At 53.8% G+C, this 57,671-nt stretch carries 42 protein-coding genes and 2 pseudogenes (1 of these 44 running past the window's edge); 35 read left to right on the forward strand and 9 right to left on the reverse strand.

Annotated features, from left to right (window positions below):
• The 15 genes and pseudogenes from ELR57_RS28435 to pseC all read left to right on the forward strand — a co-directional run.
• A pseudogene (locus ELR57_RS28435) lies at window positions 1-209 on the forward strand (hypothetical protein); the annotation flags it as partial.
• 72 nt (window positions 210-281) lie between these two features.
• Window positions 282-680: a flagellar protein FlaG gene (locus tag ELR57_RS25395; RefSeq protein ID WP_126962309.1), complete on the forward strand. Its 399-nt coding sequence runs from the start codon at window positions 282-284 to the stop codon at window positions 678-680.
• 12 nt (window positions 681-692) lie between these two features.
• On the forward strand, window positions 693-2,189 hold the full coding sequence (gene fliD, locus ELR57_RS25400; protein ID WP_126962311.1) for a flagellar filament capping protein FliD: 1,497 nt from the start codon (window positions 693-695) through the stop codon (window positions 2,187-2,189).
• A gap of 12 nt (window positions 2,190-2,201) precedes the next feature.
• On the forward strand, window positions 2,202-2,597 hold the full coding sequence (gene fliS, locus ELR57_RS25405) for a flagellar export chaperone FliS (RefSeq protein WP_126962313.1): 396 nt from the start codon (window positions 2,202-2,204) through the stop codon (window positions 2,595-2,597).
• Entirely contained in the window at window positions 2,590-2,916 is a 327-nt protein-coding gene (gene fliT / locus ELR57_RS25410) for a flagellar protein FliT (protein WP_126962315.1), read from the forward strand. Before fliS ends, fliT begins: the two co-directional genes overlap by 8 nt.
• Before the next feature lie 100 nt (window positions 2,917-3,016).
• Entirely contained in the window at window positions 3,017-5,311 is a 2,295-nt protein-coding gene (locus ELR57_RS25415) for a motility associated factor glycosyltransferase family protein (RefSeq protein ID WP_126962317.1), read from the forward strand.
• Between the two features lie 24 nt (window positions 5,312-5,335).
• Window positions 5,336-6,376 (forward strand): UDP-N-acetylglucosamine 4,6-dehydratase family protein, encoded by a 1,041-nt coding sequence (locus ELR57_RS25420; RefSeq protein ID WP_126962436.1) that lies wholly within the window; start codon window positions 5,336-5,338, stop codon window positions 6,374-6,376.
• Window positions 6,373-7,107: a cytidylyltransferase domain-containing protein gene (locus ELR57_RS25425; protein WP_126962319.1), complete on the forward strand. Its 735-nt coding sequence runs from the start codon at window positions 6,373-6,375 to the stop codon at window positions 7,105-7,107. The genes ELR57_RS25420 and ELR57_RS25425 overlap by 4 nt, the downstream gene beginning before the upstream one ends.
• Window positions 7,108-7,118: 11 nt before the next feature.
• Window positions 7,119-8,438 (forward strand): NAD(P)-binding protein, encoded by a 1,320-nt coding sequence (locus ELR57_RS25430; protein WP_126962321.1) that lies wholly within the window; start codon window positions 7,119-7,121, stop codon window positions 8,436-8,438.
• Window positions 8,439-8,457: 19 nt separating this feature from the next.
• On the forward strand, window positions 8,458-9,147 hold the full coding sequence (locus ELR57_RS25435; protein ID WP_255414982.1) for a WbqC family protein: 690 nt from the start codon (window positions 8,458-8,460) through the stop codon (window positions 9,145-9,147).
• Window positions 9,137-10,810 carry a methyltransferase domain-containing protein gene (locus ELR57_RS25440; protein WP_158630174.1) on the forward strand — a complete coding sequence of 558 codons (1,674 nt, stop codon included), beginning with the start codon at window positions 9,137-9,139 and terminating at the stop codon, window positions 10,808-10,810. The genes ELR57_RS25435 and ELR57_RS25440 overlap by 11 nt, the downstream gene beginning before the upstream one ends.
• Window positions 10,807-11,499 (forward strand): class I SAM-dependent methyltransferase, encoded by a 693-nt coding sequence (locus ELR57_RS25445; RefSeq protein ID WP_255414983.1) that lies wholly within the window; start codon window positions 10,807-10,809, stop codon window positions 11,497-11,499. Before ELR57_RS25440 ends, ELR57_RS25445 begins: the two co-directional genes overlap by 4 nt.
• A gap of 22 nt (window positions 11,500-11,521) precedes the next feature.
• Window positions 11,522-12,574 (forward strand): pseudaminic acid synthase, encoded by a 1,053-nt coding sequence (pseI, locus tag ELR57_RS25450; protein WP_192896620.1) that lies wholly within the window; start codon window positions 11,522-11,524, stop codon window positions 12,572-12,574.
• Between the two features lie 24 nt (window positions 12,575-12,598).
• Window positions 12,599-13,546, forward strand: coding sequence for a dTDP-glucose 4,6-dehydratase (locus tag ELR57_RS25455; RefSeq protein WP_126962330.1), 948 nt, complete (start codon window positions 12,599-12,601; stop codon window positions 13,544-13,546).
• 18 nt (window positions 13,547-13,564) lie between these two features.
• Window positions 13,565-14,743, forward strand: a complete 1,179-nt coding sequence (pseC, locus tag ELR57_RS25460; protein ID WP_126962438.1) for a UDP-4-amino-4,6-dideoxy-N-acetyl-beta-L-altrosamine transaminase — start codon at window positions 13,565-13,567, stop codon at window positions 14,741-14,743.
• Window positions 14,744-14,828: 85 nt separating this feature from the next.
• On the opposite strand, the gene ELR57_RS25465 is transcribed toward pseC, so the two are convergent.
• The gene (locus ELR57_RS25465) at window positions 14,829-16,763 is read right to left on the reverse strand and encodes a glycosyltransferase (RefSeq protein ID WP_158630176.1); all 1,935 of its coding nucleotides are present in this window, start codon (window positions 16,761-16,763) and stop codon (window positions 14,829-14,831) included.
• 173 nt (window positions 16,764-16,936) lie between these two features.
• Between ELR57_RS25465 and ELR57_RS25470 the strand changes: the two genes are divergently transcribed.
• The 13 genes from ELR57_RS25470 to argH all read left to right on the forward strand — a co-directional run bounded on the left by ELR57_RS25470 (window position 16,937) and on the right by argH (window position 38,715).
• A complete protein-coding gene (locus ELR57_RS25470) occupies window positions 16,937-17,686 on the forward strand; it encodes a glycosyltransferase family 2 protein (RefSeq protein WP_126962334.1) in 750 nt (249 codons plus the stop codon).
• Window positions 17,687-17,844: 158 nt separating this feature from the next.
• Entirely contained in the window at window positions 17,845-18,042 is a 198-nt protein-coding gene (locus ELR57_RS25475) for a cold shock domain-containing protein (RefSeq protein WP_027087264.1), read from the forward strand.
• A 285-nt stretch (window positions 18,043-18,327) separates the two neighbouring features.
• On the forward strand, window positions 18,328-18,897 hold the full coding sequence (gene hpf / locus ELR57_RS25480) for a ribosome hibernation-promoting factor, HPF/YfiA family (protein ID WP_126962336.1): 570 nt from the start codon (window positions 18,328-18,330) through the stop codon (window positions 18,895-18,897).
• A 211-nt stretch (window positions 18,898-19,108) separates the two neighbouring features.
• Window positions 19,109-21,619 carry a preprotein translocase subunit SecA gene (gene secA / locus ELR57_RS25485; protein WP_126962338.1) on the forward strand — a complete coding sequence of 837 codons (2,511 nt, stop codon included), beginning with the start codon at window positions 19,109-19,111 and terminating at the stop codon, window positions 21,617-21,619.
• Window positions 21,620-21,737: 118 nt separating this feature from the next.
• A protein-coding gene (gene prfB, locus ELR57_RS25490) for a peptide chain release factor 2 (protein WP_126962340.1) occupies window positions 21,738-22,863 on the forward strand; the annotation gives its coding sequence in 2 pieces (ribosomal slippage) (window positions 21,738-21,815 and window positions 21,817-22,863; 1,125 coding nt in all).
• 619 nt (window positions 22,864-23,482) lie between these two features.
• On the forward strand, window positions 23,483-30,145 hold the full coding sequence (locus ELR57_RS25495) for an alpha-amylase family glycosyl hydrolase (RefSeq protein ID WP_126962342.1): 6,663 nt from the start codon (window positions 23,483-23,485) through the stop codon (window positions 30,143-30,145).
• 494 nt (window positions 30,146-30,639) lie between these two features.
• A complete protein-coding gene (gene argC, locus ELR57_RS25500; RefSeq protein ID WP_126962344.1) occupies window positions 30,640-31,698 on the forward strand; it encodes an N-acetyl-gamma-glutamyl-phosphate reductase in 1,059 nt (352 codons plus the stop codon).
• A gap of 54 nt (window positions 31,699-31,752) precedes the next feature.
• Window positions 31,753-32,976 carry a bifunctional glutamate N-acetyltransferase/amino-acid acetyltransferase ArgJ gene (gene argJ, locus ELR57_RS25505; protein ID WP_126962346.1) on the forward strand — a complete coding sequence of 408 codons (1,224 nt, stop codon included), beginning with the start codon at window positions 31,753-31,755 and terminating at the stop codon, window positions 32,974-32,976.
• A gap of 28 nt (window positions 32,977-33,004) precedes the next feature.
• The gene (argB, locus tag ELR57_RS25510) at window positions 33,005-33,775 is read left to right on the forward strand and encodes an acetylglutamate kinase (protein ID WP_126962440.1); all 771 of its coding nucleotides are present in this window, start codon (window positions 33,005-33,007) and stop codon (window positions 33,773-33,775) included.
• A gap of 38 nt (window positions 33,776-33,813) precedes the next feature.
• Window positions 33,814-34,992 (forward strand): acetylornithine transaminase, encoded by a 1,179-nt coding sequence (locus tag ELR57_RS25515; RefSeq protein WP_126962348.1) that lies wholly within the window; start codon window positions 33,814-33,816, stop codon window positions 34,990-34,992.
• Between the two features lie 29 nt (window positions 34,993-35,021).
• Window positions 35,022-35,981: an ornithine carbamoyltransferase gene (argF, locus tag ELR57_RS25520; RefSeq protein ID WP_126962350.1), complete on the forward strand. Its 960-nt coding sequence runs from the start codon at window positions 35,022-35,024 to the stop codon at window positions 35,979-35,981.
• Between the two features lie 50 nt (window positions 35,982-36,031).
• Window positions 36,032-37,276 carry an argininosuccinate synthase gene (locus tag ELR57_RS25525; RefSeq protein ID WP_126962352.1) on the forward strand — a complete coding sequence of 415 codons (1,245 nt, stop codon included), beginning with the start codon at window positions 36,032-36,034 and terminating at the stop codon, window positions 37,274-37,276.
• Between the two features lie 23 nt (window positions 37,277-37,299).
• On the forward strand, window positions 37,300-38,715 hold the full coding sequence (gene argH, locus ELR57_RS25530; RefSeq protein ID WP_126962354.1) for an argininosuccinate lyase: 1,416 nt from the start codon (window positions 37,300-37,302) through the stop codon (window positions 38,713-38,715).
• 287 nt (window positions 38,716-39,002) lie between these two features.
• Here the strand turns inward: argH and ELR57_RS25535 are convergent, their stop codons facing one another.
• The gene (locus ELR57_RS25535) at window positions 39,003-40,427 is read right to left on the reverse strand and encodes a VanW family protein (protein ID WP_158630177.1); all 1,425 of its coding nucleotides are present in this window, start codon (window positions 40,425-40,427) and stop codon (window positions 39,003-39,005) included.
• A gap of 249 nt (window positions 40,428-40,676) precedes the next feature.
• Between ELR57_RS25535 and ftsE the strand changes: the two genes are divergently transcribed.
• The 5 genes from ftsE (at window position 40,677) to ELR57_RS25560 (ending at window position 46,684) form a co-directional block, all read left to right on the forward strand.
• On the forward strand, window positions 40,677-41,363 hold the full coding sequence (gene ftsE, locus ELR57_RS25540; protein ID WP_126962358.1) for a cell division ATP-binding protein FtsE: 687 nt from the start codon (window positions 40,677-40,679) through the stop codon (window positions 41,361-41,363).
• Window positions 41,353-42,270, forward strand: a complete 918-nt coding sequence (ftsX, locus tag ELR57_RS25545; protein WP_126962360.1) for a permease-like cell division protein FtsX — start codon at window positions 41,353-41,355, stop codon at window positions 42,268-42,270. The genes ftsE and ftsX overlap by 11 nt, the downstream gene beginning before the upstream one ends.
• Window positions 42,271-42,307: 37 nt before the next feature.
• Window positions 42,308-43,486 carry a murein hydrolase activator EnvC family protein gene (locus tag ELR57_RS25550; RefSeq protein ID WP_126962362.1) on the forward strand — a complete coding sequence of 393 codons (1,179 nt, stop codon included), beginning with the start codon at window positions 42,308-42,310 and terminating at the stop codon, window positions 43,484-43,486.
• 164 nt (window positions 43,487-43,650) lie between these two features.
• A complete protein-coding gene (locus ELR57_RS25555) occupies window positions 43,651-45,138 on the forward strand; it encodes a S41 family peptidase (RefSeq protein WP_126962364.1) in 1,488 nt (495 codons plus the stop codon).
• Window positions 45,139-45,256: 118 nt separating this feature from the next.
• Window positions 45,257-46,684, forward strand: coding sequence for a PDZ domain-containing protein (locus tag ELR57_RS25560; RefSeq protein ID WP_126962366.1), 1,428 nt, complete (start codon window positions 45,257-45,259; stop codon window positions 46,682-46,684).
• 62 nt (window positions 46,685-46,746) lie between these two features.
• Here ELR57_RS25560 and ELR57_RS25565 read toward each other — a convergent pair whose 3' ends face one another.
• The gene (locus tag ELR57_RS25565; RefSeq protein WP_126962368.1) at window positions 46,747-47,859 is read right to left on the reverse strand and encodes a TFIIB-type zinc ribbon-containing protein; all 1,113 of its coding nucleotides are present in this window, start codon (window positions 47,857-47,859) and stop codon (window positions 46,747-46,749) included.
• A gap of 6 nt (window positions 47,860-47,865) precedes the next feature.
• Window positions 47,866-48,858, reverse strand: coding sequence for an SPFH domain-containing protein (locus ELR57_RS25570; RefSeq protein WP_126962370.1), 993 nt, complete (start codon window positions 48,856-48,858; stop codon window positions 47,866-47,868).
• Window positions 48,859-49,063: 205 nt separating this feature from the next.
• Here ELR57_RS25570 and uvrB point away from each other — a divergent pair, with 205 nt between their 5' ends.
• Entirely contained in the window at window positions 49,064-51,067 is a 2,004-nt protein-coding gene (gene uvrB / locus ELR57_RS25575; RefSeq protein ID WP_126962442.1) for an excinuclease ABC subunit UvrB, read from the forward strand.
• A 585-nt stretch (window positions 51,068-51,652) separates the two neighbouring features.
• Here uvrB and ELR57_RS25580 read toward each other — a convergent pair.
• The 4 genes and pseudogenes from ELR57_RS25580 to ELR57_RS25590 form a co-directional block, all read right to left on the reverse strand.
• Complete coding sequence (locus ELR57_RS25580) at window positions 51,653-52,273, reverse strand: hypothetical protein (protein ID WP_238162693.1); 621 nt, start codon at window positions 52,271-52,273, stop codon at window positions 51,653-51,655.
• Window positions 52,274-52,351: 78 nt separating this feature from the next.
• A pseudogene (locus tag ELR57_RS28700) lies at window positions 52,352-52,519 on the reverse strand (transposase); the annotation flags it as partial.
• 365 nt (window positions 52,520-52,884) lie between these two features.
• Entirely contained in the window at window positions 52,885-53,676 is a 792-nt protein-coding gene (locus ELR57_RS25585) for an SDR family oxidoreductase (protein ID WP_126962374.1), read from the reverse strand.
• Between the two features lie 16 nt (window positions 53,677-53,692).
• Complete coding sequence (locus ELR57_RS25590) at window positions 53,693-54,184, reverse strand: GNAT family N-acetyltransferase (protein WP_126962376.1); 492 nt, start codon at window positions 54,182-54,184, stop codon at window positions 53,693-53,695.
• A gap of 200 nt (window positions 54,185-54,384) precedes the next feature.
• Here ELR57_RS25590 and uvrA point away from each other — a divergent pair, with 200 nt between their 5' ends.
• The gene (gene uvrA / locus ELR57_RS25595; RefSeq protein WP_126962378.1) at window positions 54,385-57,255 is read left to right on the forward strand and encodes an excinuclease ABC subunit UvrA; all 2,871 of its coding nucleotides are present in this window, start codon (window positions 54,385-54,387) and stop codon (window positions 57,253-57,255) included.
• Window positions 57,256-57,301: 46 nt separating this feature from the next.
• Here uvrA and ilvN read toward each other — a convergent pair whose 3' ends face one another.
• Window positions 57,302-57,671, reverse strand: the 3' portion of a protein-coding gene (gene ilvN, locus ELR57_RS25600; RefSeq protein ID WP_126962380.1) for an acetolactate synthase small subunit. The gene runs 119 nt beyond the window's last position; the window shows 370 of its 489 coding nt (coding positions 120-489); its start codon lies beyond the right edge, outside the window — the gene reads right to left on this strand; its stop codon occupies window positions 57,302-57,304.

Below are 57,671 nucleotides of genomic sequence, written 5' to 3' on the forward strand. Positions count from 1 at the left end.
CTCTACGCTTTTCCGGTCAAACGCCTGCACTGTTCTTCCGTTATTTGCGTACGCCGTCCAAGTCCATCGTCTCGGAGGCGACGGTAACGGCATACTTGCGCAAGTCGATTTTTCGCCTGTTTGCCCAAAATCCACAGTTATCCATAACGAAAATAATCCGTTCCAAGCAAAATTCGTCCGATTTTGACGCCAATTCAATGGCTTCTTAAGCTTTAGAACTTTTTACTGTCCAGAAATGACGATATATAGATTAATTGATTATTTAAACACGGGGTGAATTCATGAGTACTCATGGAGTTAGTGCAGTCAATTCGACAAGACCTGTTCATTTAGCGACAAGTGGACAGGAAAGTGCAACTCAGGAGAACAAATCATCCGGGGATACTTTCGTTCAGTTCGTTCAGACGGGGGAAGAATTGAAGACTGCTCAGCAAGAAGGAGTTAAAGTGTCGATTGGCGAAGCGCAATTGATCAAGGCGATTGATCGTGCGATAAAGGAGTTTCAAGGCCCGCAGACCACTATTGAGATGAAGGTGCATGAAGCTACCAAGGCAGTCACGATTAAAGTGATGAATAAAGAAACCGGCGAATTGATTAGAGAGATCCCGCCGGAGAAGACATTGGATTTGGTAGCTAAAATGATGGAATTTGCCGGCATATTAATCGACCAGAAGGTGTAGGAGGGCTTACAGATGGTAACGAGAATTACAGGTATGGCGTCCGGATTGGACGTCGATTCTCTCGTTAAGCAACTAATGAAGGCGAAACAGGCTACGCTGGATAATATGGTTAGGAAACGGACGAAGCTCGAATGGCAGCAGGAAGACTATCGTACGATGGCTGCGAAGATCGTAGATTTTCGTAATAATAAGGTAAGTAATTACAATTTATCCACCGCAATCAATGCGAAGTCAACTACTGTCAGCGGCGATCAGAGTGCGGTAACCGTCAATTCGACAAGCTCAAGCGCTTCGGGCAGCTTGAATGTGAAAGTCGAATCTGTAGCAGAATTTGCAACAAAAGTATTCACCTTCGCTGGTGCGAACGATACGACAGAGTTAGGCGATCTACTTGAGTCGGATGGTACCAATGTAACTGTAACGATTAACGGTGAACCAATTACTTTATCCAAGACTAGCAAGTTGTCGGATCTTGCGACAGCAATTAATGCAAAATCCGGCACTACGAAGTCAACCGCCCTCTATAAGGATGGTCAGCTTTCTATATCTGCTACACAGACCGGTGTAGGCGCTAATACCGTTGACAGTAATGGCAACACGGTTAAAACAGGTACATTAGATATTCAGATGATAGATGTAAATTCTATTGGAATAAATGGAGTAGAAGCGGCTAAAGGTGGCCAGGCTAAGGTCATAATAAATGGAATAACTTACGAAAGCGATAGCAACAAATTCTCGGTCAACGGATATACCTTTACTGTCAATGCGAAAACTGCCACGGGAAGTTCCACTACGCTAACAGCTACACGCGACGTGGACAAGATCGTTGAGACAGTTAAATCGTTTATTAGCGATTACAATAGCTTGATTAGTGCCGTTAACTCTGAGCTGTCAGAACAAAAGTATTATAAGTATAATCCTCTCACGAGTGACGAGAAAGAGGGGATGACAGACGATGAGATTAAGTTATGGCAAGATAAAGCTAGAAGCGGCACGCTTCAAAATGATTCCACGCTTAAGAAGATGATATCAGACTTTCGATTCGAAATGACTTCCTTAGTAGCGGGTATTAAGGATGCGAATGGGCAATCGATTTCGATTGGTATCACAACCGGCAGTTATAGCGAGCAAGGGAAACTGTACCTTGATGAATCGAAGCTGCGAACAGCGTTAGAGTCGAATCCTGATGAGGTCGTGAATCTCTTTAGCGGACAAAGCTCAGGGTCATCTTCCGGCTTATTTTCGAAAGTATTGGACACGACAATGGAAGCATTAAAGAGCTTGCAGACGAAGGCAGGGACATCGCTTTATAGCACCGATCTTAATACCACTCTTCTTGCTAATTCCTTGCTGAGTACTCAAATCAGTGAAATGAAGAAACAAGAAGACTTTGAGCAAGAACGACTTAATAATGCTGAGACGCAATATTACAAAATGTTCACGGCAATGGAGACTGCTATAAATAGGTATAATAGTCAGTCTAGCAGTATATCCAGTATGCTTGGATAAGGAGTGAAGAGTTTGCAGTCCAATCCATACCAGAAGTACCAACAACAATCTGTTCAGACAGCTTCCCCTGGTCAGTTGATTGTGATGCTCTACGATGGTGCGATTCGCTTTGTGAAGCAGGGTATTGAAGCCATTGATAATAATGCTATAGAGAAGGCTAATACCTATTTAGTTAAAGCGCAGAATATCTTGCACGAATTGATTGCTTCGCTGAATCATCAGTATCCTTTGGCAGCAGATTTAGCAAGGATTTATGAGTATATGCTCTACCAGCTTATAAATGCAAATATGAAGAAAAGTAAAGAGCCGGCCCTTGAAGTAATATCTTATTTGGTTGAACTGAGGGGATCATGGGTAAGTGCGAGTAAATCCAGCCTGATAACGGCGGAAGCGGCTACTCATGGATAAGCTGTTGCAAGAAGTGTTGGAGGAAACCCAACAACTGTATGAAGCGGGATTAACTGCTAATTACGCTCGTTATGAGGCGCTCGTAGAAATGCGTCAGAAGCTAGTCAATCAAATGACCGCGCAAGGCACATTGTCCGATGAGCAGCAGAGGATCGTTCGGGAAATTATGACGTATGACCTCTTTATCACAAGTAATATGCAACAGATAAAGGAAGAGGCATCTGAAGCGCTCTTGCGAATCAAAAATTATAAGAAACAAAAAAATGCTTATGACAATAATAGTTCCATTGAAGGTTTCATGTTTGATCAAAGGGAATGATAGAAATTGGAAGGGCCGTCCATGAGGAAATCGGACGGTTCTTCTTATTTTGAACTAGGTTTATTCCGATATATAAAATAGTAGAGTAGGGGGAACGTTCATGCAGCAGTTAAACTCGCAAACGACGGAAACCATCGCACAGATCGTTCATTTTCTGCCGAGAATGATGGAGGCCTGTCATTCGCTCTCGGAACGACTTGTCGTGCCGATGGATGAACAAGCTTGGAACGCTCTTGCCGATGTTGTAGAAGGATTAAATGACCTATATCAAACCTCAAAGACAATTTATCCAGAACTAGAACAAATCAGGGAAATACGACTTGCGAGTGCATTACGGACAGCTTCAAGTAAGATCGAACGGTATTTTCAAGCGTTTAACATCTCGATCGATGAAGATGAGTTTATCGAAGCTAGCGATATCGTGCGGTATGAATGGGTTCCGATGCTCGTTGAATTGTACAATCAGTTGACTGGACAAGAAACAACAATAAGCAATGACGAGGAATCCGAGCCAGAGCTGATACAGATTTCCCCGAAGTTGTTCGAGAAAAATATGATGTACTTAAAGTTCAATTTCCCACATGTGTATTCGCAGATGATTCAAGTGCAGCGAGACGCCGTAAATTATCGCTTTGAGAGTGCTAAGAACGGGCTATTGAACCTCGCTGTTTGTTCTGAGGGACGTTTGTCATACTTGTCTAGTCGTTATAATCCAGTCCAGGAAGCGCAAGCATGGGTGAGAGGGATAGCCCCTACGGTCCAAGATAAACCGTTCATTCTGCTATTCGGATTTGGATTAGGCTATCACATTACTTCATTCTTTGAAACATTCCCGGAGCACAATCTGTTCATTTATGAACCCGATGAGCAAATTTTCCTATCGGCATTGTGGGCAGTGGATTACCAAGAAACGTTCGGAAAGCTTAATATTAGGGATATTTTCGTAGGTCGGGATAAGAACAATCGCAATAAGTTGATCTACAGATTCTTAAAGTATATGAGTGGCGAGCCGCATGTGCTGTCCTTGCCTGTATACGATAAATTGAAGGGGCCCGAAAAACTCGAGTTTTTTACAGATGCTAAAGTTGCAATAATGAATTACAACAACTCCATTGGTACCTTTAAGTACTTCGGGATGCAGTGGGTTAAGAATAGTTTTATGAATCTACCCCAAATATTACAAACGCCTTCTATCGCCGGCTGGAAGAACCGGTGCCAAGGCATTACTGCTGTCGTCGCAGGAGCGGGTCCGTCTCTTCAACACGATATTGAAACGTTAAAGAAGCTCAAGAATCATGCGCTTGTCATCGCCGCAGGCTCAACGATTCAGTCGTTGTTGCATTACGGCATTAAGCCGCATCTCATCATTTCGATAGACGGCGGCGAAGCGAACTATAACGTATTTAAAGATTTGGATACGAGTGATATTCCATTCGTGTTTACGCCGACAATTGAGTATCACATCGTCGAGAATCGGGATAGCAATCTTGCTCACTTTTTCCTAAGTAATGACAATACCATAAGAGGACTCTTTGGGTTTACGGAAGACGATCCCATTTTCGACCCGGTTCAATCGGTAACCGGTGTTGCAATCCAATTGGCAATTTATCTCGGATGTTCAGAAGTCGTATTAACGGGGCAAGATTTATCTTATCCAACGGATGATTTGTATTCACCAGGAGCGAAGCACCTGACCGTAGAACAGATAAGTGCGGCTATGGATGATAAGGAATCGCTTAGGGTGGAGAATGTCCGTGGCGGCTATAACCGCACGACCTCAGGGATGAGAGCTACCCTCTCGGGGATTGAGGATGTTCTTGCTAGTTTCCAAGAAGTTAAATTCGTGAACACGTCGCAGTTGGGTGCCAAAATCCAGCATACAAAGTGGGAACCGCTGAAGGCTGTGTTAAGTCGTGTTCATCATATTCATGTGGAAAAGGATTACATTCTTCACGCACAAAAGGAACTTTCAGGGTATTGCCTTGAAAGGGCGGAAAGCATTCTCAGAAAAATCCAGCATTTGCCGAGCGAGTTGATGAAGTCAAAGGACGACTTATTGTGGATTTCCAGGAATGTGAGAAAACTTGAATTGCTTAGCCGAACGAATCAGAGAAAGTGCTTCGAACTAATCGTTGAAATTGATAAGAAGTGGAACTCTTTCGTGCACAGCAACATATTCGATATGATATTTTTAGTAGTGTTCCGCAACGAGTTTTTGGTGTTTGAGCGCGAGATTGCGGACTTGAGCAAGGAGAAGGATATGATCAAGCGATCCAAGCTGATCTTCGACAGCATGAGTCCGTTCGTGAAAAATATGTTGGATAGCATCCCGGCATTTCATCAATTGTTAGAAGAATCAGCAAGACGATTGGGAACGCATAGTCAGCTTCAATAAGAGGGTGAATGTAAAATGGAAGGTATTTTTTATAAAAAGAAGATATTGATTATCGGCGGAACAGGGACGATCGGGCAAAGCCTTCTGCGGCATATTCTTATGCAGTCGCCGACTGTCGTGCGTGTATTCAGTCGAGATGAACATAAGCAATTCGAGCTTCAGCAAGAGATGCGGGAATATCGCAATATTCGTTATCTCATTGGTGACGTTCGGGATTACGATCGTGTACAACGCGCGATGCAGGATATCGATTACGTCTTTCACGTCGCAGCAATGAAGCATGTGCCAGCTTGCGAATATAATCCGTTCGAGGCTGTCCAGACGAATATTATCGGGACCCAGAATGTTATTCAGGCTTCGCTCGAATGCGGTGTGCAGAAGACGATATTCACAAGCACGGACAAAGCTATCGCACCTTCAAACACCTACGGGGCATCCAAGCTGATGGCTGAACGATTGATTCTAGCAGGGCAATACCAAGCGGGAACAAGCAATACGATTTTTGCGGCTGTTCGTTTCGGCAATGTGATGGGCTCTAGAGGATCCGTTATTCCACTATTTCGGCAGCAGATTGCAGAGCGTAGCGGCATCACGTTGACACGGCGTGACATGACGAGGTTTATGATGACGCTCCAACAAGCGACAGAACTGACCGTACATGCCATGACGGTAGCTCAGGGAGGAGAAGTTTTCGTACTGAAGATGCCAGTTATCCGCTTGCAGGATTTGGCCGAATGTATCATTGAGGAAGAATGCAAACATAACGGACTTCCAATAGAATCGATCAGAATCGAAGAAATTGGTCTTCGGCCGGGCGAGAAAATGTACGAGGAGCTTATGACAGAGGAAGAGTCGGGTCACGCATTTGAGATGGAAAAAATGTTTGTCATACCGAACTCTTTTCTTAGGCAGAGTACATATAAAGGAGCGGTTCCGGCCAAAACCCATAGCTATAGCTCGGATCAGGTTGAATGTATGACGAAAGAACAAGTGCGTAACATTCTTATCGATAATCAATTAATAAAACAGAAGCCTTCCGTACGGAAAGGGTTCGCTGTTAAATGAGTACCGTTATTATTATTCAGGCTAGAATGGGCTCGACTCGGTTACCGGGTAAGGTGATGGTGAAGCTGAATGGGCGGCATGTGCTCCAGCATGTAATTGAGCGTTGCAGGAGAGTAAAGCTCGCGGACAAGGTGATTGTAGCGACGACGGACAACAATGAAGACGATGCCATTGAGGCGTTCTGCTTGACGCTAGATGTTCCATGCTATAGGGGAAGCGAGCAGGATGTGCTGGGACGGTATTACGAAGCCGCCGTTCTCCATCACGCAACCGTCGTTGTTCGAGTTACGTCGGACTGTCCATTACTAGATCCGGAGATTTGCGATAAGGTCATTAGCATGCTCCATAATAGCGAAGAAGCGGTATACTGCAGCAATGATTTAGAGAGAACCTTTCCTCGGGGGCTTGATGTAGAAGTGTTTCGTATGAGTGCGCTTCAAGAAGCGTATCGTACAGCTCGGGAGCCTTATCAGCGGGAACATGTAACACCTTATATATATGAAGCGAATTCGCCGGACTTCCTATTATGTCTCAAGAATGAAGAGAACTTGTCGCATCATAGATGGACGCTTGATACGGAAGAAGATATGAAGTTTATGATAGAATTATTTAAGCGAATGGACACCGGAACAGAGGATTATTCCTGGAAGTCCGTTGTTCCGATCATTAATCGGCATCCTGACATCTCCTCTATTAACAATAGAGTCCAACAGAAGAAACTGCATAATTAGGTGGGGATGATATGAGCGTCGCAGTTGTAGCAGGTGGAGGAATAGCAGGTATATTGAGCGCGCTATTATTAAGTGAAAGTGAACGGTTTAAGAAAATTATCCTTATAGAGAAGAATGATGTTCTCGGGGGATTATTAAACTCGAGCGTTACCGAAGAAGGCTATTCTTTCGATTGCGGCACTCACTTGCTTGGAGAAACAGGGATCTTGGAACTCGACGAGCTTCTTCTAAAAGATGTTATGAACGACTGGAAATTAATATCCCCACTAAAAGTTAGTACATATTTTAATGGAACGATACAACATGAAGGTCCATGTATCGATGCCAGGCTTATTGATGAGCCGCTTTATTACAAAGGAGTAGTGGAGTTGCTTAACAGCAAGCCTGTAGAAGAGGGCCGGATCGATAATCTAGCGGACCAACTAGTGATGGAATACGGCCAAACCTTCGCAGATGAGCTTTTTGCCCGTACCATTAAGAAATTGTTTAATACAACAGCAGATCAGCTAATACCTGGAGCGCATGAATTGTTTGTTCCCAGACGAATAAAAATTCTGGCGGAACATATTAGTGCGGAATTAAAAGGATCTCCCTATTTGGACTCCAAGATAGCATTCCACCAAATTGTTGATCAACGCAGAAGCTACTATCCGCATAGCGGCGGTATAGGGCAGTGGATTTCTATCCTGGAAGATCGATTAAGACGGAACGGTATCGAAGTTATCTTGAATGACCATATTCGGCAAGTTGTTCACGAGAATGGTAAAGTCAGAGCTGTTCGTACATCTACAGAAGAAATTGCATTAGATCAGCTAGTATGGTCAATACCGCCGGGGATATTATACAAAATGGTGAAACAAGACGGCACAGTTAAAATGCCGAAGATCAGAAAGGTCAAGCTGTTTCACTTTGTCTTTGATGCGCCATTTAATTGCGATTGTGCGTATTTGAACAATTATGACCAGACATTCTCCAGCTTTAGGATTACATTCTATGCGAATATGAATAGTGAACATAATGGTTATCGATGCACGGTGGAAGTTTTGTTCTCCGATGACCATTGTGATATACGTGCAGAGACGATAGTGGATGAATTGAAACGAATGCAAGTGCTTAAGGATCTAAGCAATTTGCTATATTGCAAAACAGAGGAGCTTCCAACGGGGTTTCCGCTATTAACTAAACAGTATGTGAATGAGTTAAACGAGCAGGTATCTTATATCAATCAAAACTTTAACAATGTTCTAATGGTGGGAAAGTCGAATGGCAGCGGATTTTTCTTAAACGATGTATTAATAAATACATATCATTCAGTTAAGGAATTAGGGTGATGGAATGAAATGCGCGATAATGCAGCCTACTTACCTGCCGTGGGCCGGATATTTCCATCTTATGAGCACAGTAGATACGTTTGTTTTTCTTGATGATGTTCAATTTGCAAGAAGATCGTGGCAACAGCGGAATCGAATCGTTCTACAAGGCAGAGAAGCGTTCCTGACCGTTCCGGTAATGTCCAGAGGTAAACAGGAACAATTGATATACGATGTAGTAACGGACGAGACACAAGCATGGAGACAGGAGCATATACTTAAGCTTCGGCATGCCTACGGAAAGCATCCGTACGGAAATGAAATCATTCATTTGATAGAGCGTTGTTATCAAGAATCAGGTTCTAAGCTTTGCGAGTTGAATATCAATATTATTAGTGCGATAAAACATGCGCTTCATATGAATGCGAAGCTTCTTAGAAGCAGCGAATTATCCGCAGATGGCACGAAGTCTGCCTATTTAATAAATATATGCAAATCAGTTGGTGCATCTCATTACGTGAGTGCGCCTGGTTCACGGCAATATATTGAAGAGGAAGCGCTGTTCGCGGTTGAACCTCTCGAACTTTCGTATCATATGTTTCAACCTTTCCTATATCCACAACGCAATGCGACGGAATTCATTCCTTATATGTCAATTATAGACCTGATATCCAATGTCGGGTTTGAACGCGCAAGGGAATATTTATTGGAGTCATCCCATGTATCCTAAAATTGTGTTTATCGCTATGGCAGGCAGAACAATTGGAATGGGGCATGCAACGCGTCTGAAGGTTTTACGAGACAAGGCTGTGCGATTAGGATTAAATTCCGTTAGTTTATATGCGGTTGCCCCTATGGAAGATATTCATATAGAAGGCTTTGATAAGCAATATAGCACATTTGAACAACTAGAAGCTGATCTGAAGAAAGAGTCTCCAATAGTGGCTGTCGTAGATGGGCCGATTGAGCGATTGAATCGAGAAGCGATGATAGAGATGCGTCATACGGGGGTAACCATATGCCTGATCAATGATGCCGACGAACCGATTGATCCAGAGACATATGACTACAGCATTTCCTGCAGCGTGAAGTATGCCGATCAATCCAAACAGACTGGGACTAGATTGTTTGGGCCGAAATTCATTATTCTGAGCGATCAATACGTACCTGCGTATGTTTATAAGAAGAACATATCAGAGCACGTGCAACGTTTACTGTTAAGCTTCGGCGGCACTGACCCGGGCAAGATTACGCCGATAGCGTTAGAACTATTGAATAAGTGTTCTTGTCTTGTGAATAAATTAAGCATTGAAATCATATTAGGGGCTCATGCGGACATAAACGAGAAAGAGTTACAATCTCGCCACCAAGTGAGCATATATCGCGGAGTCAACAACATGTCGGAACGGCTTCGTCACGCGGATGTAGCTATTATATCCGGGGGGATGACACTCTACGAGGCCAGTTGCGTTGGCGTTCCGATCGTGACCATTAATCAGAACCAAGAGCAAGAGGATGAAGCGGCCGCCTTTGAGAATTTGAATGCGATTGTTAATCTCGGTATACATAACCAATTGACGAATGCCCATTTTGACGAGGCTATGCAGCGCATGATGGAACCCGAATTCAGGAGAAGTTTATCACGAACGGCTTCCAGGTTAATCGATGCGAGAGGTTCAGAGCGGATTGTGCAATTGATCCAATCCATTGTAGAGAGGGGCACACATCCTATGTATATTGATGATAACCATACCAAATGGGAAAAACTGCATCACTCCGCTCGATTTCGATTGATATATCCAAGCGAGACGACTATACGGTTTATTAAAGGAAACTTCAATCAAGGGGAAGGTCACCGGATACTTGATTTAGGCTGCGGAACAGGTAGACATGTCGTGTTTCTGGCAAGCGAAGGCTACGATGTGACAGGAATCGACTTCTCGAAGGAAGGGCTTCATTATACCGCTCAGCGGCTAGAGCAATTGAATTTATCAGCCGAATTGGTGCAGGGGTCCATTGTTACGCTTCCGTTCGAGAATGAATCGTTTGACGGGGTCATCTCGATCTCTGTCATTTATTATTTCATAAAGGCAGACGTGCAGAGAGTAATCGATGAACTATATCGCGTTCTTAAACCTGGAGGAAAAGCGTTCATCGTCGTGCGGGCATTGGATGATAAGCGATATGGACAAGGAATTGAAGTCGAACCGAACACTTATGTGATGGATAACGATTTCTCGAATGAAGAGAAGATGACCATTCACTTCTTCTCGGTAGAAGAAGTGAGGGAAATGTTCGTCGGATTCAACGAAATATCGATTGGCTTCCATCGAGAAGGCTATAGCAGCCTTGCGGATGTAGACTCTGATCTATTAATTACGATTACCAAATAGCAAGCGGAAGGGGGACTGAGATCGTGTACCTTAACAATCAAAGAGACAAGTGGGATCTCGTACACAGTATAGAGAGACTGCGGCTCAAGTATCCTAGCGAACAGGTTGTTCGTTTCATTAAATCGAATTTTAGCAGCGATATCTCCAACACTAGAATACTTGATTTAGGCTGCGGTTCAGGCAGACATGTTGCCTATTTGCTAGGAGCAGGCTATCAAGTTGCAGGGATGGATATTTCGCAAGAATCTGTAGCTTGTACGCAATCGATTATTGCTTCGAACGGATGGTCCGCTGATGTTGTACAAGGAAGTATGACTCAACTCCCCTATAAGGATCAGAGCTTTGATGGACTAATTTGTCACGGCGTGCTTTTATATCTTAAGGTGATTGATATTCAAGCGGCGATAAACGAAATGTTCCGGGTGATGAAGCCAGGCGCTAGAGCGTTGATCGTTGTAAGAAGCGTGAAGGATATGCGATATGGCAAAGGAGACGAACTTGGCGACAACACTTTCTTAATAACGGATAACTTTACGAATGAAGAAGGCATGGTCATGCATTTCTTCACGGAAGAAGAAATTCGGTCGTTATTTGCTTCGTTTACGAATGTGCAAGTTGGAATATCCGAGATGTCTATGAAATCATTAGAAGATTACAATTCTGATTACATTATCATTGTTACCAAGTAAGTAGAACTAGGAGGCAGTAATCATGAGCGTTTTCCGAATCGGGGATAAGAAAATCGGACGAGATTATCCGCCTTTTATCATTGCGGAAATGTCCGGTAACCATAATCAGTCGTTAGAGCGGGCTTTGGAAATTGTAGAAGCGGCGGCTAAGAGCGGCGCTCACGCTTTGAAGCTTCAGACTTACACGGCTGACACGATGACTCTGGATATTGACGAAGGCGATTTCTTTATTCAAGATCCAGAGAGCTTATGGGAAGGAAATTCCCTGTACAAATTATATCAGGAAGCCCACACACCGTGGGAATGGCACGAGCCGATCTTCAAGAGATGCAAGGAACTGGGGATTATCGCATTCAGCACTCCGTTTGATGAGACGGCTGTCGATTTCCTTGAGTCGCTAGATGTTCCATGCTATAAAGTCGCATCCTTCGAGAACACGGATTTGCCCTTGATCCGCAAAATAGCTTCGACAGGGAAGCCGATAATCATCTCTACGGGGATGGCCACCGTTGCCGAATTGGATGAGACGGTAAGAGCCGCTAGAGAAGCTGGGTGTGAGCACATCTGTTTGTTGAAATGCACGAGTACCTATCCTGCCACCCCTGATAACACGAATCTACTTACGATTCCGCATCTCAGAGAACTATTCAATTGCGAGGTAGGCTTATCCGACCATACAATGGGCGTAGGTGTGTCTGTTGCCAGTGTTGCTCTAGGTGCGAGCGTGATAGAAAAGCACTTTACCCTTGCAAGGGCAGACGGAGGAGTAGACTCTGCTTTCTCGATGGAGCCGGAAGAGATGCGCTCTCTCGTACTTGAAAGCGAGCGGGCCTGGCAAGCTCTTGGAACGGTTTCCTATGGCGCAACGGAGAAAGAGAAAGCTTCATTGAAGTTTAGACGTTCGCTTTATATTACAGAAGATATTCAAGCTGGAAGTGTATTCACTGCTCGTAACGTTCGAGCGATCAGACCAGGGTTTGGCTTGCCGCCTAAACATATGGAGAACGTTATTGGCAGAAAGGCGAAATGCGATGTAACAAAGGGGACTCCTGTTTCTTGGGATATTCTTAATTAGCAGCTAAGTAGTGGAGGAACGCGGATGAACATTTTACTTACCGGCGGAGCTGGTTTTATTGGTCGATGGGTAGCGAAGCGCCTGTTGGCCGATGGACATAACGTATGGATTTTGGATGATCTCTCCAATGGCAGGGAGGCCAATATAGCTGAATTTCGAGAGCATTCTGGCTTGAAGGCCTTTATCGAAGGCTCGATTATGGATGAGGCGCTGCTGGGCCGTCTGTTCAATGAATATAATTTCGATATTTGTTATCATCTAGGCGCATCTATTAACGTACAAGATTCTATCGATGATCCAAGAACGACCTTTAACAATGATGCCATAGGCACCTTCTATGTCATGGAGCAAGCTCGAAAGCACAATGTCAAAGTGGTCTTCATGAGTACTTGCATGGTATATGATCGTTGCACGGATGAGCAAGGCATCAACGAATTGCATCCGATTAAACCGGCTTCTCCCTATGCAGGATCCAAGATTGCGGCGGAGAATATGGTGCTCTCCTACTTCTATTCATATGGTTTGCCGACTGTTGTCATTCGGCCTTTCAATACGTATGGACCTTACCAGAAAACGGGAGGAGAAGGCGGCGTTGTTGCAATCTTTCTGAAGAACAAGCTTGCGGGTAAAGACTTGAATATCTATGGGAGCGGAACGCAAACTCGAGACTTGCTGTATGTTGAAGACTGCGCTGGCTTCGTCGCAGAAGCAGGATATTCGGATAGCGTCAACGGCGAAATTGTGAATGCAGGGCTCGGAAGCGACATTTCGGTCAATGAACTGGCGATGCTGATCGTTGGGGATGCCGACCGGATTAAGCACGTTGAACATATTCATCCACAGAGCGAAATTCAGAAGCTGCTATGCAATTACGACAAAGCGAAGAAGTTATTGAGTTGGGAGCCTATTGTATCACTTGAAGAAGGTCTCGCGCGGACAGAACGTTGGATCGCTGCAACAGATCTGATATAGGAAGAAGGCGGCTGAGTGATGAAGACTGCGCCACTGGCTAGAACGGAGATGCTGCCATACGGCAAGCAAGCAATCGATGAGGATGATATTCAAGCTGTTGTCGATGTGCTAAGAAGCGATTATATAACGCAAGGTCCTGCTATTGACAGCTTCGAGCGCAGGGTAGCTGATTATGTCGGTGCGCGTTATGCTATAGCTTTCTGTAACGGAACAGCAGCACTGCATGCAGCTTGTTATGCCGCCGGCGTAGGTCAGGGTGATGAGGTAATTACGACGCCGATCACATTCCTAGCCAGCAGCAATTGTGCGTTGTATATGGGGGCAAGACCCGTGTTCGTTGATATTAAACTGGACACGTACAATATTGATCCTGATCGTCTGGCTCATGCTATCACGTCTAGGACGAAGGCAATTATTCCGGTAGACTTCACTGGCCAGCCAGTAGAGATTGACCGTATTGCCGAGCTTGCGCGAGAGCGCGGGCTCGTCGTCATTCAAGATGCTGCTCACTCGCTTGGCTCTTCCTATTGTCACCGTAAGGTAGGCGCATTAGCGGATATGACGATGTTCAGCTTCCACCCCGTCAAGCATGTTACATCTGGCGAGGGTGGAGTGATCGTGACGGATAATGAGCATTATTACAAGCGATTGCAGCTGTTTAGAAGTCATGGCATGACTCGCGATACAACGCTTATGCAGAAGAACGACGGTCCGTGGTACTATGAAATGATCGACCTAGGATATAACTTCCGAATGACCGATATGCAGGCAGCGTTAGGAGCCTCTCAGATGAAGAAGCTGGACGGTTTTGTTCGGCGTAGAAGGGAGATAGCCGCTCGTTATTCGGAAGCATTCTCTGACGTTGAGGGCTTAATCGTTCCATATCAGCATCCTAATGCACAATCGAGCTGGCATCTATATATTTTGCGGTGGGATGAGAAGTATTTTAATGATGGCAGAAACCGAGCCTTTCAGGCACTGAGAGACCGCCTCATCGGAGTGCATGTACATTACATACCGATTTATAAACAGCCATACTATCGCTCGCTAGGCTATTCTTACGTCGATTGTCCTAATGCGGAAGAATATTATCAAACGGCACTAACTCTGCCGTTATTCCCCTCAATGACGGATCAGGACGTGCGAGACGTAATTAATAACGTTAAGGAAGTAGCGGTTATTCTTAAAAACGACTAACTCTCCCCCCCTCTCTCATACGAGAGGGGGGTTCGTTCGTAAGCTGATTTATGGGCTATAGCTACCGAAAGGTTTATTCCACATGTTAAAGCGAGCGGAACATAGACAAAGAAGCATATCGAGGTTCAATTGCAAGAAGGCGTTTCTTAAGTTCCTCTTTAGTAATCGGATCATTGCAGATACTGCACATAAGCAGAATGACATCTTTAGACTTCGGTTCGAGCGACATTGTATAATTTAGCCAATTTATTGCTTCCTCGATGTTACCTTGTCCTAAGTATAGGAAAGCAAGATTGATGCTATTCTTAGCGTTCAAGGCATCATTGTCTAATAAATGGGATGCGTATTGCAAAGCGGTGGAAATTTGATGTGTCTGGAAGAAATAAGACGTTAGGTTATTTATCAAATCAAGCGTCGCAATGCGATCAATGAGATCGCCGTATACATTATCTTGCTTCAGCAAGTAGAGGTCGGTCAATATCTCGAATAGGACATTGTTGATTTCAGACTCCTGCGAAATGTCAGTTCCATCTCGCAGTTTTCTAGCGATATCCAGGTGTGGATATTCGTATAGCTTTTCGGGCACTTCGGACCAGATGTCGATTCCCCAAACAATAGTACCGAGCGCCAAATGTTTCAACAGTTGCGGGTGATGCTCGGAACGCTGCCAGTCATACCTTGAAACAAACCTGGTAAAACGTTCCTTGTTATGATGAAGCAGATGATAACGCAATACTTCGTGAGGCTCAAGACGGTTCAGCGTATCGCCTTGTTCGACAAAGTGGGAAGCGAGCTCTCGATTTCCAATAGACACAGCGATTTTGGCTAGTTTTATTTCTCTTATATGGTCCTCAATATTTAATAATTTATGGAGAAAAGCAACAATCGAATCGGCGGATTCGTTCAAAGACATCAGTTCGACAAGCTTGAAGAGCGCAGCAATATTTTGGGGATTTGCGATAAGCTGCTTTGTTATATAATAGATGCTTTGCGGAAGATTGGCCTCTTTTTCATAGATTTTTGCAAGGTTCTCCAAAGGAATGTTCATGCTATGCTCCGGGCTCATAAGATAGGGATCGAGATTGTTCCTTGTCCTTTGCTCCGCAAGCTCAATCGCATCTAAGAAACCTTGTTTGGACAGTTTCCAGAAGCCTAATCGGTGTTCCAAAAGGGCTATGATGGTTTGGACGTCCGAATATTTCGTATAGGGGAGCATATACTTTTCAACGAATTCCCATGCATCAAAAAGTTTCCCGAGTCGGATCATCACAGTCAACGCAGAGAGGTAAAGGTCTGCAACCCATGAACCGTCGGGCGGTGCGATTGCGATGCCCTTCTGATAAATAGTCAATGCTTCCGCGTAATTTTCCATAACGGAATATTGATTTCCCAATGTGAAATAGTCATAGGCGTTATATTTCGTGTTCTTTTCCATCTCTTTGAAAATGGATAAGTTACGCCCATGTTTGTCCTTCTTTTCGATTTCGGACTTTTGGTATCCCGTATGGTAGATCGGAATTTTTAAATCGGCCGACTTCAAAGCGACTCCTCGCGTGGAATATACTTGCTCGTGGATCGGGCGATGAAATAGAAGACCCATATAATTCGGAAATACCCGAACAACCTTGGAGACGTTTAGGTTACCCCGTTCGTCTTCTCCCAGCATGCTTATATAGGGTTGGTGATAGACAATGCCTTCCTCGGGTTCCAGCCGACTAAGAACGTTGCGTAAATGGGCGATATCTTTTTCTTCCATGTAGTCGTCGGCATCCAAACATAGAATCCATTTGCCCGTTGCGTATTGCAAGGACACATTGCGAGCTGCCGAGAAGTCGTTGATCCATTCGAAGTGATAAATATTGTCGGTATATTTTTTTGCAATGTCGACCGTACTGTCCGTTGAACCCGTATCAACGAGAATTATCTCGTCCAAATATCGATATACGCTTTGCAAACAGCGTTCTAGCGAGTCTTCTTCGTTTTTTACAATCATGCAGAGGGAGATCAGTCGATCGCTCATAAGTGCCTCCATTGGCGCGTTTGAATTTTAGTTGTAACGGATAAGGTGACGTTGGTATATCTATTTTTTATCGGCTTATGCAACTAATTTGTGGAGATCGATATTGTAAACAATTGCTGAACGGATGTCGATATACTGTTCAGATTCGCTACCGCAGTGAAGGAGGAGCTTCTATGGGTGTTTCGGCAGCCATGATCGTTAAGGACGAAATAAGATGTGTCGAACGTTGTATATCTAGCGTAATATCTGCCGTAGACGAATTTGTGATTGTCGATACAGGTTCAACCGACGGGACATTGCAGGTTATAGAGCGAATGCAGGAACAAAATGAGAAAATTAAGCTATATCGCTTTGAGTGGATAAACGACTTTTCGGCGGCTCGGAATTACTCGCTTTCCAAGGTAACGAACGGTTGGGTCTTTGTCGTTGATGCCGATGATGTATTGCCGGAAGATCAAAGCTACAAAGTTAGGGAAATTACGAGTATTTTAGATAAAGAGGGGAAACAAACGGCATTATACGTTGTAATGGATAACGTCATAAATGGTCATATTGTGTCGTCTTATGACAATACATGTCTTCGTATATTCCCGTCCCACCTACGGTATCGAGATCAAATCCATGAACGCGTTGAGTTGCCGAAAGACTTCCCGGTAGCTAGATATGATCTGCATATTCTTCATGACGGCTATGATCCAAACTTAACGGATAGAAAGAAAAAAATCATACGTAATTTACAGTTGTTGCAATTGAGCTTGAAATCCGACCAGAAGAATGCCCGGCTATGGCTGCAGCTCGGCAGGGAAATGACAGCTTTCGACAAAGACAAGGCAAAGAAATACTTTGATATTGCCGAATCGTTGTCCAATGACCCCAATATTTTGAATTGGATAAAGCGTTCAAGGGAAGAAATGAATGAATAGCTTGGTTACTTAACAGGAGGGCATGGAGCAACCACGCGGAGGCCTTGACACCGCTTACATTTTCCCCATTGACACCAATCTTTACCTAATGGTATATTCGGGTTGTGGACCGGGCCAATTCGCCTATGTCAATTGAAAATGAAGGGAATGTTAAGCACATGCAAGGTAAAGTGAAATGGTTCAATGCAGAGAAGGGTTATGGATTCATCGAGACAGAACAAGGCGGCGACGTGTTCGTTCACTTCTCCGCAATCCAAATGGACGGATACAAGGCTCTCGAAGAAGGCCAATCCGTTGAATTTGACATTGTGCAAGGCGCTAGAGGCCCGCAAGCTGCTAACGTAACCAAGGTGTAATCATAAGACGCGTATGCGTCACCTTTGAATAAAGGGATAAATACAGAACCGGTTTTCCTAGATGAATGACCGGCCGCTCAACCCCGGAGAGATCCGGGGTTGTTTGTTGTTTTATCCGGCTTTTAGCTACCGCCAGACGCACCCTTGTCTCACTCTATGAAATCGCTTTCCTCTCTTTTCGCACGAAATGAGCCAAGTTTTCAAATAATTCAAAATTATTAGCCGAATGTAATGATTTGGCCCATGAGGATGTGGTATGATGAAGTCAGCAAAGGAGGAATGCAGATGAAATACAACATTCGTGGTCAGCGCATGGAAGTCACTCTCGCTCTTCGGGAATATGTCGAGAAGAAGCTGAGCCGGCTGGAACGGTATTTGGAAGCACCTCCCTTATCCGATGCGCAAGTAACGTTAAGCGCCACCAAGGGCTTGCATGCCATCGAGGTCACGATTCCTTTGACAAGCGTTCTGCTTAGGGCCGAAGTGAAGAGCGAGGATATGTACGCCTCGATCGACCTGGTAACCGACAAGCTGGAACGCCAGATTCGCAAGCACAAGACCAAGGTAAACCGCAAGTTCCGCCAGGACGGATCGTCCAGAGCCTTGTTCAAGGAGGAATATGGAGCCGGATCCCGCAACGCTACGGCGTTGGCAACCTTCGAGGAGGAAGAAGAGTACGAGCTGGTCCGCACGAAGCGCTTTAATCTGAAGCCGATGGATGTGGAGGAAGCGATTCTTCAGATGAATATGGTGGGACACAACTTCTACGTTTTCGCCAATTCCGATACCCGAGAGGTGAATGTGGTTTATCGCCGCAGCGATGGAAGATACGGACTGATCGAGTCCGCTGAATAGATAGGCGAAGATGGCGCTCCCAAGGCGCGAATCGCCGCGACACGAGGCACGGCCTGCGATCGTTAGCTCCTGTGGAGCTTCGGGACGCAGGCTTTTCCTTTTGGTAGGAATGGCTGACATTCCTTTCCGCCAAGCCTTCCTTGCCCGCCACCTGTCAAGCTGTTAAAATAAGTAGATACGGCTTTACCCGCACAGAGGGAAGGGGTAGACTATGCTCGGATTAGTGAAAAAAATGTTTGGAGATCCTAACGAACGTGAAGTCAAACGGCTCATGAAGACCGTCGAACAGATCAACGGATTGGAATCTTCTTTAACGGGATTAACGGATGAACAGCTGCGCGCCAAGACGGAAGAATTCAGAGGCCGCCTGGAGAAGGGCGAAGAGCTAGACGATTTGCTTCCGGAGGCGTTCGCCGTCGTTCGCGAAGCTTCTAAGCGCGTGCTTAAGATGCGCCACTTCGACGTGCAGCTGCTCGGGGGCATGGTGCTCCATAGCGGCAGAATCTCCGAGATGAAGACAGGGGAAGGGAAGACGCTCGTCGGTACCCTTCCGGTCTATCTGAACGCGCTCGCCGGCAAGGGCGTGCACGTCGTCACCGTCAACGATTATCTGGCGCAGCGCGACAGCCAGTTGATGGGACAGCTGTACGAATTCCTGGGCATGACCGTCGGCTGCAACCTGCATGGTCTCAGCCATGAAGAGAAGCAAGCGGCTTACGCTTGCGATATCACCTACGGTACGAATAACGAGTACGGCTTCGACTATCTTCGCGACAACATGGTGCTCTACAAGGAGCAGATGGTCCAGCGCCCTCTGCAATTCGCCATCATCGACGAAGTCGACTCCATCCTCATCGACGAAGCGCGTACGCCTCTTATCATCTCCGGACAAGCCCAGAAGTCGACCCAGCTGTATTATGCGGCGGATCGTTTCGTGGCCCGCTTGGAGGAGACGGAGGACTACACGATCGATGTGAAAATGCGCAGCATCTCGTTGACGGACACCGGTGTCAGCAAGGCGGAGAACGCGTTTAATATCGAGAACCTGTTCGCGCACGAGAACGTGACGCTGAATCATCATATCAGCCAAGCGCTGCGCGCGCGCTTCATCATGAAGCGGGATGTCGACTATGTCGTTCAAGAGGACGAGGTCGTCATCGTCGACGAATTCACGGGACGCCTGATGGCCGGTCGCCGTTACAGCGACGGGCTGCATCAAGCGATCGAAGCGAAGGAAGGCCTCGAGGTTCAGAACGAGAGCATGACCTTGGCGACGATTACGTTCCAGAACTACTTCCGAATGTACCGCAAGCTGGCCGGCATGACCGGTACCGCGAAGACGGAAGAAGAAGAGTTCAAGCGGATCTACGGCCTCGAGGTCGTGCAGATTCCGACCAATCGCCCGAACATCCGGACGGACTCTCCGGACGTGGTGTACAAGTCGCAGAACGGCAAGTTCAAGGCCGTCGTCGACGAGATCGTCGAACGCCACAAGACGGGACAGCCCGTCCTGGTCGGCACGGTGTCGATCGAGAACTCGGAACGCGTCTCGGAGATGCTGAAGAAGAAGGGCATCAAGCACCAAGTCCTGAACGCCAAGTACCACGCCGAAGAAGCCGCGATCATCTCGAACGCGGGGCAGCACGGCACCGTTACGATCGCCACCAACATGGCGGGCCGCGGTACCGACATTCTGCTCGGCGAAGGGGTAGCGGCGCTCGGAGGCCTCCATATTATCGGTACGGAACGCCATGAGAGCCGCCGGATCGACAATCAGCTGCGCGGACGCGCGGGACGCCAAGGCGACCCGGGTTCTTCCCAGTTCTACTTGTCGATGGAAGACGAACTGATGCGCCGGTTCGGCGCCGACAATATCATGGGCATGATGGAGCGTCTCGGCTTCGACGAGAGCTCGCCGATCGAGAGCAAGCTGATCACCCGCGCGATCGAATCCGCCCAGAAGCGCGTGGAAGGCAGCAACTTCGACGCTCGTCGCGTCGTCCTGCAGTACGACGACGTCATCAACCTGCAGCGCGAGAAGATCTACGGCGACCGCCGGGAGATCCTTAATTCCGAGAATATCCGCGAGATCGTAAGCGGCATGATCAACAACGTCGTGGAACGCGCGGTCGATAAGCATTGCCCGGGCGAAGAGGTTCCGGAGGATTGGGATCTGGAAGGCTTGGTTGCTTATGCCCACAAGAACTTCCTGCCGGAGAACAGCTTCACGAAGGAAGATATCTGGGGCAAGGAGAAAGAAGAGATCGTCGAATGGCTGCTCGCTCGCGTCAATGCCTTCTATGACGAGAGAGAAGAGCAGATCGGTACCGAGACGATGCGCGAGTTCGAGAAGGTTGTCGTGCTGCGCGCGGTCGATAGCAAGTGGATGGATCACATCGACGCGATGGATCACCTTCGCCAGGGCATCCACCTTCGCGCTTACGGCGGCAACGATCCTCTGCGCGAATACCAATTCGAAGGCCACAACATGTTCCTCGCCATGATCGAGCGAATCGAAGAAGAGATTACGCTCTACATCATGAAGGCTCAAGTCGAGAGCAACGTGAAGCGCGAAGCGGTAGCGGAAGGACAGGCCGTCGATACGAAGGCGGAAGCCGGTCCGAAGCGCCCTCTCAAGAAGGCCGAGAACATCGGGCGTAACGACCCTTGCCCATGCGGCAGCGGGAAGAAATACAAATTGTGTCACGGTCGCATAAGCTAGAAGGAAGATTGGCTGCAGCCATCGTCCCTGTGAGAAACGGCGCTACGTTGCGGATTGCAGCGGCGATGGCGCCGTTTCGCCGCGTCCGTTCCTAATTATCCTCAAGAGGTGGTTCAACATGTCCATCAACGATACATCGGCCAAGCAAGACCTTCGCGAGACCGCGAAGCGAATCCAGCAACTTAGGGGGTCTCTTTGACTTAGATCTCAAGCTGGAAATGATCGAGAACTATGAAGTAAAGATGTCGGCTCCTGACTTCTGGGACGACAACGAGAAGGCGCAAGGCGTCATCTCCGAGATGAACGCAATCAAGGGCGTCGTCGACCAATTCTCGGCCATGACGTCCGAGCTCGAGGATCTCGAAGCGATGCAAGAGATTCTGGAGGAAGAATCCGACGCGGAGCTTGAAGCCGATTGGGCTGATAACGTCAAAGGCCTGAAAGAAAAGGTCGACGGGTTCGAGCTTCAACTGCTGCTAAACCAGCCTTACGATAAGTCTCATGCGATTCTGGAACTGCATCCGGGCGCAGGCGGCACCGAGTCGCAAGACTGGGGCTCGATGCTCTACCGCATGTATACCCGTTGGGCGGAGAAGCGCGGCTTCAAGGTCGAGCTTCTCGATTACCTGCCGGGAGACGAGGCGGGCATCAAGAGCGTCACCATCATGGTTAGGGGCTACAATGCCTATGGCTACCTGAAGGCGGAGAAGGGCGTTCACCGCCTCGTTCGGATTTCGCCGTTCGACGCTTCCGGACGCCGTCATACTTCCTTCGTCTCCTGCGACGTCGTGCCGGAGATTCCGGACGACGTCCAGATCGAAATTCGCATGGAAGACGTTAGGGTAGACACCTACCGGGCCAGCGGCGCGGGCGGCCAGCACATCAACAAGACGGATTCCGCGATCCGGATGACGCATATCCCGACGGGGATTGTCGTGGCCTGCCAGACTCAGCGCTCGCAGATCCAGAACCGGGAGCAAGCCTTGAAGATGCTGCAGTCCAAGCTTTATGAATTGAAGATTCAGGAGCAGCAGCAAGAGCTAGCCGCTATACGGGGCGAACAGAAGGATATCGCATGGGGCAGCCAGATCCGTTCGTACGTGTTCCATCCTTACAGCATGGTGAAGGATCACCGTACGGGCGTCGAGACGGGCAACGTGCAGGCGGTGATGGACGGCGACCTCGACCCGTTCATCGACGGCTATCTTCGCAGCCAGATCAAGCAGCCAGAGGCGAACGAATAGTCAAACCAAGAGCATAGAGCGGATTCCGCGAAGGAGCCGCTTTATGCTCTTTTTCTTATTGACGGAGCGACGGGGACGGTGCTAGGATAAACAACAGACGGTAACCGCTTACAAGGGATCGCTTTCCCGCATTAGTGCAAACGTTTGCGCAAACGAATGCACAGCTTACGTTCTGATTTGCTTTAAAACCGAGCAACTCCACAAGAGAAAGCTCATTCGTTTTTTAGCAAGTGAGACCTAGTAAGAGCAAACAAAAGAAGCAACAAGTAAGAGCAATTAAGTAAGAGCCGCATAGTAAGAACCGCATAGCAAGAGCCGCATAACAAGAACCACACAGCAAGAGCCAGACAGCACATCACAAGCAACTCATCTCAGGCAGAAGCAACTCATCACAAGCAACGCAGCAAGACTTTCTCAGTCTCAGTAACTCTCTCTCAGTAACTCCTTATCAGCAAGCCCTTTTAAGAAAACGCCCCGCCTTTCCCTCGACCTCAAGTCAGACACCCTAGACGATTCAAGGCCATTCGCTCCACAAGCTTCAACCGCTATTCTAGATCCGAATATCCGCAGAAGTACGGCAAGACACGAACGAGCTTTCATTTTCCGAAGGAGGATGGGTATGAAGAGGCTGCTCAGCACGGCGGCAGGACGCAAGCATTCCCGGCAACGATGGGGGATTCTTCTCAGCATTGCAATGATCTTACAATTGTTCGGCGGAGCAACGGGAATCGCATCGGCCGACAACGAGAGTACGGCTGACGATGCGGCGATCAGCGCCGCGAGCACGATCGTAGCGACATCTGCGAACGAAGACGGAAGCATTACGTTCGTATTGCCCGACGAGAGTCAATCGGTAACGGTTAACGGCGGCTTCAACGATTGGGGGAACGACCATTCGGTTAGTCAGGCCATTAATGCAAACGTTTCCACTGGAGAAAAGCAAATCGAGATCGACGGTTTGCCGGCCAATCAGAGCTACGAGTACAAGTACTTGATCAACGGCACGTATTTTGAAGGCAAGAACTTAAGCGCTTCGACGGACGAGAACGGAACGTTGATGCTTCCGTATCCGGAGTTCGGGGTCAAAGGAAGCTTCGACGGCTGGAGCGAGCATCCATTGGCAGCAGACGAGAACGCTCCGGGCATTTACTCCTTCACGACCGAAGCCTTGGATGACGGCGCTTATGACTATAAATATTTTGCCAAAGCAAGCTCGGGGGATAACTCCTACTACTTCAACGACCCGACGAATTCCCTGAAGGCGTCGTCCGGCGACAGCCGAATCGTGGTCGGGGACGCCGCGCCGCTTCCGACCGCGGATGAGTTCGCCGAACAGCCGGGCGGAACGGTTAAATGGGTGCTGGCAGGTACCTTCCAGCAAGGGCTTGGCGACAGCGACAACTGGAAGCCGAACGGTACCGCGACCCGCATGAAGCACTTGGTCGGGGACTATTACGCTTTCTCCGCCGTTCTGGACGCCGGAACCTATCAATTCAAGTTCGCTCGCGACAATGGCTGGGATGGAGCGATAGGCAGCGCCGCCGACGGCAATATCTCGTTTACCCTCCAATCGACGGCCAAGGTAAACTTCTACCTCAACGGAGAGAAGGGGCAGGGCCGCATTGAAGTACCCGACGACGCGACCGTGACCGGAATCGCGCGATACGCTCCCGCCATCTCCGCCGATCTCTGGCCGAGACTGGTCGGCGATATGCAAGAAGCGATCGGAGACGGCGTTGGAGTCACTTGGTCTCCGAATTCCGCCAAGCAGATGTTCGTCGACTACTATTTTGACAACACGGTTTACAAGCTGCAGCGCACGATGCCTGCGGGAAGCTATGAAGGCAAGGTTGTGTTGGGCAATTCCTGGGACCCTCCGATCGAGAATTTCGGCGCGGGAGACCCGAACAACAGCAACTACGCGTTCAAGCTGGCCGACCGAGCGGACGTCACCTTCTCTTTCGATCAGAGGGACACCCCTCGCAAGCTGAAGGCGGACTATACGATCGGAAGCGGCAAGTACGATGGCAAGATCGACTCCTCGAAGATCGCCTTCGATAGCCGTTCGATCACGTTCAAGAAGCCGTTCGGGGCCATTAAGCAAGGGACGGAGGACCTGACGCTGCGGATCGCCGTCGGCCACGACGATGTGCAGATGGCTCGCGTCGAGCTGACGAACGGAGACGGACTGGCTTCCACCTATCCGATGCGCAGAGCAACGACGGTCGACAATCTGGACTACTACGAGGTGAACCTGAGCCACGATATTTTCGACAAAATCGGGATTTGGGGCTACAAGTTCATCCTGGTCGACGGCGCAACCAAAGTGGAATACGGGGATGACAGCAGCAGCGGCGGGACGGGAGCGGTCGTGTCCGACGGGGCGCTTCCGTTTAACCTGACGGTCTATGCGCCGGATTACAAGACTCCCGATTGGATGAAGAACGCGGTGGTCTATCAGATTTTCCCGGACCGATTCTTCGATGGGGATAAGAGCAACAACCGCGCCAAGCTGGTCGACGGGTCCCGCGGGGTGAGAAGCGAGACGGGCGCGAACGCTGGGAAAATCACCACGAATCCGCTGCAATTCTACGACGGAGGAGTAACGAACGATCCGGCGCCGAAGCAGGTGTGGGGGAGCTGGAGCGACGTTCCGGAGCGGCCGGACCGCAGTTCCGCGGTGAACGCTCCTTACTACCCGAATGCCAAGACGGACGGGATCTGGAACAACGAATTCTATGGCGGGGATATCCAAGGCATCGAGCAGAAGCTCGACTACCTGAAGCAGCTCGGCGTGACGGCGGTGTACCTGAACCCGGTCGCCTGGGCCTCATCGAACCACAAGTATGACGCGACCGACTACAAGCACCTGGATCCGATGTTCGGCGAGCCGGTGTACAACAAGCCGGGCGATCCGACCTCGGGCCTTAACTATGACGAGACGAGGCGAAAGTCGGACGCCGTGTTCGAGAAATTCGCCAAGGCGGCGGCCCAGAAGGGAATCCGCATCATCAACGACGGCGTGTTCAACCATGTCGGCGACGACTCCATCTACTTCGATCGCTACGAGAAATATCCGGAGATCGGAGCCTATGAGTATTGGGCGAAGGTATGGAACACGAAGAAGGCCCATCCGACTTGGACGAAGGAACAGGCGGAGCAGTCGGTCATCGCGTCCTTCACGAGCCAGATCAACCCGACGACCGGCCGAAATTACGTTTACCCGGACGACTTCGGCTTTACGACCTGGTTCACGATCGATGAGAAGACGGCTCTCGATAAGGACAGCACGACGGTCACGCACTACAGCTACGACGCATGGTGGGGCTACGATTCCCTCCCGGTCATGGACGCGAAGACGCCGCAAGCGGGAGATACGGAAGCGCTGGACGGCCAGCATGAATGGAACAACCTCGATTATCGCGACAACGTGATCGGTTACGATCTCTCCGGCAAGTCCGACGCGGATGCGGGCGCGGCGATGCAGCAGACGGCTTCGCAGCGGTGGATGTGGATGGGCTCGAGCGGCTGGCGCCTCGATGTAGCGCCGGACGTATCCAGCGGCACGTGGCAGAAGTTCCGCGAAGCCGTCAAGTCGGTCGCCGGCCGGACGGACGCGAACGGCAAGCCGATCGATGAGCCGGTCATCCTCGGCGAAGAGTGGGGCGTGGCGACGAAGTACCTGCTCGGCGACCAGTTCGACTCCGTCATGAACTACCGGTTCCGCGACGCTATCCAGAGCTTTATCATCAACGGCGGCAATGCCTCGGCGAACGCCGGCAATGCGGCGAACCTCAACGCGGCGCTGGAGAGAATCCGCGAGGATTATCCGAAGGAAGCGTGGCAGGCGATGCTCAACCTGGTCGATTCCCACGACACGGTCCGGTCGCTGACGAAGCTGGATAACCCGGCTTGGGAAGAAGAGAACATGAAGATCGCGGGCGACGCTTCGGACAAAGCTCTGAAGCAGCAAGCTTTGATCGCGATTTTCCAGATGGGCTATCCGGGCGCTCCTACGGTTTACTACGGCGATGAAGTCGGCGTGACCGGAACGAAAGACCCCGATTCGAGACGCACGTTCCCATGGGATCGCATCTCCGGCTCGAACGGCGATTACAGCGCGAACGGAAGGTATTCCGGCCTGTATGCGACGTACAAGAAGGCGGCATCGATCCGCAATAACAACGAGGTGTTCAGCACGGGCGATCTGAAGCTGGCGTATGCCGAAGGCAACGTGATCGCTTATGCCCGCAAGAACGACACGAAGGGCGCGCTCGTCGTTATCAACAGCGGCAGCTCGGAGGCCGAGATCGCGGCGGACGTTACCGGTTATTTGCCGGACGGCACGAAGCTGAAGGATCTTCTGGGAAGCTCGATCGAGGGAACGGTAACCGGCGGGAAAATCTCGCTGACGATCCCGGCGCTAACCGGCCTTATGATGCTGTCCGACGGCAATCTCGTCAGCGTGCAGGCTCCGGCGAATCTGCAGGCGGCGGCGGGGAACGGCAGCGTGTCCCTGTCTTGGGATGCCGTCGGCGGCGCCGATGGCTATCGCGTCTATCGTTCGCCGATCGAAGGCGGATCCCTGACGCTTCTCGGCGACGTTGAGGCTCCGGGCTATGTCGATACGACGGTGACGAACGGCATCAAATATTATTACTCGGTATCGACCGTGCAAGGCTCCGGAGAGAGCCTGCTCGGAGAAGCGGTATCCGGTACGCCTTCGTTCCCGATCGCGAGCGTAGGCGCGCCTAGCCAGGTTCCGGATCTCGTCATCGGCTTTGGCACCGCGACGAGCGACATCAACGTCTCGCTGTCGGTTCCGGGGTTGACGGATGACGGCGCCTATGCGGGTCAAGAAGCTCCGAACCTCTATGTGTCCCTTGTCGTTTACAAGGAAGGGGACGAGGCGAACGCTCTTGAGATCCCAATGGCCTATTCGCAGGACGAAGGTGCGAATAAGCTCTACAAAGCGAAGTTCGCTCCGACAGAACCGGGATCGTTCCATTATTACGCGAAGGCATCATCGGACAACGAGGAGACGTTCTCGTATTCGAGCGAGACGGCCATGACCGCGCTGCCTGACGCGAGCGACACGACGCCGCCCGATGCTCCGGCGCTTGCCTCGATCCTGGTGGAATCCGGGCAGGCGAATCTGAGCTGGAAGGCTTCGAGCGCGGACGCGGTCGCCTACGAGGTTTATCGCAAGACGGGAGCTTCCGGCTCGTATGCGAAGATCGCAACGCTGCTAAGCGCGCTCTCGTTCACGGACTACACGGTTTCTAACGGAACGACTTACGCCTACAAGGTAGCGGCCATCGACTCGGCTTATAATCGGGCGTACTCGGGCGAACAAGTCGTGACGCCGCAGCTCGTGATGGTCGATGTGACCTTGAGGCTGCACCTGCCGAGCTATACGCCGGCTACGGACGATATTTACATTGCCGGCCTGTACGATTGGAGCGCGAACGGGGGCAAGCTGAACGTGCCGAGCGGCGCAACCGACCGCAATACCGTGGAATATACGTTCAAGATGATGGCCGGCAAGTCGATTCAATATAAGTACACTAGGGGAACCTGGGAGACGGAGGCTTTCACGAGCCATACCCGTACGGCCGGCGACACCGAGGATTACGGCAACTGGGCGTACAGCTCGACCAATACGAACATGCAATTGAAGATCTCCAACCAAGGCGGGAACAAAATGGTCGTGGACGATTATGTCCTGCGCTGGGTGGATATGCCGATGATCGTCACGATGCCTCGGATCTCCTATGGCGACGATATTGCCTATTCGACCGCGGACAGCAAGTTCACGCTGCAAGCCTCGGTGCCGCGCGGAGTCTCCTTCACGATCAACGGCGACCCGATCCAGGCGGGAGCCATGGATACCCTTGGCCGCGTTTATCTGGAGGATATTCCGCTGAAGAGCGGGACGAACAAGTTCGTGCTCCATATCGAGCCGACACCGGAAACGCTGAGCCAGGAGTGGTATACCGATCCTGGACGCGCCGGCCAAGCGACCAAAACCTTGACTCTGACGATCACTCGAACCGGCAAGGATCCGGGCCAGAGCACGGGCGGCGTCTCCGGCGGCGGAGATTCGGTTCCTGCAACGGTGGAGAAGGGAGCCGTCCTTCTGCAGGCGAAACCCGATTCGAATGGGACGGCCGTTGCGACCGTGAACGAGGATGATTTGAAAAACGCGGCAGCTCAATCGACGAACGGTCAAGTGTCGGTTGTCGTTCGTTCGGACGATGGCGCGAAGAAGGTCATCGCGAACGTGCCGGTTCGGCCGATTCTGGCAAGCGGCAGCGGAATCGACCGCTTGTCCATCGATACCGGCTTCGCGACGGTACGGATCTCCGCGGGTCTGATCTCCGGCTCCGGAGCGAATCCGGAGCAAGTGACGCTGAGCGTGAGCAAGGCGGATCGCTCCAGCCTCTCCGCGGAAGTCCTTGCGGCGATCGGAGACAGCGACGTTTACGACTTCGAGCTGCTCATCGACGGCAAGAAAGTCAGCAAGTTCGACGGGCGGGACGACATCGCCGTCGAGTTGGCTTACGAGCTTAAGCCGGGCGAGAATCCGGAGCAAGTCATTGCGTATTACCTGAACGAGAAGGGCGGGCTAGAGGTCGTCAAGAACGCCCGTTACGACGAGAAGACGGGCAAGATCGCCTTCCGTCCGGCGCACTTCAGTCCGTATGCGGCAGCCTATGCGCAGGTCGCCTTCAGCGACATGCCGACGGCGAAGTGGGCGGCCGGGCCGATCGCGGCCCTTGCGGCGAGAGGCGCCGTCCAAGGAGTCGGCGACGGCCGGTTCAACCCGAACGGAACGGTCACGAGAGCGGAGTTCGTCACCATGCTGATCGAAACCTTCGATCTGGCGGACGGCTCGGCCAAGGCCGCCTTCAGCGACGTGAAGGAAGGAGCCTGGTATGCGGAAGCGGTCGCCTCGGCCCGGAAGCTGGGCATCGTGTCCGGACGCGCGGACGGCACGTTCGGCGTTCAGGACGCGATCACCAGGCAGGACATGGCGGTCCTGATCGCGAAGGCTGCCGAAGTGCTGAAGGTGAAGGCAGCCGGCTCGGACGGCGGAGCGGGCAGCCCCGCCTTCAAGGATCAGGCGCTCATCTCCGCTTATGCGGCGGATGCCGTCCTCAAAGCCAACCAGCTTGGGCTGATGGGAGGGAACGGCAGCGGAAGCTTCGATCCGCTTGCGAATTCCACCCGCGCTCAAGCGGCGGCCGTGCTGTATCGTTTGTTCGAATTGGCGGACTAAGTTTTTCGATACTTGATTTCCTGATACTCAACTCGATTTCCTGATACTCAATTCAGCGAAACTCGATGACCGAAACTCGATTACCGAAACTCGATTACCGAAACTCGATGACCGAAACTCGATTCACCGCTGCGCGATTTTCCGATATACGCTTCAACGTCTCCCGATACTCCGAAAGCCCCCTTGCCGGGGGCTTTCTTTTTTAGGTAAACGGAACCTGAGCGAAGGGGAGAGGAGGCGTAACGTTCATGCGGAGAGCTTGTATCTTCGTCGGCAAAACCCATTGTATAATTAAACTCGCGGTTGTATAATAATACAGAATTATCATTCGGCAGACAGACGCGCAATCAACAGGATCGACTTTCCTTCCTTACCGTAATTCGCTACAATGAGAAAGGTTTGTTCTCATCCGTTATCGGACATTAAATCGGCCTTTATTATCGTAATCTAGATCGGCGCATTTAGCCGTTTTTCATTTATGGGAGAGATTGCTTATGACTCACGGAACTCATGTACGCGCGGCGATTGTCGGCTCCACCGGATATGGCGGCGTGGAGCTTATTCGCCTACTGGCCGCTCACCCGAACGTGACGGTCACTTCGGTCGTTTCCTCGTCCACGGCGGGGACACTCTATTCGGACGCTTTCCCTCATCTCGTGGAGATCGTCACGGACTCGCTGGACGCCGTCGACCCGGAGTTGCTGAGGAGCAAAGCGGACGTCGTGTTCCTAGCGACGCCCCATGGAGTTAGCACGAAGCTGGTTCCGGACCTGCTTGCCGTCGGCTTGAAGGTCATCGACCTGTCCGGCGATTTCCGCCTCAAGGAGCGGGAAGTATACGCCGAGTGGTATAAGAAGGAAGCTCCGGAGCAGAGCTTCCTGGACCGCGCCGTGTTCGGCATGAGCGAGCTGTTCGGTGACGAAGTCAAGGGAGCCGAGTTCATCTCCAATCCGGGCTGCTTCCCGACCGCGACGACGCTTGGCCTGTATCCGGCCGTTCAAGCCGGTTGGATCGATCCGGACTCGATCATCATCGATTCCAAGACGGGGGTATCCGGCTCGGGTCGAGGCCTTAGCCTGTCGGCCCACTACTCCGAAGTGAACGAGAACTTCAAGGCTTACAAGGTCGGCCACCATCAGCACACGCCGGAGATCGAGATGATCCTGTCGCGCGCGGCCGGCCGTCCGGTCACGACGTCGTTCACGACCCACCTGGTTCCGATGACGCGCGGGATCATGAGCACGATGTACGCCACTCTGACGGATAAGAGCAGAACGAGCGAGGACTTCACCGAGCTCTACCGCCAATTCTATGAAGGCAGGCGCTTCGTTCGGGTTCGGCGGACGGGCACGTATCCGGCGACGAAGGAAGTGTACGGTTCGAATTACTGCGACATCGGCATGAACATGGATGCGAGAACGGGCAGGATCACGATCATCTCCGTTATCGACAATCTCGTGAAGGGCGCGGCCGGGCAAGCGATCCAGAACCTGAACCTGATGATGGGCTGGGACGAGACGCTGGGTCTGCTGTTTACGCCGGTATATCCATAAAGAGCGCACTTATGAGCGGCTGGATCAGACCGCATACGGAGGACAGGAACGACAATGGGGAAGACATACACCATCATCGAAGGCGGCATCACGACGCCTAAGGGCTTCAAAGCGGGCGGCTTGCATTGCGGTTTGAAAAAAACGGACAGAAACGATCTGGGCGTTATCGTGTGCGAGGTGCCTGCATCCGCGGCTGCCGTGTATACGACGAATCTGTTCCAGGCGGCTCCGCTCCAAGTGACTCGCGAGAGCTTGGCGGAAGAGGGCAAGCTTCGCGCGATGCTCGTCAACAGCGGCAACGCCAACGCTTGCACGGGCAAGCAAGGAGAAGACGACGCCAGAACGATGCGGTCCGAGATGGCGGAAGCGCTCGGCATTCCGAAGCATCAAGTGGCGGTCGCATCCACCGGGGTCATCGGCGAATTGCTTAAGATGGATCGCGTATCGTCGGGAATCGCGAAGCTTCCGGCGAAGCTTCTGACGGATGAACAGGGTTCAGATGATTTCTGCCAGGCTATCCTGACGACCGACCTCGTCAAGAAGACTTCCTGCGTTCGCCTGACGGTAGACGGTCAGGAAGTGACGATTGCCGGAGCGGCGAAGGGCTCGGGCATGATTCATCCCAACATGGCGACGATGCTCGGCTTCGTGACTACGGATGCCGCCATCTCCGCCTCCCTTCTTCAAGAACTGCTCCGCGAATCGACCAACGTGACGTTCAACATGATCACCGTCGACGGAGACACGAGCACGAACGACATGCTCGTGGCGATGGCCAGCGGCCTGGCCGGCAACAAGGAGCTGACTCGCGAGCATCCGGATTTCGCGGCGTTCGCCGCCGGTCTCCGCTATGTGTGCGAGGTGCTCGCGAAGGCGATCGCGCGAGACGGCGAGGGCGCGACGAAGCTGATCGAGACGACGGTAACGGGAGCGCAGTCCGACGACGACGCGCAAGCGATCGCCAAGACGATCATCGGCTCCAGCCTGGTGAAGTCCGCCGCATTCGGCGCCGACGCGAACTGGGGACGCATCATCGCGGCGGTCGGCCGCGCGGGTCGTCCGGTCGACGTCAACACGGTCGACATCCGGCTCGGCGATATCTCCGTGCTGGAGCAATCGAGGCCGGTTCCGTTCGACGAGGATGCGGCACTTGCATACCTCAAGGGCGACACGGTCGCCATTCGAGTGGACCTGAACCATGGAAGCGGGAAAGCCGTCGCTTGGGGCTGCGATCTGACGTACGATTACGTCCGCATCAACGCCGCTTACCGGACGTAAGGGGGCCGCAACCGTGAACCGATTCGTGATGAAGTGCGGGGGCAGCACGCTGGCTGCCCTTCCGGACGTTTTCTTCCAAGATATCAGGGAATTGCAAGAGAGCGGCGTCGAGACGGTTATCGTCCATGGAGGCGGTCCGGCGATCAACGAGACGCTCGGCAAGCTGGGCATCGAGAGCAAGTTCCTGAACGGGCTTCGGGTCACCGATGAGGCGACCCTCGAAGTCGTCGAGATGGTGCTGGCGGGCCGCATCAACAAGGAGATCGTGCGCAAGCTGCAGCAGAACCAAGCGAAGGCGCTGGGCCTGTCGGGCACGGACGGCCGCTTGATCGAAGCGGAGCCGGTCTCCAATGCCGGCGAGTTGGGCTTCGTCGGAGACACCGTCGGCGTCAACGCGGAACTGATCGAAGGCATCCTTAAGCTGGGCTACCTTCCGGTCATTGCGCCGATCGGAATCGATAAGCAAGGCCAGCGTTACAACATCAACGCGGACACGGCGGCGGGAGCGGTCGCTTCCGGGCTGGGCGTCGAGCGGATGATCGTCGTGACGGATGTGCCCGGCATCATGAGGACCATCGACGGCGAGAAGAAGGTGCTTCCGCAAGTGACGTTCGAGGATATCGAAGAGATGATCGCGAGCGGCGAGATTTACGGCGGGATGATTCCGAAGGTGCGAGCGGCGATGAGCTGCCTGCACGGCGACGTGAAAGAAGTGCTGATCGTCGACGGCTCCGTGCCGAATGTGCTTAGCAAGGCGGTACGCGAAGGCGGAATCGGCACTCGTATTTTGCGAGGTTAAGAATTAATCCCATTACAGGCTGGAAAGGAGAGATTGAGATGAGCAGTTTGTTTCCGACATTCACGCGCTATCCGATTACCTTTGTGAAGGGGAAAGGAAGCCGTCTATGGGACGACCAAGGCAAGGAGTATCTGGACTTCATGACCGGAATCGCGGTTACCGGCCTCGGTCATGTGCCGGAACGCGTGAAGAACGCGCTGGTGAGCCAGCTCGATCAGGTATGGCACGTGTCCAACCTGTTCCACCATCCCAATCAAGAGAAAGCGGCCAAGCTGCTGACCGATAACAGCTGCGCCGACGCCGTGTTCTTCTGCAACAGCGGCGCGGAAGCGAACGAAGCGGCGATCAAGATCGCCCGCCGCTACCAACAGAAGGTTCTTGGCAACGGCCGTTACGAGATCATCACGTTTACTAAGTCGTTCCATGGCCGCACGCTGGCGACCCTGACGGCGACGGGCCAAGACAAGGTGAAGGAAGGCTTCCTTCCGCTGCCGGAGGGCTTCGTCCATGTTCCTCTGAACGATATGGCAGCCGTGAAGGCGGCCATCACGGACAAGACGGCTGCGATCATGCTCGAGCTGATCCAGGCGGAAGGCGGCGTGCATGCGGCGGAACCGCAATTCGTTCGCGAGCTGCGCGAGCTGTGCGACCGCGAGGGCATTCTGCTCATTCTCGACGAGATCCAGACGGGGATGGGCCGTACCGGCAAGCTGTTCGCGTACGAGCACTATGGCATCGAACCGGATATTTTCACCCTTGCCAAGGGCATCGGCAGCGGCTTCCCGGTCGGCGCGATGCTGGCGAAGGCTCCGCTCATCCCGGCGTTCTCTCCGGGCTCGCACGGTTCGACGTTCAGCGGAACGCCGATCGCCACGGCGGCGATCATCGCTACGATCGAGACGATGCTGATCGAGCAAGCGCCTAATCGCGCGGCCGCATCCGGCGAGCTGCTCGTTTCGAAGCTGCGCGCCGCGCTGAACGACCTGCCGAACGTCGTGGAAGTGCGCGGCCTCGGCCTGCTCGTCGGAATCGAGTGCACCGGTCCGGTGGCCGACACCGTGACGGCGCTGCACCAGCGCGGCTTGCTTGTCATCACGGCCGGCGCGAACGTCCTGCGCCTGCTGCCTAACCTGCTCGTCACCGAAGAAGAGATCGACGAAGCGGTCGGCATCCTGGCGGCTGTTCTGTCCGAACAGCTGGCGGCTGCGACCAACTAAAAATATAGAGAAGCAAAGGAGGAATCGCCATGTTTCCAACCGCTAACGTGGAGGAGCTTGCTAATGGCCTGAAGGGCCGCGATTTTCTCGGATTGGTTGATTATAAGCCGGAGGAGATTCGTTACCTGATCGACCTGGCTAACGATTTGAAGCGCAAGCAGAAGAACGGCGAGATTTATCAGCCTCTCAAGGGCAAAACGCTGGGCATGATCTTCGAGAAGTCCTCGACCCGCACGCGCATCTCCTTCGAGGTCGGCATGTACCAGTTGGGCGGCCATGCTCTGTTCCTTAGCAAAAACGACATCCAAATGGGACGCGGGGAGACGATTCGCGATACGGCGATGGTCATGTCCCGTTACCTGGACGGCATGATCATCCGGACGTTCGGACACCGCAACGTCGTGGAACTGGCTCGCTCCGCAACCGTGCCGGTGATCAACGCATTGTCCGATCAGTCGCATCCTTGCCAGGCTCTGGCCGATTACCAGACGGTCTTCGAGAAGAAGGGCAAGCTGGAAGGCTTGAAAATCGCGTACATCGGCGACGGCAACAACATGCTGCACTCGCTGATGATCGGCGCAAGCAAGCTGGGCATGCACTTCGCCAGCGCGTCTCCGGAAGGCTACGATCCGGACGCCGAGCAAGTTCGCCTGGCCCGCGAGTTCGCTAACGAGACGGGAGCGAAGGTCGATATCCTGCGCGACGCGCGCGAAGCGGTCGAGAACGCGGACATCATCTATACGGACGTATGGGCGAGCATGGGCTTCGAAGAGGAGCAGAAGGAACGCGAACGCGCCTTCAAGAACTATCAGGTGAACGAAGAACTCGTCAAGAGCGCTCATTCGGATTACCTGTTCATGCACTGCCTGCCTGCGCACCGCGGCGAAGAAGTGAGCGAAGGCGTCATCGACGGCCGGAACTCGGTCATCTTCGACGAGGCGGAGAACCGCCTGCACGCTCAGAAGGCAATCATGGCTGCCATCATGTAAAAAAGGTTTTGCGAAGAGAGACAAGATAACGAAGGAGCGTTTACCCGATCATGGCTAAAGAAAAAATCGTGCTCGCCTACTCCGGCGGCCTGGACACTTCCGTCATTCTGACGTGGCTTAAGGAAACTTACGACGCGGAGATCATTACCTTCACCGCGGATATCGGACAGAAGGAGGAGCTGGACGGCCTGGAAGAGAAGGCGATCAAGACCGGCGCTTCCAAGGTCTACATCGACGACCTGCGCGCCGAGTTCGCGAAGGACTTCATCTACCCGATGTTCCAGGCTGGCGCTCTCTATGAAGGCCAGTACCTGCTCGGCACCTCGATCGCTCGCCCGCTGATCGCGAAGCGCATGGTCGAGATCGCCCGCGCGGAAGGCGCGACGGCAATCGCTCACGGCGCTACCGGCAAGGGCAACGACCAAGTCCGTTTCGAGCTGACGGCAGCCGCTCTGGCTCCGGACATCAAAGTGATCGCACCTTGGCGCGATGAAGCGTTCCGCAACGCGTTTCCGGGCCGCGCCGAGATGATCGCTTATGCCGAGAAGCACGGAATCAACGTTCAAGCTTCCGCCGCCAAGCCGTACTCGATGGACCGCAACCTGCTGCACATCAGCTTCGAGAGCGGCATGCTGGAAGATCCGTGGTTCGACTCCAGCGCGGACGACGTGCAAGACATGTACGTGCTAAGCGTTTCTCCGGAGAAGGCTCCGGATCAAGCCGAATATGTCGAGCTGGATTTCGAAGGCGGCAACTGCGTCGCGATCAACGGGGAGAAAATGAACCCGCTGGCCGTCATGGAGAAGCTGAACGAGCTGGGCGGCAAGCACGGCATCGGACGCGTGGACATGGTAGAGAACCGCTTCGTCGGAATGAAGAGCCGCGGCGTGTACGAGACTCCGGGCGGCACGATCCTGTTCACCGCGCACCGCAAGATGGAGTCGCTGACGATGGACCGCGACGTCATGCACCTGCGCGATTCCCTGATCTCCAAGTATGCGTCCCTCGTCTACAACGGCTTCTGGTTCGCTCCGGAGCGCCTGGCCATCCAAGCGCTGGTCGACGAGAGCCAGAAGAACGTAACGGGAACCGTGCGCTTGAAGCTGTACAAGGGCAACATTATGGCCGCCGGTCTGAAGAGCCCGGTAAGCCTGTACAATCCTCACATCGCGACGATGGAGGCAGACCCGACGCAAGCGTACGACCAAGGAGACGCGACCGGCTTCATTCGCCTGAACGCGCTGCGTCTGAAGGTATCCTCCGGCGTGAACGGAGCTTCCGGACTGAACGGATAATTTGAAGGGAGCAAGGAACGAACATGAGCAAGCTGTGGGGCGGACGGTTCACGAAGAAGACCGACCAGTTGGTCGAAGAATATACCGCATCGATTACGTTCGATAAGGAATTGGCCGAGGAGGACATCCAAGGCAGCCTGGCGCACGTGACGATGCTGGGCAAGTGCGGCATTCTTCCTGCCGACGACGTGGAGACGATCAAAGAAGGGCTGCTGAAGGTGCGCAACCGGATCCAGCGCGGTGAGATCGAATTCGCGATCGCGGACGAAGACATCCATATGAACATCGAGAAGGCGCTGATCGAAGAGATCGGGCCGGTAGGCGGGAAGCTGCACACCGGCCGCAGCCGCAACGACCAGGTAGCGACCGACATGCATCTGTACCTGCGCAAGCGCGTGGTCGAGTTCGTCGGGCTCCTGTCCAAGCTGCAGGCGGCGCTGATCGGACAAGCCAAGGCGAACCTCGACACGATCGTGCCGGGCTACACCCATCTGCAGCGCGCGCAGCCGATTCTGTTCGCCCATCATTTGATGGCGTACGTATCCATGTTCGGCCGCGATATCGAGCGCCTGCAAGACAGCTACAAGCGCATCGACGCTCTCCCGCTGGGAGCGGGCGCTCTCGCCGGCACGACGTTCGCGATCGATCGCCAGTACACGGCGAAGCTGCTGAACTTCGGCCGCGTCTACGAGAACAGCCTCGACGCCGTCAGCGACCGCGACTTCATCGTCGAGTTCCTGGCCGGTGCTTCGCTGATCATGACGCACCTCTCCCGCCTTAGCGAGGAGCTGGTGCTCTGGTCCAGCACCGAGTTCCAATTCGTCGAGCTGGACGATGCGTTCTGCACCGGCTCGAGCATCATGCCGCAGAAGAAGAACCCCGACGTGCCGGAGCTCGTCCGCGGCAAGACGGGCCGGGTATACGGCAATCTCGTCGGCCTGCTGACCGTCCTGAAGTCGTTGCCTCTGGCCTACAACAAGGACATGCAAGAGGACAAGGAAGGCATGTTCGACACGGTCAAGACGCTGCAGGGAGCGCTGCAGCTGTTCGCTCCGATGGTCGAGACGATGAAGGTCCGCAAGGACAAGATGCGCCGCGCTGTCGACCAGGACTTCTCGAACGCGACGGACATCGCCGACTTCCTCGTGGGCAAGGGACTTCCGTTCCGCCAAGCGCATGAAGTTATCGGCAAGACGGTTCTGTATTGCATCCAGAACAACAAGTTCTTGCTCGATCTGACGCTGGACGAATTCAAGCAGTTCTCCACGCTGTTCGACGAGCGGATCTTCGACGTGCTTCAGCCGGAAGCGGTCGTCAACGCTCGCAACGTGTACGGCGGAACCGCTACCGTTCAGGTTGCGGCCGCGATCGAACGCGCCGAGGCCGAGCTTGCGAAGTCGCAGGCCTGGGCCGACGAGTACGCGGAGAAGAGCAAATAGGCAGCAGAAGAGAAGGCCCGAAGCCGCTGAGCGGTTTCGGGCCTTTTTTCTCTCTTATCCGCGTCTTGCGCTAGCGCTATCCATTAACCGTTTCTATATCATCTCTCCCCTTCGCTCAGTTTCAGGTGACCTCATAAACTCCGCCTCATCGCATTATGCCGCCTCTCCCCTTTGCTCAGTTTCAGCTTCCTGAGCGAAAGGGAGAGGCGAGCTAGCGTCAATATCCCGGTAAGCTAAAGCCGCCTAGTCTCCCCTGCTGCCTAAACTAAACTCTCGCTGCCTTCCCCTTATACAGGCTCGGCAACGCCGCTTGAGCCGCTGCTTCCGTTGCTCGAACCCCCGCCGGCCGCAAGCCGGGAGTCGGCCGGATTCACGGCGATGAGCTCGTTCTGAGCCTTGTAGGTGCTCGTAGCAAGCTTGGTGCGCTCCGTTGCTTTGCCGTTCACCTTTTTAACCCGATAAGATTCGATCACGTAACCTTCGGCGCCCTTCTGCTGGATCTTGGACTGGCCGAGCTTGATCCCGCTGTCCGCCACATAGGAGATCTTCGGGGCAACGACCTTCTTCTGGACCGTCTCGACGTCATAGGAGACGCTTTCGTCCATCGTACCGAACAGTTTGATCGAGAGCACCTTGTCTTTCACTTCCGTGCGGATAAGAAGCTGCTTGCCCGTGGAGTTCTTGAAGCGGAAGTTGATGTAGCCGTCGGCGAAGGTGGCGTCCATTCCGATCGGGAGATAAGCGACGGGAAGAGAATGGTTGCGGCGTTCGGTGATGTCGATGCCCGACACCCGGATGATGGCGTTATAAAGAGTGCTCGATACTTGGCAGATGCCGCCCCCGATGCCGGGCACGAGCTTGCCGTTCTGAATGACGGGCGCCTCCTGGTAGCCGTATTCCTTCTCCGTCTTGGCGACGATCGCGCCGTAGTCGAATTCGTCTCCGGGCAAGAGGAGGGTGCCGTCCAATGCTTTGGCCGTGGCGGTTACGTTGTGGGAGCGTCCGTCTCCGCTTGTTTTGAAGGAGGTGGAGAACTCGATGATTTTGCGATCGAGCCCCTCATTCTTGAGGCTGGCGACCGTCACTTCGGGGACGACCGCCATCAGAGGAAGCTCGACGTTCTGCTCCGCGGCTGCGCCGTCCGCCAGATCAGCCGGTGCAAGCAACAGGATCGACTCTCGCAGAGCCTCTAGATCGGCTTGGGTTCCGAGCGTCTCCGGGGTATAGACGACCTCGTCCGACGCCGTAATCGTGCGCGAGGCATTGCCGGGCTCCGAGCTCCCCAGCCCGCCCCATGCCTTCGACAGAGCCCGGTCAAGCGCCGCCCCGTCCCAATTGACTTGGATCGCGTAGTCGGAACGAAGCTCCTTCTTCATATTCCCCCTCTGCCACCATTTGGCCTCGCCGAACGCCCTCAGATCGGATTCGGCTTCCTTCGCTTCGATCTTCATGCCCAATTGGGCAAGCGTCAGGGCGGGGGTCTCCTTCGTTCCTTGCTTGACCCGCACCGAGGCGGCTTCCCGTTCGTCGATCCGCTTGTGTAGAGCGTCGAGCGCCTGCTTCGAGCTTAAGCCTCCGAGCGGAAGTCCTCCGACGGTCAACCGGGGCGGAAGCAGATCCTCTCCTTCGCGCAGAGCGCGCCCGCCGGCCGTACCGGCTCCGACTCCCACGACAATAACGAAGACGACCGCGGCTATCCACCATTTTCTCATGGGCATCCCTCCGAGTTACCCTTATCGTTCCAGAACATAAAGAGACTGGCATTATCATATACGATTATCCAGAGGACATTGTTGTTGGGGCAGATTAGAAAATTTTAAAAAAATCCGGAAACGCAAGCGGTACAAGCCTTTGAAGTCGAACGCGGCTGCCGGACGGTGCGGAGAAGGATCGACATGGGAAGGAAATTCGCGCATGATGTCGAAGTATCTAAAGTCTGAATTCAAACGGGAAGTGATCATGTGATAGAAATGCACGACATCTGGAAGACCTATCCGGACGGAACAACCGCTCTGCAAGGCATCAACGTTGTCATCGACCGCAATGAGTTCGTATACATAGTCGGGCCATCCGGCGCAGGCAAATCTACCTTTATGAAGCTTATCTATCGGGAAGAAGTGCCGACCAAAGGGCAATTGTCCGTTAACGGGTTCAATATAGGCAAGCTTAGACCGCGCAAAATCCCCTACGTTCGTCGCAATATCGGAGTCGTGTTCCAGGACTTCCGCCTGCTTCCGAAGCTGACCGCTTACGAGAATATCGCATTCGCCATGGAGGTCATCGAAGCTTCGAAACGCTCGATCCGCCGTCGCACGATGGAGGTTCTGGACCTCGTCGGCCTGAAGCATAAGGCGAACAGCCTGCCGGCTCAGCTGTCCGGGGGGGAGCAGCAGCGCGTCGCCATCGCTCGCGCCATCGTCAACAATCCTTCGGTCATCGTCGCCGACGAGCCGACCGGGAACCTGGACCCGGAGACCTCCTGGGGCATCATGAAGCTGCTGGAAGAGATCAATTTCCGCGGCACCACGATCGTCATGGCCACCCATAACAAAGAAATCGTCAACAGCCTTCGCAAGCGCGTTATCGCGATCGAAGGCGGCACCATCGTGCGGGACGAGCTCAGAGGGGAGTACGGCTATGAGATTTAGCACGCTGCTGCGCCATCTGAGAGAAGGCTGCAAGAACGTTCTTCGCAACGGTTGGATGTCCTTCGCATCGGTGGGCTCCATCGTTGTCTCTTTATTTATACTGGGCGTCTTTATGCTTCTTGCCCTTAACGTGAACAAGCTGGCCGACCAGATCGAGAATCAGGTCGAGATCCGCGTCTACGTGCAGACGGGAACCGAACAAGCGAAGGTCGAAGAGATCAACCGGACCATCGGCCGCCTTCCCGAGGTGAAGAAGGTCACCTTCGTTTCGAAGGAAGAGGGGTTGAAGCGTCTTAGCGAGAGCCTTGACGATAATGCCAAGACGGCGCTCCAAGGCTATGAAGGGGAGAACAACCCGCTGCCCGACGGCTTCGACGTCGAAGTCTTCGATCCTCAGAAGATCGCGTTCGTGGCGAAGCAGATCGAGGCCATCAATACCACGGATGCCGATAAGCCGATCATGGGAGTCAAGTATGGACAAGGCACCGTGGAGAAGCTGTTCCGGATTACGAACGCCGTGCGCAACATCGGGCTCGTTATCGTGGCCGGCCTCGCGGTCATGGCGATGTTCCTCATCTCCACGACGATCAAGATGACGATTCTGGCGCGGCGCCGCGAGATCGGGATCATGAAGCTGGTCGGCGCGACGAACAACTTTATCCGCTGGCCTTTCTTCGTGGAAGGGATTCTGATCGGATTCGGAGGCGCGGCGATTACGAGCGCCGCCTTGCTGTTCGGGTACTCCAGGCTGATCGACACCGCCCAGTACGATTTGGGCCTCATGCTGATCAAGCTGGCTACCCTTCAGGATGTCGGCTGGATTATTACCGGAACGATGCTTATTCTCGGCACGCTGCTTGGCATCTGGGGAAGCGTCGTATCCGTTCGCAAATACCTGAAAGTATAACCGTACAAGCAAGACGAACAGAGAGAGGAGAGATAACGTGAAGCGCAAGCTTTTGGCGGTCCTCGCCATGTTGGTCGCTATCGTTTTTCTGACTCATCCATACGAGAGCCATGCGGAGACCGAGCTTCAGAAGATCGAGAAGGAGATCAAGAAGCTGCAGGATCAGATGAACCAGGCTACCGCCGAGAAGAAGAAGGCGGAGCAAGAGGCCCAGAACCTGGCCGCCAAGAAGAACGCGACGAAGGAAGATATCGTGGCGCTTCTAGCCGAGATCGAGAAGGCGGGATCGGAGCTCGTGGAGACGCAAGCTCAGATCGACGCCGCGGAAGAGAAGCTCCTTAAGACGACCGAAGAGCTGGAGAAGGCGGAGCAAGATCGGCAGAACAACGACGAGACTCTGAAGAGCCGAATCCGGATGCTGTATACGAACGGATCGGTCTCTTATCTGGACGTCTTATTCAGCTCGACCAGCTTCAGCGACTTCTTGAGCCGCTTCGATGCCATTAAGTCGATCATGGGGCAGGACAAGCAGGTGCTGACGCAGAGCGAAGACTACAAGGCGTTGGTCGAGGATAAGAAGGCTCAGGTGGAGAGCGATCTATCGAACGTGAAGGCGCTGTACGGCCAGATGGCCCAGCGAAAGGCGACGCTGGAGATCAAGGAACAGTCCAAAGAGGTTCTGATCTCCCAATACGACAAGCAGATCGAGGAGACGGAAGAGATCAGCGAAGAAGCCGAGAAGGCTCTGATCGACTTCGGCAAGAAGTACTCCAAGCTGCTGGAACAGAAGAAACAGATCAAGAACTACTACAAGGGCGGCAAGCTTGGATTGCCGCTGCGGGCTAACTACTACATTTCTTCTCCGTATGGATACCGGACGCATCCGGTTACGGGGCAGAAGAACAAGCTGCACACCGGGATAGACATGGCGGTGCCGAAGGGAACGCCGGTCTACGCGGCGGAATCGGGCGTCGTCATCGTCGCGCAGACGTGGAGCGGCTATGGCAACACGATCATTATCAACCATGGCGGCGGGCTGTGGACGCTGTACGGGCATCTTCTCAACGGAGGCATTCTCGTGAAGAAGGGCCAAGAGGTCAAGCGGGGAGACAAGATCGGCCTTGTCGGCAAGACGGGAACGGCTACCGGCTATCACCTTCACTTTGAAGTTCGGAAGAACGGAGATCCGGTTCCTCCGGCGCCATATTTGAAGTAATTCCAATCGAGAATCGAGCAGCAGCCGCTCCTGATCCTTGCGTTAGCGGGGAAGGAACGGCTGTTTTGCTGTTGAGGGATAGGCCTTTGAATGGCGAAAACGTTTTTTGCTTGCTATATCGCGGATTTCGTCGGATGATAAAAAGAGAAAAGGGGTGAGTCTTCATGATGTTTCGCGGTAGGACCGTACTGGCCATAGCAGTGCTGACGGCTCTGACAACAAGTGTCGCTACCATAGGAGCGCTGGGCTTGTCGGGGAACACGAATTGGAGCCTCGCCTCGGGATTTTCGTCCGGCTCGAACAAGGAGTCGGGCAGCGAATCGGAAGGTTTGAGAAAGGCGGAGATGGAGAAGCTGAACCGAGCGTTCGAGCTGATTAACGATAAATATCTCCAGAAGTTCGAAAGAGAGAAGCTGCTGGATGGAGCGATCCAAGGGATGGTTGGCGCTCTTGGAGATCCTTATTCGGCTTACTATTCCTCTGCGGATGCGTCCAAATTCGCGGATTCCGTGCAGGGAACGTTCACGGGAATCGGAGCGAGGCTCGATATCATCGAGGGTGCCGTCGTCGTGGAGAGGGTCATGAAGGGCATGCCCGCCGAGCGGGCCGGACTTAAGCCCGGAGACATCCTGCTCTCCGTGAACGGGGACAGTCTGGACTCGCTGTCCATTAGCGAGACAGTCGCGAAGATTCGCGGTCCCAAGGGCACGAAGGCAAAGCTTGAAGTCAAAAGAATCGGAGTCGATGAGCTGCTGGAGCTGGAGCTCGTTCGGGACCGCATCGTCGAAGAGACGGTCGGAAGCGAGATCGGCGCGGATGGAATCGGCTATCTATGGATAAGCCAGTTTACCTTCGATACGCCGAAGCTGGTCGCGGATGAGCTGCAAGACATGGAGAACTCCGGAATGAGGGCGCTCATTCTCGACGTTCGCGACAACCCCGGCGGGGTGCTGACCTCGGTCGAAGAGGTAGCGAAGCAGTTCATACCGGCCGGCAAAACGATTGTCGTCGAAGAGAATAACTTGGGCCAGCAGGAGAAGGTTGTCTCGACGGGAACGGAATCTCCGACGGGTCCGATCAATTATCCGCTTGTCGTGCTGATGAACGGCGGGAGCGCCAGCGCCTCGGAGATCCTGGCGGGAGCGTTGAAGCAGTCGGCGGGAGCCATCCTGGTCGGCAGTCAAAGCTACGGCAAGGGGACCGTCCAGATCAGCTACGAGAACGAACTTGGGGACGGCAGCTTGCTTAAGCTGACGGTATCGAAGTGGCTGCTTCCCGACGGCACTTGGCTGAACGGGAAGGGCATCCGGCCGGATGTTGCCGTCTCGATGCCCGATTACTATTACGTGTCCGTCTTGACGCGGGATAAAGTCCTGAAGAAGGATGAGAGCAGCGATGAGGTGAGGAAGCTGCAGATCATGCTGGCGGGAGCGGGCTATTCTCCCGGACGCGAGGACGGTTACTTCAGCGACGCCACGGAGCTGGCGGTGCGCGCGTTCCAACGGGATTCGAATATGGCGGAGACGGGCGTGGTCGATAACGCAACGGCAGAGCGGCTTGAAGACGCGCTCAATCTTCGAATCCAGAAGCTGGAGAACGATCCCCAGTGGCAAGAGGCTCGCGCGCAAGCGTTGCAAAAGCTCGGCGCATGAAGGGCAACGGCACGGGCTTCGGCTTGGGTTGGGATGAAGCTCATAAGAAGCTTCTCCCGGGAAGGAATCCGCGACCCGCTCGTCGAATAGGTAATAGGCTGCGAAAGGGGTTAGCGGAATGGACTCTTTCTTGGATCTATTGAGGGAAGCGGGGCATGCCCTAGCGGCGATGCTGGCCGCCCCTTATCTATACATAGCTATCGTTCTTGCCTGGTGGCATGCTCGGCAAGAGGTTGTCTTGCAGAGAACCATGTTCCATGTCAGGCTTTACAGCTCGCTTACCGTTATCTTCTACCGAACGCTTGCCGGGATCGCCGTCGGGCTAATCCTCTCGGTTCTAGGTTTGGGAGCGGGAGGACGTTTGGATGAAGCGACCCTGCTTTGCATTTGGATAGCTCTTCCCGTTCTGGCGTTGCTTCGGCTTCGCTACGTCTGCATCGCATACGGTGCCGGTGCATTGGGCGTCCTCCAGTATATTCTTGATTGGAGCGGGGTCGAAGCTTCGGACGGCGAGTGGGCTAAGACTCTGCTCGGAATCGACGTTCCCGCGCTGCTCGTTCTTGCCGGGCTGCTGCATATCGGAGAGGGCCTGCTTGTCCGGTGGCAAGCCTCCAAGTTCGCGGTGCCGTTATTCCTGGAAGGCAAGAGGGGCAAGCCGGTAGGCGCATTCGCCCTATCGGGACTCTGGCCGGTTCCGCTGCTCTGGCTCATTCCGGCGACGGGTTCGGCGAGCGGGTTCGCCCTTCCGTGGCATCCTTTATCGGACTGGGACGGCAGCGTGGCGAGCTGGGTTTTGCTCTCCTTCCCCGTGCTGATCGGATTTACCGATCGGACGACGACGAAGTGGCCGGAGAGCAAGGCTAGGGAGATGAGCTGGGGGCTGATCCTCTACGGCGTTGCGATTGCCGGGCTTGCGGCCGGAGCATGGTTCTGGGAGCCGCTCGGTCTGGTTGCGGCGATCCTGGCATTCGTTCTTCACGAAGGCCTAATCCTGTGGGGCCGCTCGCGCGAAACGGGACGCAATCCGTTATTCTCGCAGGATGGCCGAGGGGTAACGATTCTGGCGGTGCTTCCGGGAACGCCGGCCGCCGAGCTAGGGCTGCAATCGGGTGAGAAAATCCTGAAGGTCAACGGCCAGAAAGTGCGAAGCAAGGAGCAGCTCCACGCGGCGCTGCAGCTCCAGGCTGCCTATTATCGGATCGAGTTGACGAACCGGGAAGGCCACGTGAAGTTCGCGCAGCGGGCTCGCTATGCCGGAGAGCCGCATCAACTGGGTCTCATTCTCGCTCCGGACGAGGATGCCGACTGGGTAGCGGCCCCTAGGTCGGGCTCCGTCTGGCAAGGGCTGCAGCGCGCCGGCGCGAGAAGACGCAAGGGATCTCTGGCTGCGGAAACTCTGGCGGCGGCCGCCAGAGAGGCGAACGGAGCGAACGGAGAATTGGCGGCTTCCGAGGATAACGGCACATCCCAAGGGGCGGTTGAGAACCCGGAAGGGAAGAACGCCGATCCCGATGCGTTGCCGCCGCGCAAATCCCGGAATAAATAAAGGCGCAAATAAGGGGATGTCTCTAAGGTCGTCATGACCAAGAGACATCCCCTTTTACAAGTCTAATTGTTCTGCAGCAGCCACCAGATAACGGGAACCGCGATCGCAATGCATAAGAGCGTGAACAGAGTGATTTTTATCACGCTGCGGGGGACATGCCCGGAGACAAGGCCGGTTTGCCCGTTCACCATGTAACGATAAGGCTTATTCTTGAAGGAGTAATTGGCGTTCCAGACCGGCAGCAAAACATGTTTATAAGTGCGATTGTAATATTTCGTCCCGACGCGCAGACCCCGGATCTCATCCCCGCCGATCTGATGGCGGATCTCATGCTCCAGCGTGTTGCTCATCTGGTTGCGGGCTCGATTCCATCCTTCGCCTCGGGAAACGGAATACCTCTCGGCGATGAAACCGCTAAGGTACTCGGGCAAATAACCGGTCAGCTTCTCGAGCCGGAAGTTGCCGAGCTTCTGGAGAAGCTCGCCGTCGTACTGGCCGGAAGCGGGAATGAGCACGTCGTCGAACGAACGGCCGTAGTCTCCGGATACATGATGCCAGACCGTGTAGCGCACTCTCTCGGTATACGTCTCCGTTTTGCCGTTGACGACGCGGGTTCTCGTCTCCGTTCGATAGTGATAATTGCCGCGCTCGGCGGAGTAATTGGAGTACGTATCGGAATCGTACGTCCAGTACGGAATGTAGATGCCCGTGAGAGCGGAATCGATCGTTCCTTTCTTGAAGGCGTTCGGCACGAACCAACGCTTCCTCTTCCACGCCCGGAAAGAGGAGACCGCTTCATCTCTGGATATCTGGAACGGGATCATCGTCTCCGGCCGGATCGTGCCGGCCGTATCTTCCTGCACGAGCACCTTCGGCGATCCGCAGAACGCGCAGATCGTTGCCGTCTGAAGGGCGGGGATCAGGCTTTCCCCTCCGCAGTTCTGGCATTTGACCGCCTGCTGCTTCATGCCCCAGTCGGTGCGTCCGCGATTCGTCTCCTCGTCCATCTCTAGGTCGTGCTCGACCGCTTCCTCGCTCGAGGCGATGATCGTTTCTTCTCGCCCGCAGAATTGGCATTTCATCGCTTGCGCTTCGGAATCGAAGTGCATCGGCCCGCCGCAGCCGGGGCACGGGAAGGTGACGGGAGATTTGGTTGGGACGGCTTCCATCGTCATCCTTCGTTACACCTTCGTTCCGCAGCCGGAGCAGAACTTCGCATTCTCGGCCAGAGGCTGCCCGCATTCCGCACAGAAGCTTTTCTTCGCGCCTCCCGATGGAGATGCGGGGGCGGGGCTGTGACCGGGGTTCGCCGTTCCCGCATTATTCATGGCTTGGGCGAACATCTGGCCCATGGCCATGCCTGCGCCGAGCCCCGCCCCCGTGCCGGCGGCTCCGGAATCCGGGTTGTTCGCCGCTTCGCGCAGCGCTTCCGCGGCTTGGAACTTCATGTACTGGTCGAGGTTGCCGGCGATGCTCATGGACGATCGGCGATCGATCATCTTCTCCACCTCTTCCGGGAGGGAGAGATTCTCGATCAGCAGGCCGGTCAGCGACAGTCCCATAGCGTTGAATTTCGGCTGAAGCAGCGTAGAAATATCGCGGCTCAGTTCCTCGTAGGAGGAGGCCAGGTCCGCTACGGGGATGTTAGACTCCCCGATTCGGTCGCTGACGCCGGTAACGATGATGGATTTCAGATAACCGGAGATCTGCTCCGGGGCGAAGCTTGCGCTTGTTCCGATAATCTCCCGAAGGAAGAGAGCAGGGTCGTTCACCCGGATCGAATAGCTGCCGAAGCCGCGCAGCCGAATCATCCCGAATTCCGCGTCCCGCATAATGACGGGGTTCGTCGTCCCCCACTTCAGGTTCGGGAAGCTGGCGGTGCTGATGAAGAACACGTCCGCTTTAAAAGGCGAGTTGAAGCCGTGCTTCCATGATTTCAGGGCCGTCAGCAGCGGCATATTCTGAGTATTGAGCGTATACGTCCCCGGACCGAAAACATCCGCGAGCTGACCCTCGTTCATAAAGATCGCCGCTTGCGATTCCCGAACGACGAGCTTGGCGCCCATCTTGATGGCATTATCATAGGCAGGGAAGCGGTACACCATCGTTTCTTTGTCGCCCAGCCACTCGATGACTTCAATAAACTGGCCTTTCAAGAAAGAAAACAGTCCCATTGCTAAACCTCCGTATGGTGATTTCCATTTTTCTAGATAAATCTATTATACTTTACGGGTGAACGTTGCAGTAGGTTGTTTTGACGCGAGCCGGGTGCAGAGGATATAATGGATAAGAACATACATTCTTGTATAAACGAACCATATGGATAGATTTGGAGCATTATCGGGAAAAGAATAAGGAGGTGCTTGGCCAATGTCCGAGATGTCATACGATTACGAATATGCACCGGCTAACTTCAAGGTGGAATCCGAGTATACGCCGCAAGGGGACCAGCCGGAAGCGATCGCGCAACTGGTCGCGGGCCTGAATGCCGGTGTTCGGCACCAAACCCTGCTGGGCGCAACCGGAACGGGGAAAACCTTCACCATCGCGCACATGATCGCGCAAGCGAACCGTCCCGCGCTCGTGATTGCCCACAACAAGACGCTGGCAGCTCAGCTTTGCAGCGAGTTCAAGGAGTTTTTCCCCAATCATGCGGTGGAGTACTTCGTCAGTTACTACGACTACTATCAGCCGGAGGCTTACATTCCTTCGACGGATACGTATATCGAGAAGGATTCGAGCATTAACGACGAGATCGATAAGCTGCGCCACTCCGCGACCTCCTCTTTGTTCGAGCGCAGGGACGTCATTATCGTCGCCAGCGTATCGTGCATCTACGGCTTGGGTTCTCCGGAAGAGTACCGAGATCTCCGGTTGAGCCTGCGGGTCGGCATGGAAAAGTCCCGCAACGCGATCCTGCACAAGCTGGTGGACATTCAGTACCAGCGCAACGATTTGAACTTCGTCCGCGGGACGTTCCGGGTGCGCGGCGACGTGCTGGAGATTTTCCCGGTCTCGCGAAGCGACCGGGCGATCCGGGTCGAGCTGTTCGGGGACGAGATCGAGCGCATTACCGAGATCGACACTCTCACCGGCGAGATAGTAGCGGACCGCGATCACATCGTCATCTTCCCGGCGTCTCACTTCGTGACCGCGGAGGAGAAGATGAAGGTAGCTCTCGTCAACATCGAGCGGGAGCTGGAGGAGCGGCTGGCCGATCTGCGCGAGAACGGCAAGCTGCTGGAAGCACAGCGGCTAGAGCAGCGCACGCGCTACGACCTCGAGATGATGGCGGAGATGGGCTTCTGCTCCGGCATCGAGAACTACTCCGGTCCTCTCACGTTCCGCGAACGGGGAGCGACTCCATACACGCTCATGGACTTCTTCCCGGACGACTTCATTACGGTCATCGACGAATCCCACGTGACGCTGCCGCAGATCCGCGCGATGTACAACGGAGACCAAGCGCGAAAAACCGTGCTTGTCGAGCATGGCTTCCGTCTGCCTTCGGCAAAGGATAACCGGCCGCTTAAGTTCGAGGAGTTCGAGAAGAAGGCCAAACAGCTTGTCTACGTCTCGGCAACCCCTGGTCCTTACGAGCTGGAGAATTGTCCGACGATGGTGCAGCAGATCATCCGGCCTACCGGACTTGTCGATCCGATCATCGAGGTGCGTCCGACCAAGGGGCAAATCGACGACCTGCTCGGCGAGATCCGCGATCGGATCGCCAAGGACGAGCGCGTTCTCGTGACCACCTTGACGAAGAAGATGGCCGAGGACCTGACCGACTACCTGAAGGAAGTCGGAATCAAGGTCAATTACCTGCACTCGGACGTCAAGACGCTCGAGCGGATGGCGATCCTGCGCGACCTGCGTCTCGGCACGTTCGACGTTCTCGTCGGCATTAACCTGCTCCGCGAAGGCCTGGACTTGCCGGAAGTATCCCTTGTCGCCATTCTAGACGCCGACAAAGAAGGCTTTCTTCGTTCGGAGCGCTCGCTCATCCAGACGATCGGGCGGGCCGCCCGTAACTCTGAAGGACGCGTCATTATGTACGGCGACAAAATCACGGAGTCGATGGAGAAGGCTATCGGCGAGACGGAACGCCGTCGAGCCATCCAGGTCGAATACAACGAGAAGCATGGCATCACGCCGCAGACCATCCGCAAGAAGGTTCGCGACGTCATCGAAGCGACCAAGGTCGCGGAGCAGAAGAGCTCCTACCTGTCCGGAGCGGAGAACGTCGACAAGATGACGAAGAAAGATCGTCTGTCGCTCATCCAACGCCTGGAGGCCGAGATGAAAGAAGCGGCGAAGAGCCTTCAGTTCGAACGCGCCGCCGAGCTCCGCGACGCCCTCCTGGAGCTGAAAGCCGGAATGTAACCAATAACCAAGGGCCGATCAGGGTTCTCCCCGATCGGCCTTTTTGCCGTTCTTTCTCGCCGACGCATCTCATGCCCCATCTCATGCCCCATCTCATGCCCCATCCCAAGCCTCATCACATTCACACTCCCATTAATGTGTCATTCCATTCAACTAGCTCGCCTCTCCCCTTCGCTCAGTAGAAAACTAGTAGGTCGTCTCTCCTCTTCGCTCAATAACAGTAGAAAAAATAAGGATTGCAGTTTCTATTCTTCTTTGAGAGATAGAACGAGCTACAAAATAGGGGGGGCGAGGGGCTCTATACAGGAATGGGGGGCAAGATAGGCATGAAGCGGATCGAGATGAGCGTGGACAGAATGGGCATGATGCGGATCGAGATGAGCATGAACAGAATGGGCATGAACAGATCGAGATAAGCGTAGACAGTATGGCATGAAGAGGATCGAGATAAGCGTGAACAGAATAGGCGTTAACCGGAGAGGGGAGCGTGGGCAAAATACGACAAGTCCCGGACTGGGGCTGCCGCTTTCCTGCTGCGTCCTGAATTTACAGCGTCCGCTCTCGGAGAATGACGGGAGAGGAGAGTTAGGCATGAACAGGCAGACGGCTGCTTAAGCAAGCCACGGCCATGTGCCGAAGGCATTGTCCATCTTTGCGCAAGGCGTTCCACCGGAAGGTGAATTCGGCTAAGTATTTGCCCAAGTTGCGCAGGGAGACGCCGTGATAGGTGTCTTGGATTCTCTTAAATCCCGCTTTGCAAATGGAAGCCAGGGTTTTGCAATGGCGCTTGGTCAAGTACTTGGACCTGTAAACGGTAGTCTTCTGGCTCGCGGGATCAGGAGAGACAAAACGGGACTTAAATCGATGACAGCCCATTGGCGTCATCGTTCTGTCCAGCATCTCGCTGCGTGAAACCTCCATTAGAGCAATTTGGACGGGCTGACCGGCGGAATCGCACGCAACGCCTGCCGCAACAGGCTGCTCATGATCTCCCAATTCGAGGGAACTGAGTTTTTCCCGCCCCCAAATCGCAAGGCCCGCCTCGATAGATCCCGACAGAGAGCCCGAACGCAGATCGCTCTCGGTGGAGAGCAGGCTCTGCCGAATTTTATCCAACATGGCATAGGCCGTTTTATAAGTGACGCGTATAAGTTGGGTTAATTGAACGGCGTTGATGCCGCTGGAGGGATCGCTGAGTCGATGCATCGCATAAAGCCACTTGGACAGAGGAGTGCGAGTCCCCTCTAGAAAAGTACCCGAGGTAACGGAGGTCTGATAATGGCAGCGAGTGCACTCGAATAGAGGCATCCTCCGAGTAGCGATCGTGTAAGCTTCCCGAAATCCGCATTGCGGACAAGCATATCCGGACGGCCAGCGACAATGAAAAAAGAAGCGAAGACAGGCTAGCTCGCCGCCCTGTTCAAGCAAAAACGCCTCATATGAATCCGACACAATCTCACCTCGCCTACCATAAACGGGAACAAGTGTTCTGTTTTTATTATAGCAAAAATGTGGAAAAAAGCAATGGTTTTGGCGAAAGGATAATGGGGGAATTCGAAGAAATAGTCTACTGAGCGAAGGGGAGAGGCGGGCTAGCGAACCGAAAAGAGGGAACCGAAAAGAGGATGGAAAAAAGGCGAGCAACTCCTAAAAAATTGTTGTAGCGGGGTTAGTGGTGGTTAATATGAGCGAGCAGTAGGTGAAATAGGGAGATAGATGGCGAGTAGAGTATTAGAGAGGGGGCGGCAGAAAATCGATAAACGAAAAAAGAAAATGAGCAGCAGGATGGCGGTTTCCTAGCTGCTCATTTTTGCTTCTTATAATCCGCGGACGGCGCCGCCGTCGACGAGGAGAGCCTGTCCCGTAACGTAAGTGTTCGCGTAGGAGCCAAGGAACACGGCGGCTTTGGCGAATTCCTCGGGGGTGCCGACGCGGCCGAGCGGAATGGCGGCGTTGGCTGCCCGCTGCACTTCTTCAATCGAGACGTTCAGGCTCTCGGCGCGCTGGTAGTCGAGCTGGGTGATGCGGTCGGTGCCGATGCGGCCCGGAGCGACGGTGTTGATCAGGATACGGTCCGGCGCAAGCTCTAGCGAGAGCGACTTGGTTAAGGAATTGACGCCGGCCCGGAAAACGTTCGACAAGATCAGGTTAGGAATCGGCTCTTTGATCGACATGGAAGCGACATTCACGATGCGGCCGCCGTCGGCGGATTGGCGGAGAAAGGGCAGCGCTTCGCGGATGAGCCGAATGACGCTGAGAAGCGTCAGCTCATAGCCTTGCTGCCAGCCTTCGTCGTCAAACGATTCGAATCCTCCTTGAGGCGGGCCACCGGCGTTTGTCACGAGAACGTCGAGTCCGCCATGCCTTTCGGCAGCGGAACGGATGGCGCTACGGACGTCCTCCGCTTTCCTTACGTCGAGAAGTACCGTATGCGGCTCATGGCCTGTTGCGGAAGCGATCTCGTTTCGAGCGGCTTCCAGCTGCGCGGCGTCGCGGCTGGCGATGGTAACCTTGGCGCCTTCGCGCGCATATTCAAGGGCGATCGCTTTGCCCAGCCCTTTGCTGGAGGCCGCGACGAAGACGGATTTTCCTGCTAGTCCCATATCCATGTTGCTCATCCTCTCTCTACACTTTTTTACCCAAGATGGCCAGATCCCGAGCAATTCCGTCCAAGACGGCTACTTCCGGATAGTAGCCCCATTGTTCGAAGCCGAGCTTGCGAAGCAAACCGATACTAGGTTCATTATGCGCAAAAACAAAGCCGAGCAAAGTGTTCACCTGAAGGCGAGGGCATTCGGACAGGACATGCTTCAGGATCTGAGTGCCGACGCCTGTGCCTCTCGCGGATTCGGCGACATAGACGCTTAGTTCCGCGGTTCCGTTGTAGGCCGGCCTGCCGTAGAAGTCGCTAAGGCTGGCCCAGGCTAGAAGCTCTTGCCCCCGCTTGGCTGCCCAGATGGGCCGGCGGTCCGGGGCGTGTGCCTCGAACCAGGAGATGCGAGCCTCGACGGTGACGGGCTCGAGGTCGGCGGTGACTCGGCGGGAAGCGATGGTGCTGTTGTAGATGTCCACGATAGACGGCAAGTCGGACTTATCGGCGAACGAGAAAGTTAGCATGCGGAAGCCTCCGATATATCAAATCTATATAAGAAATTGTAATGCACGATTAGGGAAGTCACAACCGAGACCGTAGACTTTCCATTTGCAACCTAAACAGGGCTCCGCTATAATGGATGGGAACACACATTCTTATGAACGGACAATCGCGGCCAGCGACCGTAGGTTTCGCTGCGACCGTATCGAAAGGGGCTTTACCGTTGGCCAACGAGAATATCGTTATCAAGGGCGCCCGCGCCCATAACCTGAAGAACATCGACGTAACGATTCCGCGCGACAAGTTCGTCGTATTGACCGGATTAAGCGGATCAGGCAAGTCGTCATTGGCGTTCGATACGATCTATGCGGAAGGACAGCGCCGTTACGTGGAGTCTCTGTCGGCTTACGCCCGCCAATTCCTCGGCCAGATGGACAAGCCGGACGTCGATTCGATCGACGGCCTCTCGCCGGCCATCTCGATCGACCAGAAGACGACGAGCCGCAATCCGCGCTCTACCGTCGGTACCGTAACGGAGATCTACGATTACTTGCGTCTTCTTTTTGCGCGCATTGGACGTCCCCATTGCCCGGATCACGGCGTGGAGATCACGTCCCAGACGGTCGAGCAGATGGTCGACCGGATTCTGGAATACCCGGAACGCACCCGCCTGCAGATTCTGGCTCCGATCGTCTCGGGACGGAAGGGAGAGCACGTCAAGCTTCTGGCCGACGTTCAGAAGCAAGGATTCGTGCGGGTGCGGGTGAACGGAGAGATCCGCGATCTGTCGGAGAAGATCGAGCTGGAGAAGAACAAGAAGCACTCCATCGAGGTCGTCGTCGACCGGATCGTCGTGAAGGACGACGTGGCGACGCGTCTCGCCGACTCGCTCGAGACGGCGCTCAAGCTGTCCGACGGCCAGGTGATCGTGGACATCATCGACAAGGAAGAGCTTCTCTTCAACTCGAAGCTCGCATGCCCGGTCTGCGGGTTCTCGATCGAGGAGCTGGCTCCCCGGATGTTCTCGTTCAACTCTCCGTACGGAGCTTGCCCGGATTGCGACGGCCTTGGCGCGAAGATGGTCGTGGACCCCGACCTGCTCGTGCCGGATCGCAGCCGCAGCATCGATCAAGGGGCTTTCGAGGCATGGGCCGGCGGCGTCTCGAACTATTATCCTCAGTTCCTCGCGGCGGTGTGCGAGCATTACCGCATACCGACCGACGTGCCGGTATCCGAGCTGAGCGACAAGCAGATGAATATCATTCTGTACGGCACGGGCGGAGAGAAGGTTCGCTTCCGGTACGAGAACGAATTCGGTCACAGCCGCGACACGCAGGTTCCGTTCGAGGGAGTCATTCGCAACCTGGAACGGCGTTACCGCGATACGGCTTCCGACGGCATTCGCGAATTCATCGAGGAATACATGAGCGCGCGCCCATGCGCCAAGTGCAAGGGGCATCGCTTGAAGCCGGAGGTACTCGCCGTTACGATCGCGGGGGAGAATATCTCTTACGTGACTTCCTTGTCTATTGGCGACGCGCGCCGGTTTTTCAGCGGGCTGACGTTGAACGACAAGGAACTGCAAATCTCCAATCTGATCCTCAAAGAGATCAACAACCGTTTAGGCTTCCTTGTGAACGTCGGACTCGACTATCTTACGATGTCCCGGGCGGCGGGAACGCTCTCCGGCGGAGAAGCGCAGCGGATTCGGCTGGCGACCCAGATCGGATCCAGCTTAATGGGCGTCCTGTACATTCTGGACGAACCGAGCATCGGCCTTCATCAGCGGGATAACGACCGCCTCATCCAGACGCTGGAGCATATGCGCGACCTCGGCAACACGCTGATCGTCGTCGAGCATGACGAGGACACGATGCGAGCGGCCGATTATCTGATCGACATCGGGCCGGGCGCCGGCATACACGGAGGCAACGTGGTGGCTCAGGGCACTCCGGAGGAGGTCATGGCGGACGAGAATTCGCTGACTGGCGCTTACCTGAGCGGACGCAAGTTCATCCCGGTGCCGCTGGAGAGGCGGAAGCCGAACGGCAAGTGGCTGGAAGTGAAGGGCGCGAAGGAGAACAACCTGAAGAACCTGAACGTCAAGATTCCGCTCGGCGTGTTCACCGCCGTGACGGGAGTGTCCGGCTCCGGCAAGTCGACGCTGGTCAACGAGATCGTGTATAAGACGCTGGCTCGGGATCTGAACCGGGCGAAGACTCGTCCCGGCGAGTACAAGGAGATGCTCGGCATCGAGAACCTGGAGAAGGTTATCGACATCGACCAATCTCCGATCGGTCGCACGCCTCGCTCCAATCCGGCGACGTACACCGGCCTCTTCGACGACATTCGCGACGTGTTCGCGATGACGAACGAATCGAAGGTGCGCGGCTACAAGAAGGGCCGCTTCAGCTTCAACGTGAAGGGCGGCCGCTGCGAAGCCTGCAAGGGAGACGGCATCATCAAGATCGAGATGCACTTCTTGCCGGACGTCTACGTGCCTTGTGAAGTGTGCAAGGGCAAGCGCTACAATCGCGAGACGCTGGAGGTCAAGTACAAAGGCAAGAGCATCTCGGATGTGCTCGAGATGACGATCGAGGCCGCGACGGAATTCTTCCAGAACATCCCGCGAATTCACCGCAAGGTGAGCACGCTGCTTGACGTCGGTCTCGGCTACATGACGCTTGGCCAACCGTCTACGACGATGTCGGGCGGCGAGGCGCAGCGCGTCAAGCTGGCGGCCGAGCTGTACCGGCGCAGCACGGGCAAGACCCTCTATATACTCGATGAGCCGACGACGGGGCTTCACGCGGACGATATCGACCGCCTGCTGCAGGTGCTGCAGCGGCTAGTCGATTCCGGCGAGAGCGTGCTCGTCATCGAGCACAACCTGGACGTCATCAAGACGGCCGATTACCTGATCGACCTCGGACCGGAGGGCGGCAGCGGCGGCGGCACGCTGGTCGGAACCGGAACGCCTGAACAGCTGGCGAAGATAGCGGATTCGTATACCGGCCGCTACCTGGCCCCGGTGCTGGAGAGGGACCGTGCGCGGACGGAGGCGGCCATGGCGGCTTCGGCTACGATCGAATAAGCGCGATACAACAACAAGGCTGATCCCTCTGAGGATCAGCCTTGTTTTATTTGATTTTGGCGAGTGCGGTCTCTCCCGTACGGGAGAGCTCTTGAATGCCATATCGGGAGATCATCGAGAGGAAGGCATCGTTCTTGTCTTTGTCCCCGACGACTTGGACAAAGAGACAATCGGCTTCGGCCTCGAGCACGGGACAGTTGAAGAGATCGAGCAGGCTCCGCAGCTCCGACCGCGCTTCCGCCGGGGGAGAGAGCTTGAGCAGCATAAGCTCCCGCGCGATCGAGGCGGTAGAACCGAACCTTGCGACCTGGACGACATCGATCAGCTTGCTGAGCTGGCTGACGATCTGGGCGATCCGCTGCGGTTCACCCTGCACGGCGATGATCATCCGGGAGAAGCCCTCCCGCTCGCTCCCG

Origin of the sequence: Cohnella sp. AR92, assembly GCF_003990975.1 — a bacterium.
Classification (GTDB): Bacteria; Bacillota; Bacilli; order Paenibacillales; family Paenibacillaceae; genus Cohnella.

Bases quoted from the DNA above. Each gene is read 5' to 3' on its own strand.
- ELR57_RS25395 (WP_126962309.1), top strand. From the start codon at position 282: ATGAGTACTCATGGAGTTAGTGCAGTCAATTCGACAAGACCTGTTCAT.
- fliD (WP_126962311.1), top strand. From the start codon at position 693: ATGGTAACGAGAATTACAGGTATGGCGTCCGGATTGGACGTCGATTCT.
- fliT (WP_126962315.1), top strand. From the start codon at position 2,590: ATGGATAAGCTGTTGCAAGAAGTGTTGGAGGAAACCCAACAACTGTAT.
- ELR57_RS25415 (WP_126962317.1), top strand. From the start codon at position 3,017: ATGCAGCAGTTAAACTCGCAAACGACGGAAACCATCGCACAGATCGTT.
- ELR57_RS25425 (WP_126962319.1), top strand. From the start codon at position 6,373: ATGAGTACCGTTATTATTATTCAGGCTAGAATGGGCTCGACTCGGTTA.
- ELR57_RS25430 (WP_126962321.1), top strand. From the start codon at position 7,119: ATGAGCGTCGCAGTTGTAGCAGGTGGAGGAATAGCAGGTATATTGAGC.
- ELR57_RS25435 (WP_255414982.1), top strand. From the start codon at position 8,458: ATGCAGCCTACTTACCTGCCGTGGGCCGGATATTTCCATCTTATGAGC.
- ELR57_RS25440 (WP_158630174.1), top strand. From the start codon at position 9,137: ATGTATCCTAAAATTGTGTTTATCGCTATGGCAGGCAGAACAATTGGA.
- pseI (WP_192896620.1), top strand. From the start codon at position 11,522: ATGAGCGTTTTCCGAATCGGGGATAAGAAAATCGGACGAGATTATCCG.
- ELR57_RS25455 (WP_126962330.1), top strand. From the start codon at position 12,599: ATGAACATTTTACTTACCGGCGGAGCTGGTTTTATTGGTCGATGGGTA.
- pseC (WP_126962438.1), top strand. From the start codon at position 13,565: ATGAAGACTGCGCCACTGGCTAGAACGGAGATGCTGCCATACGGCAAG.
- ELR57_RS25465 (WP_158630176.1), bottom strand. From the start codon at position 16,763: ATGAGCGATCGACTGATCTCCCTCTGCATGATTGTAAAAAACGAAGAA.
- ELR57_RS25470 (WP_126962334.1), top strand. From the start codon at position 16,937: ATGGGTGTTTCGGCAGCCATGATCGTTAAGGACGAAATAAGATGTGTC.
- ELR57_RS25475 (WP_027087264.1), top strand. From the start codon at position 17,845: ATGCAAGGTAAAGTGAAATGGTTCAATGCAGAGAAGGGTTATGGATTC.
- hpf (WP_126962336.1), top strand. From the start codon at position 18,328: ATGAAATACAACATTCGTGGTCAGCGCATGGAAGTCACTCTCGCTCTT.
- secA (WP_126962338.1), top strand. From the start codon at position 19,109: ATGCTCGGATTAGTGAAAAAAATGTTTGGAGATCCTAACGAACGTGAA.
- ELR57_RS25495 (WP_126962342.1), top strand. From the start codon at position 23,483: ATGAAGAGGCTGCTCAGCACGGCGGCAGGACGCAAGCATTCCCGGCAA.
- argC (WP_126962344.1), top strand. From the start codon at position 30,640: ATGACTCACGGAACTCATGTACGCGCGGCGATTGTCGGCTCCACCGGA.
- argJ (WP_126962346.1), top strand. From the start codon at position 31,753: ATGGGGAAGACATACACCATCATCGAAGGCGGCATCACGACGCCTAAG.
- argB (WP_126962440.1), top strand. From the start codon at position 33,005: ATGAAGTGCGGGGGCAGCACGCTGGCTGCCCTTCCGGACGTTTTCTTC.
- ELR57_RS25515 (WP_126962348.1), top strand. From the start codon at position 33,814: ATGAGCAGTTTGTTTCCGACATTCACGCGCTATCCGATTACCTTTGTG.
- argF (WP_126962350.1), top strand. From the start codon at position 35,022: ATGTTTCCAACCGCTAACGTGGAGGAGCTTGCTAATGGCCTGAAGGGC.
- ELR57_RS25525 (WP_126962352.1), top strand. From the start codon at position 36,032: ATGGCTAAAGAAAAAATCGTGCTCGCCTACTCCGGCGGCCTGGACACT.
- argH (WP_126962354.1), top strand. From the start codon at position 37,300: ATGAGCAAGCTGTGGGGCGGACGGTTCACGAAGAAGACCGACCAGTTG.
- ELR57_RS25535 (WP_158630177.1), bottom strand. From the start codon at position 40,427: ATGAGAAAATGGTGGATAGCCGCGGTCGTCTTCGTTATTGTCGTGGGA.
- ftsX (WP_126962360.1), top strand. From the start codon at position 41,353: ATGAGATTTAGCACGCTGCTGCGCCATCTGAGAGAAGGCTGCAAGAAC.
- ELR57_RS25555 (WP_126962364.1), top strand. From the start codon at position 43,651: ATGATGTTTCGCGGTAGGACCGTACTGGCCATAGCAGTGCTGACGGCT.
- ELR57_RS25560 (WP_126962366.1), top strand. From the start codon at position 45,257: ATGGACTCTTTCTTGGATCTATTGAGGGAAGCGGGGCATGCCCTAGCG.
- ELR57_RS25565 (WP_126962368.1), bottom strand. From the start codon at position 47,859: ATGACGATGGAAGCCGTCCCAACCAAATCTCCCGTCACCTTCCCGTGC.
- ELR57_RS25570 (WP_126962370.1), bottom strand. From the start codon at position 48,858: ATGGGACTGTTTTCTTTCTTGAAAGGCCAGTTTATTGAAGTCATCGAG.
- uvrB (WP_126962442.1), top strand. From the start codon at position 49,064: ATGTCATACGATTACGAATATGCACCGGCTAACTTCAAGGTGGAATCC.
- ELR57_RS25580 (WP_238162693.1), bottom strand. From the start codon at position 52,273: ATGCATCGACTCAGCGATCCCTCCAGCGGCATCAACGCCGTTCAATTA.
- ELR57_RS25585 (WP_126962374.1), bottom strand. From the start codon at position 53,676: ATGGATATGGGACTAGCAGGAAAATCCGTCTTCGTCGCGGCCTCCAGC.
- ELR57_RS25590 (WP_126962376.1), bottom strand. From the start codon at position 54,184: ATGCTAACTTTCTCGTTCGCCGATAAGTCCGACTTGCCGTCTATCGTG.